This is a genomic window from Alistipes sp. UBA6068, assembly GCF_949428155.1.
Lineage (GTDB): Bacteria > Bacteroidota > Bacteroidia > Bacteroidales > Rikenellaceae > Alistipes > Alistipes muris.
On the sequence record NZ_CASQFS010000004.1, the window covers coordinates 115343 to 164488 of the forward strand.

At 59.9% G+C, this 49146-nt stretch carries 43 protein-coding genes, 1 tRNA gene, 1 pseudogene and 1 riboswitch (1 of these 46 running past the window's edge); of the genes and pseudogenes, 11 read left to right on the forward strand and 34 right to left on the reverse strand.

The window, feature by feature from the left end:
• The 17 genes from QVG21_RS03550 to nrdD all read right to left on the reverse strand — a co-directional run.
• Positions 1 to 341: the start of a DUF1735 and LamG domain-containing protein gene (locus tag QVG21_RS03550; protein ID WP_287922350.1), read on the reverse strand. It extends 874 nt beyond the left edge of the window; 341 of the gene's 1215 nt are visible here — the first part of the coding sequence; its start codon is at positions 339 to 341; the stop codon falls past the left edge of the window.
• Positions 342 to 348: 7 nt separating this feature from the next.
• Positions 349 to 1356, reverse strand: coding sequence for a glycoside hydrolase family 18 (locus tag QVG21_RS03555; RefSeq protein ID WP_287922351.1), 1008 nt, complete (start codon positions 1354 to 1356; stop codon positions 349 to 351).
• Positions 1357 to 1370: 14 nt separating this feature from the next.
• Positions 1371 to 2960 (reverse strand): RagB/SusD family nutrient uptake outer membrane protein, encoded by a 1590-nt coding sequence (locus QVG21_RS03560; RefSeq protein ID WP_287922353.1) that lies wholly within the window; start codon positions 2958 to 2960, stop codon positions 1371 to 1373.
• A gap of 16 nt (positions 2961 to 2976) precedes the next feature.
• Positions 2977 to 6300, reverse strand: coding sequence for a SusC/RagA family TonB-linked outer membrane protein (locus QVG21_RS03565; RefSeq protein WP_287922355.1), 3324 nt, complete (start codon positions 6298 to 6300; stop codon positions 2977 to 2979).
• A 46-nt stretch (positions 6301 to 6346) separates the two neighbouring features.
• Positions 6347 to 7291, reverse strand: a complete 945-nt coding sequence (locus QVG21_RS03570; RefSeq protein WP_287922357.1) for a FecR family protein — start codon at positions 7289 to 7291, stop codon at positions 6347 to 6349.
• A gap of 94 nt (positions 7292 to 7385) precedes the next feature.
• Positions 7386 to 7970 carry an RNA polymerase sigma-70 factor gene (locus QVG21_RS03575; RefSeq protein WP_287922359.1) on the reverse strand — a complete coding sequence of 195 codons (585 nt, stop codon included), beginning with the start codon at positions 7968 to 7970 and terminating at the stop codon, positions 7386 to 7388.
• A gap of 130 nt (positions 7971 to 8100) precedes the next feature.
• Entirely contained in the window at positions 8101 to 9186 is a 1086-nt protein-coding gene (pyrB, locus tag QVG21_RS03580) for an aspartate carbamoyltransferase (protein WP_287922361.1), read from the reverse strand.
• Between the two features lie 124 nt (positions 9187 to 9310).
• Complete coding sequence (gene pyrE / locus QVG21_RS03585) at positions 9311 to 9940, reverse strand: orotate phosphoribosyltransferase (RefSeq protein ID WP_251214245.1); 630 nt, start codon at positions 9938 to 9940, stop codon at positions 9311 to 9313.
• Between the two features lie 22 nt (positions 9941 to 9962).
• Complete coding sequence (locus tag QVG21_RS03590) at positions 9963 to 10223, reverse strand: glutaredoxin family protein (RefSeq protein ID WP_251214246.1); 261 nt, start codon at positions 10221 to 10223, stop codon at positions 9963 to 9965.
• A 72-nt stretch (positions 10224 to 10295) separates the two neighbouring features.
• Positions 10296 to 11006, reverse strand: a complete 711-nt coding sequence (gene pyrF / locus QVG21_RS03595; RefSeq protein ID WP_251214266.1) for an orotidine-5'-phosphate decarboxylase — start codon at positions 11004 to 11006, stop codon at positions 10296 to 10298.
• Positions 11006 to 11953: a dihydroorotate dehydrogenase gene (locus tag QVG21_RS03600; RefSeq protein WP_287922363.1), complete on the reverse strand. Its 948-nt coding sequence runs from the start codon at positions 11951 to 11953 to the stop codon at positions 11006 to 11008. Before QVG21_RS03600 ends, pyrF begins: the two co-directional genes overlap by 1 nt.
• Positions 11947 to 12681, reverse strand: coding sequence for a dihydroorotate dehydrogenase electron transfer subunit (locus tag QVG21_RS03605; protein WP_325362578.1), 735 nt, complete (start codon positions 12679 to 12681; stop codon positions 11947 to 11949). The genes QVG21_RS03600 and QVG21_RS03605 overlap by 7 nt, the downstream gene beginning before the upstream one ends.
• Positions 12681 to 15863 carry a carbamoyl-phosphate synthase large subunit gene (gene carB / locus QVG21_RS03610; protein ID WP_287922366.1) on the reverse strand — a complete coding sequence of 1061 codons (3183 nt, stop codon included), beginning with the start codon at positions 15861 to 15863 and terminating at the stop codon, positions 12681 to 12683. Before carB ends, QVG21_RS03605 begins: the two co-directional genes overlap by 1 nt.
• Positions 15856 to 16947 carry a glutamine-hydrolyzing carbamoyl-phosphate synthase small subunit gene (gene carA / locus QVG21_RS03615; protein WP_287922368.1) on the reverse strand — a complete coding sequence of 364 codons (1092 nt, stop codon included), beginning with the start codon at positions 16945 to 16947 and terminating at the stop codon, positions 15856 to 15858. Before carA ends, carB begins: the two co-directional genes overlap by 8 nt.
• A complete protein-coding gene (locus QVG21_RS03620; RefSeq protein ID WP_287922369.1) occupies positions 16944 to 18245 on the reverse strand; it encodes a dihydroorotase in 1302 nt (433 codons plus the stop codon). The genes carA and QVG21_RS03620 overlap by 4 nt, the downstream gene beginning before the upstream one ends.
• A gap of 267 nt (positions 18246 to 18512) precedes the next feature.
• Positions 18513 to 18995, reverse strand: a complete 483-nt coding sequence (locus tag QVG21_RS03625) for a radical SAM family protein (protein ID WP_287922371.1) — start codon at positions 18993 to 18995, stop codon at positions 18513 to 18515.
• A gap of 4 nt (positions 18996 to 18999) precedes the next feature.
• The gene (gene nrdD, locus QVG21_RS03630) at positions 19000 to 21093 is read right to left on the reverse strand and encodes an anaerobic ribonucleoside-triphosphate reductase (protein ID WP_287922372.1); all 2094 of its coding nucleotides are present in this window, start codon (positions 21091 to 21093) and stop codon (positions 19000 to 19002) included.
• 305 nt (positions 21094 to 21398) lie between these two features.
• Positions 21399 to 21595, reverse strand: a riboswitch (cobalamin riboswitch).
• A 131-nt stretch (positions 21596 to 21726) separates the two neighbouring features.
• On the opposite strand from nrdD, the gene QVG21_RS03635 reads away from it, so the two are divergent.
• Positions 21727 to 22284: a GNAT family N-acetyltransferase gene (locus tag QVG21_RS03635; protein ID WP_287922373.1), complete on the forward strand. Its 558-nt coding sequence runs from the start codon at positions 21727 to 21729 to the stop codon at positions 22282 to 22284.
• On the opposite strand, the gene QVG21_RS03640 is transcribed toward QVG21_RS03635, so the two are convergent.
• The 9 genes and pseudogenes from QVG21_RS03640 to QVG21_RS03680 all read right to left on the reverse strand — a co-directional run bounded on the left by QVG21_RS03640 (position 22275) and on the right by QVG21_RS03680 (position 31713).
• Positions 22275 to 23303: a DHH family phosphoesterase gene (locus QVG21_RS03640; protein ID WP_287922375.1), complete on the reverse strand. Its 1029-nt coding sequence runs from the start codon at positions 23301 to 23303 to the stop codon at positions 22275 to 22277. The two genes, QVG21_RS03635 and QVG21_RS03640, sit on opposite strands and share 10 nt — an antisense overlap.
• Positions 23304 to 23347: 44 nt before the next feature.
• The gene (locus tag QVG21_RS03645; protein WP_287922376.1) at positions 23348 to 24337 is read right to left on the reverse strand and encodes a S66 peptidase family protein; all 990 of its coding nucleotides are present in this window, start codon (positions 24335 to 24337) and stop codon (positions 23348 to 23350) included.
• A 6-nt stretch (positions 24338 to 24343) separates the two neighbouring features.
• Positions 24344 to 25705, reverse strand: a complete 1362-nt coding sequence (locus tag QVG21_RS03650; RefSeq protein ID WP_287922407.1) for an MFS transporter — start codon at positions 25703 to 25705, stop codon at positions 24344 to 24346.
• 63 nt (positions 25706 to 25768) lie between these two features.
• Complete coding sequence (locus QVG21_RS03655; protein WP_287922378.1) at positions 25769 to 26038, reverse strand: hypothetical protein; 270 nt, start codon at positions 26036 to 26038, stop codon at positions 25769 to 25771.
• Between the two features lie 360 nt (positions 26039 to 26398).
• Positions 26399 to 26767: a GtrA family protein gene (locus tag QVG21_RS03660; RefSeq protein ID WP_251214258.1), complete on the reverse strand. Its 369-nt coding sequence runs from the start codon at positions 26765 to 26767 to the stop codon at positions 26399 to 26401.
• The gene (locus QVG21_RS03665) at positions 26764 to 28476 is read right to left on the reverse strand and encodes an ArnT family glycosyltransferase (protein WP_287922380.1); all 1713 of its coding nucleotides are present in this window, start codon (positions 28474 to 28476) and stop codon (positions 26764 to 26766) included. Before QVG21_RS03665 ends, QVG21_RS03660 begins: the two co-directional genes overlap by 4 nt.
• Before the next feature lie 14 nt (positions 28477 to 28490).
• Positions 28491 to 31196, reverse strand: coding sequence for an AsmA-like C-terminal region-containing protein (locus QVG21_RS03670; protein ID WP_287922381.1), 2706 nt, complete (start codon positions 31194 to 31196; stop codon positions 28491 to 28493).
• A 43-nt stretch (positions 31197 to 31239) separates the two neighbouring features.
• Positions 31240 to 31350, reverse strand: a pseudogene (locus QVG21_RS03675) (ORF6N domain-containing protein); the annotation flags it as partial.
• A gap of 126 nt (positions 31351 to 31476) precedes the next feature.
• Complete coding sequence (locus QVG21_RS03680; RefSeq protein WP_287922382.1) at positions 31477 to 31713, reverse strand: helix-turn-helix domain-containing protein; 237 nt, start codon at positions 31711 to 31713, stop codon at positions 31477 to 31479.
• 854 nt (positions 31714 to 32567) lie between these two features.
• On the opposite strand from QVG21_RS03680, the gene QVG21_RS03685 reads away from it, so the two are divergent.
• From QVG21_RS03685 to mutY, 4 genes are all read left to right on the forward strand, one after another.
• Positions 32568 to 33248: a DNA alkylation repair protein gene (locus QVG21_RS03685; RefSeq protein ID WP_287922384.1), complete on the forward strand. Its 681-nt coding sequence runs from the start codon at positions 32568 to 32570 to the stop codon at positions 33246 to 33248.
• Between the two features lie 65 nt (positions 33249 to 33313).
• Positions 33314 to 34036, forward strand: coding sequence for a polyprenol monophosphomannose synthase (locus QVG21_RS03690; RefSeq protein WP_287922386.1), 723 nt, complete (start codon positions 33314 to 33316; stop codon positions 34034 to 34036).
• Positions 34033 to 35232 carry a glycosyltransferase family 87 protein gene (locus tag QVG21_RS03695; protein WP_287922387.1) on the forward strand — a complete coding sequence of 400 codons (1200 nt, stop codon included), beginning with the start codon at positions 34033 to 34035 and terminating at the stop codon, positions 35230 to 35232. The genes QVG21_RS03690 and QVG21_RS03695 overlap by 4 nt, the downstream gene beginning before the upstream one ends.
• 13 nt (positions 35233 to 35245) lie before the next feature.
• On the forward strand, positions 35246 to 36292 hold the full coding sequence (mutY, locus tag QVG21_RS03700) for an A/G-specific adenine glycosylase (protein WP_287922389.1): 1047 nt from the start codon (positions 35246 to 35248) through the stop codon (positions 36290 to 36292).
• Here mutY and QVG21_RS03705 read toward each other — a convergent pair.
• Together QVG21_RS03705 and zupT are read right to left on the reverse strand one after the other, a co-directional pair.
• Positions 36268 to 37215, reverse strand: coding sequence for a calcium/sodium antiporter (locus tag QVG21_RS03705; protein ID WP_287922390.1), 948 nt, complete (start codon positions 37213 to 37215; stop codon positions 36268 to 36270). The genes mutY and QVG21_RS03705 overlap by 25 nt on opposite strands.
• A gap of 28 nt (positions 37216 to 37243) precedes the next feature.
• The gene (gene zupT, locus QVG21_RS03710; RefSeq protein WP_287922391.1) at positions 37244 to 38044 is read right to left on the reverse strand and encodes a zinc transporter ZupT; all 801 of its coding nucleotides are present in this window, start codon (positions 38042 to 38044) and stop codon (positions 37244 to 37246) included.
• A 242-nt stretch (positions 38045 to 38286) separates the two neighbouring features.
• Here zupT and QVG21_RS03715 point away from each other — a divergent pair, with 242 nt between their 5' ends.
• Complete coding sequence (locus QVG21_RS03715) at positions 38287 to 40260, forward strand: protein-disulfide reductase DsbD family protein (protein WP_287922393.1); 1974 nt, start codon at positions 38287 to 38289, stop codon at positions 40258 to 40260.
• Positions 40261 to 40332: 72 nt separating this feature from the next.
• On the opposite strand, the gene QVG21_RS03720 is transcribed toward QVG21_RS03715, so the two are convergent.
• Complete coding sequence (locus QVG21_RS03720; RefSeq protein WP_251215148.1) at positions 40333 to 40527, reverse strand: hypothetical protein; 195 nt, start codon at positions 40525 to 40527, stop codon at positions 40333 to 40335.
• 901 nt (positions 40528 to 41428) lie between these two features.
• On the opposite strand from QVG21_RS03720, the gene QVG21_RS03725 reads away from it, so the two are divergent.
• Positions 41429 to 41710: a helix-turn-helix domain-containing protein gene (locus QVG21_RS03725; protein WP_287922395.1), complete on the forward strand. Its 282-nt coding sequence runs from the start codon at positions 41429 to 41431 to the stop codon at positions 41708 to 41710.
• Positions 41711 to 41905: 195 nt separating this feature from the next.
• The gene (locus QVG21_RS03730) at positions 41906 to 42157 is read left to right on the forward strand and encodes a helix-turn-helix transcriptional regulator (RefSeq protein ID WP_251214606.1); all 252 of its coding nucleotides are present in this window, start codon (positions 41906 to 41908) and stop codon (positions 42155 to 42157) included.
• Positions 42158 to 42244: 87 nt separating this feature from the next.
• Here the strand turns inward: QVG21_RS03730 and QVG21_RS03735 are convergent, their stop codons facing one another.
• The 5 genes from QVG21_RS03735 to QVG21_RS03755 are packed head-to-tail and all read right to left on the reverse strand — an operon-like array spanning position 42245 to position 45503.
• A complete protein-coding gene (locus QVG21_RS03735) occupies positions 42245 to 43171 on the reverse strand; it encodes a DMT family transporter (protein ID WP_287922408.1) in 927 nt (308 codons plus the stop codon).
• 21 nt (positions 43172 to 43192) lie between these two features.
• A complete protein-coding gene (locus tag QVG21_RS03740; protein WP_251214604.1) occupies positions 43193 to 43588 on the reverse strand; it encodes an acyl-CoA thioesterase in 396 nt (131 codons plus the stop codon).
• Positions 43588 to 44169 (reverse strand): L-threonylcarbamoyladenylate synthase, encoded by a 582-nt coding sequence (locus QVG21_RS03745; RefSeq protein WP_251214603.1) that lies wholly within the window; start codon positions 44167 to 44169, stop codon positions 43588 to 43590. The genes QVG21_RS03740 and QVG21_RS03745 overlap by 1 nt, the downstream gene beginning before the upstream one ends.
• Before the next feature lie 7 nt (positions 44170 to 44176).
• Positions 44177 to 44554: a VOC family protein gene (locus tag QVG21_RS03750; protein WP_287922398.1), complete on the reverse strand. Its 378-nt coding sequence runs from the start codon at positions 44552 to 44554 to the stop codon at positions 44177 to 44179.
• A 10-nt stretch (positions 44555 to 44564) separates the two neighbouring features.
• On the reverse strand, positions 44565 to 45503 hold the full coding sequence (locus tag QVG21_RS03755) for a DUF8429 coiled-coil domain-containing protein (protein WP_287922400.1): 939 nt from the start codon (positions 45501 to 45503) through the stop codon (positions 44565 to 44567).
• Positions 45504 to 45848: 345 nt separating this feature from the next.
• On the opposite strand from QVG21_RS03755, the gene QVG21_RS03760 reads away from it, so the two are divergent.
• From QVG21_RS03760 to QVG21_RS03770, 3 genes are all read left to right on the forward strand, one after another.
• A tRNA-Leu gene (locus QVG21_RS03760) sits at positions 45849 to 45930 on the forward strand.
• Positions 45931 to 46205: 275 nt separating this feature from the next.
• Positions 46206 to 47426, forward strand: a complete 1221-nt coding sequence (locus QVG21_RS03765) for a site-specific integrase (protein WP_287922402.1) — start codon at positions 46206 to 46208, stop codon at positions 47424 to 47426.
• Between the two features lie 39 nt (positions 47427 to 47465).
• Complete coding sequence (locus QVG21_RS03770) at positions 47466 to 48299, forward strand: BRO-N domain-containing protein (RefSeq protein WP_287922404.1); 834 nt, start codon at positions 47466 to 47468, stop codon at positions 48297 to 48299.
• The last annotated feature ends 847 nt before the right edge of the window (positions 48300 to 49146 follow it).

Genomic DNA, 49146 nt, shown 5'->3' on the forward strand with positions numbered 1-49146 from the left:
CCCCCGGCCGGAATCGTCGCCTCGGCCGGCTCGATGGTGTAGAATTCCTCGGGCAGCAGCTCGGCTTCGGTGTAATAGGCTTCACAGAAGCGCTCCACCTTCGAGGCGTCGGCCTCGAAACGCACCGTCAGCTCCCCGTCCACGGGTTTGGCCGTGGCCACGCTCAGCGTCCGCGTGTAGCTTTGCGTGGTGGGTTTCACGGGCAGGTCGGCCGAGAGTTCCGTGCGGTCGATGAAGACCTTGTTGTCGAAGCGTACTTCGTTGGGGTCGTCGTGCTTGCACCCGGCCAGCCCGAGAGCCGCTGCGGCGCAAGCAGCCATTATGATTCGTTCGATTTTCATGGGGTCGTCAGTTTTTGGGCGAGGGGTTGACGGTCGCAATCGCCTCGCGCGCATGTTTGTAAATCAGCCCTGCATTGTAGAAGTCGCGTTCGATGCCCTCCACCAGCAATCCGGCCCGCGTGAAGTCGGCCGAGGGGCGGGTCATCCACGCGGCGGCCAGCGGCAGGGCCATCTCCTTGCCGTAGTAGCCCACAGCGTCGGGGTCGTCGCGCACGACGGTGGGAACCGTCACCACGAACCGCCCTGCGGGAACTTGCGGTCCCATGCAGGAGCGCACGGCGAACGTCAGTTCATCGACGCTCGTGGCGGCCGACGTGTCGACCACGATGTAGTCGGCCTTAAGCAACAATTTCGGGTCGAGCAGGGTCGTGGGGTCGCCGCCGAAAAGGAAGAGTTTCGGTTCGCTGCCGTCGACCCATTCGGTCACCGGGCCGATGAAAGCGCGCTGCTCGGCGGTGTAAACGGCCAGCTCTTCCGGCGTCATGTGAAGCGTGCTTTTGCCGTTGTAGCGCACCAGAACGCCGTCGTAGCCGTATTGCTCGCAGGCATCGAAAGCCGTAGCCATCCGCTCCGCAAGGTAGGCGGTCCATTCGGCGGCATCGGCGCCCCCGGCGGCTTCCCAGTCGCTGCGCAGCCCGTCATGGTCGACCGCATAGATGAAGCGGGTGCCCTTGTCGCGGCGGGTCTGCTCCATCTCGGTCTGCTGCCATTCGGGCAGTTCGGGCGCCGTGAGCACCACCACGTCTAAGCTGTCGGGCAGCGAAGCGATATGATGGGCCCGCGAGGAGGGTTCGGCGGTCGAGTTGTCGAAAGTCGCCAGCACGGCCTGGTGCGCTGTGGCTTTCCAGCTCCGCAGGTTCTCCAGGTAGGCGGCATACTGTTCGGGATACTCCTCCCCTATCTCCGGGGTGTGGAGCCCGAGCGATTCGGGGTCCGTCCAGTCGCTGCACGAAGCCAGCAGGAACGCTGCCGGCACCGCCAGCAACCGGGCTATTTTATGGAATGTCGTTTTCATGTCGGTGTTCATTGTCAGTTGTTTTTGCGGTCCCACCACACGCGCGTGGACATGTCGTCCTTGCCGCCCAGCATTTGCAGCGCCTTGGCGTAGTTCTCCGTGTTCTCGGTGTATTCCGTATCGGGATAAGGCATGCGGCGGGCTCCCCGGGCGTCGTCGACCACGCCGCCGCTCATGTTGTGCGGCACAGCCATGAGCCGCGGATAACCCGTGCGGCGGTACTCGGACCAGCTCTCCACGCCCATCGGGTAGTTGGCGATCCATTTCTGAGTGATGATGCGTTCGAGGTTGCGCTCGAAGCGGTCGGCGCCCGTCTCCCAAGCTATCGTGCAGCCCGAGGGAGTGCCGCTGTAGGAGTAGTTGCCCAGCGGGTCGGCGTAGGTCTCCTGCGTATGTTCGGCGTCGGTCAAGTATTCCGCAGCTCCCGCAGCTCCCCATTGCTCGAACGAGAGGGTCACGCCCTGGCGGTAGAACGATTCGGCGTCGCCGCCCATCGACCAGCCGCGCAGGGCCCCTTCGGCCCGCAGGAACGCCACCTCCGCAGCGTTCATGATGCAAATGGGGTCGCTCGACCGCACCGCCATACGGCTATAGCAGTTCATCGTCTCCTTCGAGTTGAGGTAGCGCTGCTGCTCGATGCCGTTGCGCACGCCGTGATAACCGTTGACGATGCCCGTAGTCTTCTCATCGAAAGTCGAGAGCGTGAAGTAAAATTCGCGGCGCGGGTCGTTGTAGCCGTTCATGTAGCTGACGATGTCGGCCGAAGCGCGCGCATCGCCCCACTGGTTCATGAAGAAATCCCACGGGTTGTTCTTCGATATAAGGCGCCGGGCGTTGTCGCTGTTGTCGGCCATCACCCCGATGGGGTCGGCCACCGCTTCCTCGGCCTTGGTGCGGGCGGTCTCGGGGTCGGCATAGACGATGCGCATGGCCAGCCGCAGCTTGAGCGAATTGGCAAACCTGACCCACTTGGCGATATTGCCGCCGTAGACCGCATCGGCCTTGGCGCTGAAGCTCTCCGCGGCATGGGCCGAAAGGGTCTCCACCGCAGCGTCGAGCTCCCCGAACATCCGCGTGTAGACTTCCTGCTGCGAATCGTAGGGCGAATTGAGGGTGTTGGCCTCGCCCACCTGCGAATAGGGAATCGGGCCGTAGGTGTCGGTCACGCGCTGCATGACGCCCACCCGGCAGACATCGCCCACGGCCAGCAGCACCTCGTTGTCGGTCACCGACCGCAGCTGGAGGTAGAAAGGATAGAACTGCGAAATGGGGTCGTTGAACGGGATGTTGATCCACGCCTGCGAGGGGTTGTAGGTGGCATAGCGCCCGCCCCAGCCCGTTCCGGGATTGGTGTCGGCGCTGTAACCGCTCCACGAACCGCCCATCAGGCAGTCGACGTACTGGCTGATGCCCTCGGCTTCGGGCATCAGCAGGTTCTGCATCCCCTTGAGCGCCGACGAAGTGATATAGTCGTCGTACTGCATCTGCGAGTTGTCGGGTTGGTAGGGGTTCTTGTTGAACTCCTCGTAGTTGGCCGTGCAGGCGGCCGGAGCCGTCAGCAGCAGCGCCGCCAGGAAGCGCAACGTAGGTTTTATGGTTTTCATCGGTTCGTCGGTTAGGTTAGAATTTGAGACGCAGGTTGAAGCCGACGCTGCGCAGCGACGGCATCATGAAATAGTCGATGCCCTGGTAGTAGTTGCCCGTCGTGGCGACGGCTTCGGGGTCGAACGGCGCCTTGCAGTAAATCATCCACAGGTTGCGGCCCACCAGCGAGAGGGTGATTTCCACCACGTCGCCCAGTTTCTTCTTCGGTATCGTGTAGCCTATCGAAGCCTCCTGCAACCGCACGTTCGTAGCCGAATAGGTGTAGTACTGCGGCAGACCGCCGTTACCGCCGATGGTTCCGTACCACTTCTCGGCCGAAATCCGGTCCATGCCGTTGATTCTCACGTCGCCGCGGTCGCGCGCCACCGCCGAAGCCTCCGACACGCCGAACGCATCGAGGTAGGCCTGTGTCGCCGAGTAGACGATGCCGCCCAGACGGGCCGAAATCATGAAGCCTAAGTTGAAGCCGCCTATCTGGAAGTCGTTGCGCCACGCCAGGTTGGCCTTGGGGAACACCGAACCCAGCTTGATGTCGCTGACCTTGTATTCGACCCCGATGTCGCCCGCTTCGTCCACATAGATATGGCCGTTCGAGTCGCGTTTGAGGTCGGCCGTCGAGTAGAGGTCGCCCAGCGAACCGCCTTTCTTGAGCAGGAAGCGCGCCTGCGAAAGTCCGCCCACGTCGAGCCGCTCCTTGGTGATCAGCTCGCCCGTGATGGGATGCTTGTAGTTGTCGACCAGCTCCAATATTTCGTTGCGGTTCGACGAGAGGGTGAAGTTCGACGCCCAGGTCACTTTCTTCCACGTATTTTTGTAGCCCAGCGCCAGCTCCACACCGCGGTTGCGCACCGACCCCGTTTGCACGTAGAACTTCGAGTAGCCCGACGAGGCCGAAATCTGCGGGTCGAAAGTCTGGTTGAAAGTCTTGGTGTCGTAGTACGAAACATCAAGGCTGAAGTGCTTGAGGAAGCGCATCGTCAGACCCACCTCCCACGAGTTCGTCCGCTCGGGCTTGAGCTCGTACATCGGATAGGCGGACTGCGGTTTCCACACGTTCTGCGAAGCGTCCCATTCATAGGTCGGATAGGCCAGGAACCGCGCGAACGGCAGACCCACCGAGGCCCACGAACCGCGGATTTTCACATACGAAAGGTTCTCAGGCATGCGGGGAACGAGCTGCGAGAGCACCACCGAACCGCCCACCGAGGGGTAGAAGAACGATGCGCTCACCGAGTGGGGCCCGGCCAGCTGCGAGGGCCAGTCGTTGCGCCCCGTCAGGGTCAGGTAGTAGGTGCCCTTGTAACCGATTTCGGCCGAAGCGAAGACCGACTGGTACTGCTCGCGCCAACCCTCCTGCTGGCGGTGCGTGGTGGCGTTGTCGAGCTGGAACACGTTGAAGACGTTGGGCAGACCGTCGGCACGAATCGGGCCGCGCATCTGGCTGGCGTTCTTGCGCGTATCGGAAATCGCGGCTCCAACGTTGGCTTGCAGGCTCCAGTCTTCGCCGAAAGTCTTGTTTATGTTGAGCAGCACGTCGCCATAGAGCTGCTTGTCCTTGATGGTCGAGGTGCCATAGTAGCCGTTTTCCGACCCCTCGGCGATGGTGGGCTCGGTCGACGCGTAGAGTTTCTCGGTGTATTCCGTCTCGGCGTTGTCTATGCGGATGCGACCGCTCACCGACAGCCAGTCCAAAATGTCGTAGGTAAGTCCCGCGTTGAGCATGTAGCGGTTCTTGTCGTTGGCGCGCAGGTTGCGGTAGTTGATCCAGTAGGGATTCTGCGAACGCAGCGTGCCCCACCCCTGCGGCCAATACTGGGTGTAAATCTTGCGTGCCGGATCGTAGCGTTCGTACATCTTGATGGCTTCCCAGTCGTTGCCGCGCGGAAACAGATAGGCCGAAACCAGGGGATTGGAGTAGATGCCCTGGTTGGTCATGTTGAGGTCTTTCTGACGGATGTACGAACCGCCGATGTCCAGCTTCATGCGGTCGTGGATGAACGACGTCGTGTTGCGGAACGTGAAGTTGTAGCGGTCGTAACCGTTGTTGGGGATGATGCCGCGCGAATTGACGGCCGACGCCGACACGTAGGTCTGGTTGCGGTCGGTGCCCGTCGAAAAGGCCACGGTCTCGGTGCCGACCACTCCTGCCTGGAAGTAGTCTTTGGCCGGGTCGTAGCCATAGCTGTTCGATGCGTTGAGCCGGGGGCCCCAGCTCGCATCGAGGTTCGACGTGCCGTAGCGGTTCTGGAACTGCGGCATGACGAAAGGCGTCATGAGCTCCGTGTTGCTCGAAACGGTCACGGAGGTGTGTCCCGCTTCGCCGCGCTTGGTCGTGATGACGATGGCGCCGTTCGAGGCCTGGCTGCCGTAGAGGGCCGCGGCCGCAGCGCCCGTGAGCACCGATATGGACTCCACGTCTTCGGGATTGAGGTCGGCGATGGCTTCGGTCGCGCCAGCCGAACTGAATTCCGTGCCGCCCTCGTCGGCAAGGTTATACATCGGAATACCGTCGATGACATAGAGCGCGTTCGACGACTGGTCGATGCCTTTCGTTCCGCGCATCACCACTTTCGAGGCACCGCCCACGCCCGACGACGAAGCGTTGATGTTCAGACCGGCGACCTTGCCGCTGAGCGAATTGACGAAGTTGGCGTCCTTGACCGCTATGATTGCGTCGCCGTCGACTTTCTGAACGTTGTACGAAAGGGCTTTTTCCGAACGCTTGATGCCGAGAGCCGTGACGACCACCGCATCGACGTCCACCGCCGACTCCTGCAACGTTATCTGAAAGTCGGTGCGGCTGCCGACCGCCAGCTCGACCGGTTCATAGCCCAGGTAGTTGACCGCAAGAACGGCCTGCGACGCAGGGGGCGGGACTTGCAGCGTAAATGTTCCGTCGAGCCCCGTGCTCGCGCCGACGGTCGTGCCCTTGACCACCACGGCCACGCCGACCGCACCCTGGCCCGCAGGGTCGACCACCCGTCCGGTCACCGTCACCGGGCCTTCGGGCTTGTCGGCTTCCTTGCGGAACAGCACGATGGAAGTGTTTTCCACCTCATAACCGATATTGGTCGTGCGGAAAAGTTGCTGCAATACGTTTTTCAGCGGCATGTCGGTGGCCTCGACCGAGACCTTGCGCGCCACGTCGACGCTCTGGTCGTAGACGAACAGGTAGGTCGTCTGCCGTTCGATCTGGTCGAGCACCTGCTCCAGCGCCGTATCGGTCGCATGGAGCGTCACCGGGACGGACTGGGCCCGGGCGCGTCCGGCGCAAAGGCAGCCCAGCAGGGTCAGTAAAGGCAACAGCAAGCAGGCTCTTGCCCGGTTTTTCATCTTCATAGGTTCATCTTGGTTTATTAAGTTGGGCGGTTTGTTCGGGGAGAGGTCAGCGTATGTAAATCACATCCCGGGTTTCGTTGCGCACATACTCGAAATCGGCGTTGCGCTGCAAAATCCACAACGCGTGGTCGATGCCTTCGGCTATTCGGATTTTTCCGGTCAGAGAGCGGGTTCCGGCGGGCTCGCGTTCCACTTCGATGCGCACGCCGTAACACTTCTCGAATTCGCGCAGCAGCCCGCGGAACGAGGCGTCGCGGAACACGATCAGCCCTTCGCGCCAACGGAAACGTTCATGGTCGGGGATGGGTTCCACCACCAGCCGGCCTGCGGTCCGCAGCACCCGGTGGTCAGGCTGCAACTCCACCCGGTTGCGCGAATCGGCCTTGTCGACCACGCGAACGCGGCCTTCGACCAGCGAAGCGGTGAACTCTTCGGCTTCGGCACGGGCTTCGACGTCGAACTTCGTACCGAGCACCTCTACATTGCAGGCATAGGTCTCGACCACGAACGGACGGTTCTCGTCGTGCGTCACGTCGAAAAACGCCTCGCCTTTCAACTCGACACGGCGTTCGTCGTTCGTAAAGAATGCAGGATAGCGCAGCTCGGAGAGTGCGTTCATGCAGACCTGGGTGCCGTCGGGCAGCGTCACGTCCACATGCTGTCCCGCCGGCACGGAAATCACGTTGCAAGCCTGCGCAAACTTGTCGTTCGTGCGCGACACCCAGGTCGCACCGATGCTCGCCGCCACGGCTATCGCGGCAGCGTATCGCATCGTTCGGCGCACCCATGGCGGGAGTATAAGCCCCTTGTGCGCGGTCTGCCGCGCCGGGCCGGAGGGCCGGGCGTGCATCAGCAGCGCGTCGAACACCCGGCGTTCGGCCAGCAGCTCCTCGCGGTGCGCGGGGTCTTCGCCGAGCCATTCGAGCACCCGGCGTTCATCCTCGGCAGAGGCTTTACCATCGAAGAATCGGTACAACAGTTCTTTCTCCATGACATAGTAATAACCCCTCTACGCAAGACATCCCTGAAAAAAAATCATTTTTTTCAGGGATGTCCTGTGAGGGCGGTACCGTCTGGGAAAGTAATCAGTTGGCTGTGAACCAGAAGAGGAAGAAAGCGAGGTAATCTTTCAGCGCTACCCGCAGCCGCTTCATCGCTTTCGAGACCTCGAATTCGACGCTCTTGACCGTGATGCCCATTTCGTCGGCGATCTCCTTGTAGCTTTGGCCGCGAAAACGGCTGCGGACAAAGATTTCGCGCGTACGTTCAGGCATCTGCGCCAGCGTCTCGTCCACGATGCGGCGGGCTTCCTTGCTGAAGAGTTCTTCCGGGTTGCAGGCTTCCAGCGTCGCTATGCGTGTGCGCAAGACCTGCGTATTATGGGAGTGGAGGGTCTCCGCCGCACGGAGCCGCACGGCCTGGCCGCGCAGGCGGTTGAGACACTTGTTTTTGACGATGGTTAGCGTGTAGGGCGGAAAAGTTTCCACGGTGAGGGTTTCGCGGTGTCTCCACGCCGCCACGAAACTCTCCATGACTATGTCTTCGGCCTCGGCAGGGTCGGCCACATAGCCCGCAGCAAAACGGAGGAACCGCGGGCGGTATTCGCCGAAGAGTCGGTCGAATGCCGCCATATCCAGGACCTCGCCGGGTCGGGGCGTTTCGGGGTACATCGTCGTTTCGCTTGCTTATGGTCTACAAAGATAGTGCAAGACACGTGCAAATCCAAATCCGTTTCCGCTGACCGATAACAAAATGCGGGCTGCACCTATGCAGCCCGCGATTCATAAAAACGCCTTGTCCTTACCGCGCTTCGGCTTCGCAGTAGGCACAGCGGCAGGTGCCGTCGGCCGCCCGGCGGAACAACTGGTCCACATCTTCGGTCGCCGAGATGCAGCGCGGATTCGGGCACGTCCGTTCGTTCACGATGTACGATTCCGCGAAAACCGGCGTCCGCCCGTAAGGCTTGTTTTCCCCGGCCTGCTCCAGCAGCGTCAGAATAAGCGCCATGCGCACGAACTTGCCGTTTTCCACCTGCCGGAAATAAGCCGCCCGCGGATCGTTGTCGACCGACCGCGCTATTTCGTTGACCCGCGGCAGCGGATGCAGGACAATCATATCCTCGCGGGCCGTCTTCAGCTTCTGAGGGTCGAGCACGAAGCTGTCCTTCACCCGGTCGTACTCCGCTTCGTCGGCAAAGCGTTCTTTCTGCACGCGCGTCATGTAGAGGATGTCCAGTTCGGGCATCGCCTCCTCCATCGTGCGCACCTCGCGGAATTCCAGCCCCGAATTGGTGTTCATCTCGTGCAGCATGTAGTCGGGCAGGCGCAGCTCTTCGGGCGAAATCAAGATGACCTTCACCCCCTCGTAACGCGACAGCGCCTTGATGAGCGAATGGACCGTGCGGCCGAATTTCAGGTCGCCGCAGAAACCGACGGTCAGATGGTCGAAGCGACCTTTCTCGCGCTTGATGGTCAGCAGGTCGGTCAGCGTCTGCGTGGGATGGGCATGGCTGCCGTCGCCCGCATTGATGACCGGAATCCCTGCATATTGCGACGCGACCAGCGGAGCGCCCTCCTTGAAATGGCGCATTGCTATGATGTCCGCAAAGCAACGGACGACGCGTACCGTGTCGGCCACCGTCTCGCCCTTGGAGACCGACGACGACCGGGCGTCCGAGAATCCGATGACTTCGCCGCCCAGCTCCAGCATCGCCGACGTGAAACTGAGCCGCGTGCGGGTCGAGGGCTCGTAGAACAGCGTCGCCAGCTTCTTGCCCTTGCAGGCCTGGCTGTATCCCGCGCGGTCGGCTATGATTTTCTCCGCCAGCGCTATGACCTGCCCGGTCTCTTCGACCGTCAGGTCCATGGGGTCTATCAGATGACGCATAAATTTGGGGTAATTAAAAATGAAGAATGAAAAATTAAAAATCAGTCTATTATTCGCCAGTCACTACCGATGTTGCATACGACAAGAATAATTTTCAATTCTTAATTTTTCATTTTTAATTCGATTATTTCATCCACCCCTCGTCGGCGGGGTTGTTGCGGAACGTTATCAGACGCTGCTTGTCCTCGGGGCGGATGTACCCCTCGGCCGCGGCCACCTCGACCAGCGCGTCGAGGTTCGACAGGCTGTGGTTCTCCACGCCCGCTTCGCGCAGGCGGTCCAGCCCTTTCTGCATCCCGTAGGTGAAGATCGACGCTACGCCCAGCACCTCGGCACCCGCTTCGCGCAAGGCTTCCACCACTTCGATGCACGAGCCTGCCGTCGAAATCAAGTCTTCGATGACCACTACTTTCTGGCCTTTTTCGAGTTTGCCCTCGATGCGGTTGCCGCGGCCGTGGTCCTTGGCTCCCGAACGGACATAGCCCATCGGCAGGTCGAGCAGCGTCGCCGTTATTGCGGCATGGGCGATTCCGGCCGTCGAAGTCCCCATCAGCACCTGCGCTTCGGGGTATTTGGTGCGGACGATTTCCGCCAGCCCGGCTTCCACATGCCTGCGCACCTCCACGGCCGTCAATGTCAGCCGGTTGTCGCAGTAAATCGGGCTCTTGATTCCGCTCGCCCACGTGAACGGTTGTTCGGGTCGCAGGAACACCGCGCCTATCGACAGCAGGTCCTTGGCAATTTTCTTTTCCATATTTTCAGTTCGTTTCGGTTCTTCATTCCAGCGCCTTGCGCAGAATCCGCTCCACTTCGTCGGGGTAGATGCCGCCTTCGTGGACCTTCGTCCCGCCGACATAGAACGTCGGGACATAATAGTAGTCGTAGCGGTCGGCCTCTTCGGGGTTTTCCGATTCCTCGACCATCTCGATTTCCACGGCCGCCAGTTCCGGATGCGCCGCCTTGGCGTCGGCTACGTATTGCAGAGCCCGTTTGCAGAAAGGGCAGTTGCGCAGGTAAAACAGTTTTACGGATTTCATGTTTCAGTGAATAATTAATAGTGAATAGTGCATAATTAAGTTCAGCAAAACCTATTCCTTATTAACTATTCATTATTCATTCGCAAGAAATTCCGCCACGCAGCGTCGGTAGGCCGCCACCGGGTCGGCCGCCGCCGTGATGGGGCGCCCCACCACGATGTAGTCCGAACCGATTTCGCGGGCCCGGGCCGGGGTGGTCACCCGCACCTGGTCGGCTACTTCGCCGTCGGCAAAGCGCACGCCCGGCGTCACGGTCAGAAATTCCGCGCCGCACGCTTCGTGGACCATTCCCGCTTCCAGCGGCGAACAGACCACGCCGTCGAGCCCCGCTTCGCGCGCGTTGCACGCATATTTCACAATCGTTTCGTTGATCGGGGCCCCGATCAGCAACTCGCGTTGCATGCGTTCCTCGCTCGTCGACGTGAGCTGCGTCACCGCTATCAGCAGCGGCCGCGTACCGTCCTCGCGCGTCAGTCCCTCCACGGCCGCACGCATCATCTCGATGGTCCCTGCCGCGTGGACGTTGCACATGTCCACGTCCAGCCGCGACAGCACGGCCATCGCCTTGCGTACCGTGTTGGGAATGTCGTGCAGTTTGAGGTCCAGGAATATCCGGTGGCCGCGGCGCTTGATTTCCCGCACCACGGCCGGGCCCTCGGCATAGTAGAGCTCCATGCCGATTTTCAGAAAGGGTTTTCCCGATTCGGTTGTGAAACGGTCGAGGAAACGGAATGTCTCTTCGGCCGACTTGAAGTCGCAGGCAATGATTACGTCCTTGTTCATCATACGATTCCTATTATGTCGCTCAGTTTTTCGATGCCCAGCCGCTGCATTTCGCCGGGCAGGGCTTCAATGATTTTCTTGCAGGCATAGGGGTCTGTCAGGTTCGCCGCCCCCACTTCCACGGCCGTCGCTCCGGCCATCATCATCTCGATGACGTCGCGCGCCGTCTCCACGCCGCCGCAGCCGATGACGGGGACCGCGCATGCCTTGGCCACCTGGTAGACCATCCGCACCGCCACCGGGAAGACCGCCGCCCCCGAGAATCCGCCCATCGTGTTGGCGATGACGGGTTTGCGGCGCGCCACGTCGATACGCATCCCCAGCAGCGTATTTATCAGGCACAGCCCGTCGGCTCCGGCTTCTTCGCAAGCCTTGGCTATCGCCACGATGTCCGTCACGTTGGGGCTCAGCTTGATGTAGACCGGTTTGGTCGTCACGGCCTTCACCGCCCGCGTCACCTCGGCGGCCGCTTCGGGCGAGGTGCCGAACGACATGCCCCCGTGCCGCACGTTGGGGCACGATACGTTGACTTCGATAAGCCCCACCTGCTCCTCCTTGTCGATGCGTTCGCAGCAATAGGCGTATTCTTCCACCGAGAAGCCCGAGATGTTGGCCACGAGCGGCTTACGGAAATATTCGCGCAGGCGCGGCAGTTCGCAGGCTATCACGTGGTCGATACCCGGGTTTTGCAGGCCTACGGCGTTGATCATCCCCGCACGGCATTCGGCTATGCGCGGCGTCGGGTTGCCGAAGCGGGCTTCGCGCGTGGTTCCCTTGAACGCGAACGAACCCAGGATGTTCAGGTCGTAGAATTCGCGGAACTCTTCGCCGTAGCCGAACGTCCCGCTCGCCGGAATCACCGGATTGTCCAGCCTCAACCCGCTCAGTATGACGGATGTATCCCGGTTCGATTGTGAATTGTGAATTATGGATTGTGAATTCACCATAAGATTTCATTTTTCATCAGTACCGGCCCTTCCTTGCAGATGCGCTTGTTGCCCGTCAGCGTCCGGCACGAGCAGCCCATGCAGGCGCCGAATCCGCAGCCCATGCGCTCCTCGAACGACAGCTGACCGTCGCACGGGGTCGCCTGACACAGCGCACGCAGCATCGGCTGCGGGCCGCAGGCATAGAAATAGTCGAAATCGAGCCCCGCGAGAGCGTCGGTCACGAATCCCCTTACGCCCTCGCTCCCGTCGGCCGTCACCACCGTCACCGCGCACCCCAGTGCCCGGAATTCTTCGGCATAGAAGACTTCCGCCGCCGTGTTGAAGCCCAGCACGACCTGCACGGGCTTGCCGGCCGCCAGAAGCACTTTCGCCAGGTTGTAGAGCGGCGGCACGCCTACCCCGCCGCCTACCAGCAGAGGCAGCCGGGCTTCGTTGTCGGTCGAGAAACCGTTGCCCAGCCCCGTCAGCAGGTCGAGCCGTTCGCCCGCCCCCATCCGGGCCATCTGGGCCGTCCCCTCGCCCACCACCTTATATATAAGGGTCAGCGTCTGCGCATCGTAGTCGCACACCGAAATCGGCCGGCGCAGGTACCTGCCCGCCAGCGCTATGTTGACGAACTGCCCCGGCCGCACGATCCAGCGCGTGTCGCCCTTGAGCCGCATCCGCCGCACCGTTGCGGTCAGCGGCACGTTCTCTTCGACGGTATAGATTCCTTGCTTGTACATCATTCGGCGTCGATTGTCGATACCCGCAGCGTGATTTCTTCCAGCACGTCCAGCAACACGGCCACCGTCTCCAGCGCCGTGAAGACCGTCACGTTGTTCTCCACGGCCGTGCGGCGGATTTCGTAGCCGTCCAGCCGTGTGTCGTGCTGGTTGATGTCGATAGTATTGATTACGTAGCTCACATGGCCCTGCCGCAGCGCGTCGATGATTTCCGGGCTTCCCTCGCTCAGCTTGCGGCGCGTGCGGGTGCGGATGCCGTGCTCGCGCAGGTAGGCCGCGGTGCCCGTGGTCGCTTCGACGTTGAAACCGAGTTCGTAGAAACGTCTCACCAGCGGCAGCGCCGCTTCCTTGTCGCGGTCGGCGATGGTCACGAAAATCGTCCCATAGTTCGACACGTTCATGCCCGTCGCCTGCAACGCCTTGTAGAGGGCTCGCGTCAGCTTGTCGTCGTAACCTATCGCTTCGCCCGTCGACTTCATCTCGGGCGACAGATAGCTGTCCATCCCGCGGATTTTGGCGAACGAGAAGGCCGGAGCCTTCACATACCAGCGCTTCTTCTCCCGGCCGTAGACCTCCGTGATACCCTGTTCGCGCAGGCTCTTGCCGAGTATGACCTGCGTGGCGATGTGGGCCATCCCGACACCTGTGGATTTCGAGAGGAACGGCACCGTGCGCGACGAACGCGGGTTCACCTCGATGACATAGACGTCTTCTTCGCCGTCCACGATGAACTGGATGTTGTACAATCCCACGATGCCGATTCGCAGACCCAGCCGCACCGTGTAGTCGATGATTTTCGCGCGCGCCTTTTCCGAGACGCTGAACGTCGGGTAGACGCTGATGGAGTCGCCCGAGTGGATGCCCGTGCGCTCCACGTGTTCCATGATGCCCGGAATGAAGACGTCGCGGCCGTCGCAGATGGCGTCCACTTCCAGCTCCTTGCCCATGATGTAGCGGTCCACCAGCACGGGCTGGTCCGTGTTCACTTCCACGGCCGTTTGCAGATAGTGGCGCAGGCGCTCTTCGTTCGACACGATTTGCATCGCACGGCCGCCCAGCACGTAGCTCGGGCGAACGAGCACCGGATAGCCTATCCGCGCCGCCGCGCGCACGCCCGCTTCGATGTCGGTCACCGCTTCGGCTTCGGGCTGGGGGATGCCCAGCTCCTCCATGATTTTCTCGAAGCAGCCGCGGTCCTCGGCGTTGCGGATCGCCTCGCAGTCGGTGCCGATGATGGGTACTCCCAGCGCCGCCAGCGGTTCGGCCAGGTTGATGGCCGTCTGCCCGCCCAGCGACACCACAATGGCCTTGGGACGTTCCAGCCGGATGACGTTCATCACGTCCTCCACCGTCAGCGGCTCGAAGTAGAGCTTGTCGCTGGTCGTGTAGTCCGTCGACACGGTTTCCGGGTTGTTGTTGACGATGATCGCTTCGTAGCCCGCTTCGCGTATCGACCAGATGGCATGCACCGTCGAATAGTCGAATTCCACGCCCTGCCCGATCCGGATGGGTCCCGAACCCAGCACCACGATTTTCTCCTTGTCGCTGACCACCGATTCGTTTTCCTCCTCGTAGGTCGAGTAGAAATAGGGCACGTACGACGCAAATTCGCTCGCGCAGGTGTCTATCATCTTGTAGACCGGGAAAATGCCGTGCTCCTCGCGCAGGCGGAACATCTCCTGCTCCGAAAGGCCCCACAGCTGCCCGATGTACTTGTCGCTGAAACCCATGCGCTTGGCGTCGCGCAGGGTCTCCGCGTCGCGCGGATTCGCCCGCACAACGTTCTCGAACTCGACGATGTTCTTGAATTTTTCGAGGAAGAACATGTCGATTTTCGTGTTGTTGTATATCAGCACCAGGTCGATGCCGCTGCGGATGAGCTGCGCTATGGCGTACAGACGGTCGTCGGTCCCCGTGCGGATGTATTCCAGCAGGCGGTCGGTCGTCCAGTCGTCGAATTTCCTGTGGTGGATGTGGCAGACGCCCGTTTCCAGCGAGCGTACCGCCTTGAGCAGCGATTCCTCCACCGTACGGCCCACGGCCATCACTTCGCCCGTGGCTTTCATCTGCGTCCCCAACACGTTCGACGCGTCCGAGAACTTGTCGAACGGGAAGCGGGCTATCTTGGTCACCACGTAGTCGAGCGTGGGCTCGAACGAAGCCGGGGTGTTGGCGATGCGGATTTCGTCCAGCGTCAGCCCCACCGCTATCTTGGCGCTCACCCGCGCAATCGGGTAACCCGAAGCTTTCGACGCCAGGGCCGACGAGCGCGACACGCGCGGGTTCACTTCGATCAGATAATACTCGAACGACAGCGGGTCCAGGGCGAACTGTACGTTACATCCCCCCTCGATTTTCAGCTCGCGGATGATTTTCAACGCCGAATCGCGCAGCATCTGATATTCGCGGTTCGTGAGCGTCTGGCTCGGCGCCACCACGATCGAATCGCCCGTGTGCACGCCCACCGGGTCGATGTTCTCCATGTTGCAGATGGCGATGGCCGTGTCGTTGCTGTCGCGGATGACTTCGTATTCGATTTCCTTGTAGCCCTTGATGCTCTTTTCGATGAGCACCTGATGTACAGGCGAGAGGAACAGCGCGTTGCGCATCATTTCGCGCAGCTGCGCCTCGTCGTCGGCGAAGCCGCCGCCCGTACCGCCCAGCGTGAACGCCGGACGCAGCACCACCGGATAGCCTATCTTGCGCGCTATTTCGGCCGCTTCGTCGGTCGTCGTCGCCACTTCCGACGGCAGCACCGGCTCGCCCAGCGACTGGCACAGCTCCTTGAAGAGCTCGCGGTCCTCGGCCCGCTCTATCGACTCGAACGACGTGCCCAGAATCTCCACCTGGCACTCGGCCAGAATACCCTTCTTGGCCAGCTGCACCGCCAGGTTGAGCCCCGTCTGCCCGCCCAGCCCCGGCACGATGGCGTCCGGGCGCTCGTAGCGGATGATTTTGGCCACATATTCCAGCGTCAGCGGCTCCATGTAGACCTTGTCGGCGATGTGGGTGTCGGTCATGATGGTCGCCGGGTTGGAGTTCACCAACACCACTTCGTAGCCCTCCTCGCGCAGCGCCAGGCACGCCTGCGTCCCCGCGTAGTCGAATTCCGCGGCCTGTCCGATGACTATCGGGCCCGAGCCGATGACCAGTACCTTGCGTATGTCCTTTCTCTTAGGCATTTTTGTGCTCCTCCATCATTTTAATGAACTTGTCGAACAGGTAGCTGCTGTCCTGCGGTCCCGGTGCGCTCTCGGGGTGGTACTGCACCGAGAAGATCTTTTCCTCGGGGCATTCCACCCCCTCGGCCGTGTTGTCCAGCAGATTCACGTGGGTCAGCCGCAGGGGCGTTCCCTCAAGCGATTCGATGTCGACCGCAAAGCTGTGGTTCTGGCTCGTGATTTCTATCTTGCCCGTATCCAGACACTTCACCGGATGGTTGCCTCCGCGGTGGCCGAATTTCATCTTGAAGGTCTTCGCGCCGTAGGCCAGCGCCACCATCTGATGGCCCATGCAGATGCCGAATATCGGCAGGCGGCCTTTCAGCGCCCGGACCTTTTCGATGACGGGCTCCACATCCACCGGGTCGCCCGGTCCGTTCGACAGGAAGATTCCGTCGGGCCGGAACGCCAGTATCTCCTCCACCGTCGCGTCGTAGGGCACCACCGTCACGTTGCAGCCCTTGGCATTCAGACAGCGGATGATGTTGTATTTGATGCCGCAGTCGACAGCCACCACGTCGTAGCGGTGGTTGGGCGTGCGCGAGAACCAGCGTTTCTTGCAGCTCACCCGCGCCACCATGTCGTGCGGCAGTTCGCACGCGCGCAGGCGTTCCATCGCTTCCTCGTGCGGCGTGGCGGCGTCCGTAATCATCACCTTCTGGCTCCCCTCGTCGCGGATTATCCGCGTCAGACAGCGGGTGTCGACGCCCGAGATGCCCGGAATGCCCATCTCCTCGAACACCTCGTTGAGCGTGCGCGTATAGCGGAAGTTCGACGGGATGTCGTTGTACTCGCGCACGATCAGTCCGCCGATGGTCGGGAACTTGGTTTCGTAGTCTTCTTCGGCCGTGCCGTAGTTGCCGATCAGCGGATAGGTCATCACCACCGTCTGGCCCGTGTACGAGGGGTCGGAGATGATTTCCTGGTAGCCCACCATCGAGGTGTTGAAGACGATTTCGTGAATCGCCTCCTTGTCGGCTCCGAACCCGTAGCCGTAGAATTCGCGGCCGTTTTCGAGTACGATTTTCTTGGTGTAAGGTTTCATATCGTTTTGCTGTCTTTCGTTATCCCACTCTCCGGGCTCTCCTTTCCGTCGTAAACAACGCGGCCGCCCACTACCGTCAGCACGGCACGGCCCCGCACCGGCCAGCCCGCAAAGGGGGTCGAACGTCCCTTGGAGCGGAACGCCGCCGGGTCTATTTCGTAAGGCGTTTCAAGGTCCAGCACCGTGAAGTCCGCCGCTTCGCCCGGCTCCAGTCCGCCCCCGAGGCCGAATATCCGGCGCGGATTCACCGCCATCAGCTCCACGAGCCGCTCCAGCCCTATCTTTCCCGGCACTACCAAATGCTCGTAGAGCACCCCGAACGCGCATTCCAGCCCCACGATGCCCATCGCGCTGCCCGCCAGGCCGCGGCTTTTCTCCTCGGCCGTGTGGGGCGCATGGTCCGTGGCTATCACTTCTATCGTCCCGTCGGCGATTCCGGCCAACAGCGCGTCGCGGTCGGCCCGGCTCCGCAGGGGCGGGTTCATCTTGAAACGGCCGTCTTCCTGCAAATCTTCGTCACACAACAGCAAGTAGTGCGGCGCCGTCTCGCAGCTCACGCGCAGCCCCCGGGCTTTCGCCTGCCGCACCAGCTCCACGCTTTCACGCGTCGATACATGGCAGACATGATACTGACAGCCCGTCTTCTCGGCCAGCATGATGTCCCGCTCCACCTGACGCCATTCGCTTTCGGAGCAGATGCCCTTGTGGCCGTGCTCGCGGCAATAGCCGCCGTCGTGTATATAGCCCCCGCGCAGCAGGTCGTCGACCTCGCAATGGGCCACTATCGGCCGACCCACCGCCGCGGCCCGCCGCATCGCTTCCTCCATCAGCCCGGCCGACTGTACGCCGCGGCCGTCGTCCGAAAATCCGGCTACATACGGCGCCAATGCCGCGAAGTCCACCAGCTCGCCGCAGCCCCGCTGTCCCATCGTAATCGACGCATAGGGCACCACCCGCACCACGGCGTCGCGCCCGATGAGGTCGGTCTGCACCCGCAGATGTTCCGGCGTGTCGGGCGCCGGGTTCAGGTTCGGCATCGCGCAGACGGTCGTATAGCCGCCGCGCGCCGCTGCCGCCGTGCCCGTCGCGATGGTCTCCTTGTGCGGGAATCCCGGTTCGCGCAGGTGTACATGGACGTCGACCAGCCCCGGCACCGCATGCCGTCCTCCGAGGTCCACCGTCCGGTCCGCCGCCGTCCCCGGCGTATCGGCCGCCATACGGCCGTCTTCCACCAGCAGCGACCCCGCCGCGAATCTTCCGCCGCGGTAGACTTGTGCGTTCACGTACCTTGTCTTCATTCCGGTCCGAGCATAAAAAAATAGGGCAACCGTGCCGGTTACCCTAATAAAACAACAATGCCGCATTCGTCGACAGACCCGAAACCCGACCGATGGTCCTGCTGCCAGAACGTGCCGATCCGAGTTATGTTGGGTTCGCGTCTCATCATGCGGTTGCATTCGGGGACAAAGGTACGACTTTAAGGACGAAACCGCAATCTTTCCGAACGAAAAATTTTCAACAATCCGTCCACAACCCCGCCTTTCTCCGGTGTCTCGGCGCCGCCCTCATAAAACCCGGCTTTTACTCGGGCCGAACAGGTCCGTCCGGTCTTCCATCGTTCCGTCCGCCGCCACGCGGTAGAACCGCTGGTTGGTCGTCGGCGAGCCCAGCGGCCCCAGCGCCTCCACCCACGGACCCAGTTTGATGTAGTCGTAGGTCTCGGGCGCCACGCCTGCCGGGAGTTCCGGGCAGCCCGAGTACCACCCCACCCGCAGCTTCGGTTTCAGCCGCCGCACCGTCGCCGCCAGCCGCGCAATTTCGTGGGGCGCCCCGTCGCCGCCCATGAAACACACGCACGTCACCGCCGGCCCGTAGCGGCCGAGCAGCACCCCCAGCGCTTCGTCGTCCAGCACTTCGCCCGCATCGGCTTGCAGGTGGGGGCTGTGGCAGCCCGGACAACGGTTGGGGCACGCCGCAATATTTATCGCCAGCGTCGTTTCGCCGGGTATCTCGGCGAAAACCACATCGTAGTTACAGAACCGTACCACCCCGCTACTCCGCTTTGGCATAGAACCTCCGGGCCGCTTCCTGCTGACGCGCCACCGAGAAATTCGACACCCGCTTCATGTAGCCGATTACCCGCGTCAGGTAATCCACCCGGTCGCTGTGGCACTCGGGGCATTCCTTCAGATAGCGTTTGTCGATATGGCCGCACGCGTTGCATACCGTGTTGGGGATGTTGAACGTGAAGTAATTGCACCCCTCAGCCGCCGCCACCCGCAGCAGGTGGCGGTATTGTTCCTGCGTGAGGTGTTCCTCCAGGTTCATGTGGAGCGCCGAACCGCCCGTCAGGTGTTCGATGTACTTGCGGCCGTGCAGACGGAACTTGTCGATGACGTTCAGCGACGGGTCCTCCACCGCATAGAAATAGGAGTTATAGCAGTCGCGCGGCACCGCATAGCCGTCTTCGCGGTCCCACTTGGCGTGCTTCACCCCCACGTTTTCGGCCGGAATCATTTCGCAGTTGAACATCAGCTCCTTCGAGCGGTATTTCTTGTTGTAGCGCTCCACCAGCCCCAGCACTTCCTGCACGAACGCCGCATAACCGTCGTTGTCGTCGATGCGCAGCCCCAGGAATTCGGCCGCCTCGACCAGCCCGTTCACCCCCACGGTCAGATACTGCCGCGCAAGGTTTATGTAACCCGCATCGAAGAGCGGGAGCATCCCTTTCGATTGCAGCGCCTTGAGATTTTCGTTGTAGGCCGTCTGGACCTTGTGCACCAGGTCGACCACTTCTTCCAGGAACGTCAGGTAGTGCATCCCGTTCTTCACCGCATACTGGATGCAGCGGTTCAGGTTGATTGTCAGCACGCTTTTCGAGCCTGTCGACACGCCGCCCGCACCCAGCGTGTAGCTGAATCCGTTGTCCTGTATCTCGTTTCTGAGACGGCAGCACGACGAAAGCGAATCGGCATTGTCGCTGATGTAGGTAAAGAACGAATGGCCCTCGGCATACATCTTCGCCGTGAAGTCGCCCCATTCTGCGTCCATCGCGTCGCCGTCCTTGGTCAGCAGCGCCATCGTCTCGACCGGGAACGTCAGCACGGTTTTGGTACGTTCGCGGTTGAACCATGTCATGAATCGTTTTTGGAGCCACGAGAGCGACTCCCAATGGGGTTTCGACCCGTCCGGGAATACGAATTCGCCGAAAAGCGATTCAAAATAGTAGCGGTCGTAATAGGCCACATTCCAGAACACGGCCTGGAAATTCCGCGCACCCGTGGGCTGGTTGATGGAGTAAACGATTTGCTCGAAGCAGTCCGTGATGATTTTGTCGATCGTGCGCCGTTTGCGCGAGAGGTCCACCACTTCGTCGGCACGCAGATAGTAGTCTTCGCCGTATTCCTGTTCGATGAAGTAGTTCATGTACATCAGGAATTCCGGCGTCGCGCAGGCCCCCGACAGCATCGACGAGACGATGAACACCATGTTCACGAAGCCGCCGCAGAACGATTTGAGGTTCGTCGGCCGCGTCGAATTGCCGCCCACCGTAAGCGTGCCGTTGAGCAGCCACGGGTACATCGTCACCGAAGCGCAGTAGTTGGCCATCGAGGTTTCGTCGTTCTTGTAGATGAAGTGGCTGTTCAGCAGGTGCAGATACCTGTCCGCCAGCTCCTTGCCGTACATCTCCTTGATGCGGTCGGTCAGCAGGCGGCGGTTCAGACGGATGAAGTTCTGCTTCGGCAGTTCGCCGATGAGGGTGGCGATGTTCTTGTTCTCCACATTGGCGTTGGCGTCGTATTTCGAGCCCGTCGCCGGGTTCGAGGCGTCGCAGTAGGAGGTCAGAAAATCCAGCTTCTCGCGCGTCTCGCGGTCTTCGGTGTGTTTCTGGCGATAGAGTATGTAGCTTTTCGCCACCGCAAAGTAGCGTTCGGCCATCAGCGCCGTCTCCACCTGGTTCTGTATCTCCTCCACCGACATCCCGTCCGACACCCTCACCCGGCTCAGCACCGACGTCAGGTCGTCGTCCGTGGCGTAGCCTCCCGCCGCCAAAAAAGCCTTGCTCACCGCACGTTTGATTTTCTCCACCGAAAACGCTTCGCGCTTGCCGTCGCGTTTGACAATGTTGAGTTCCGAAATTCCCATATCCGTATATTTTTATTATAGTGTCATTCCAAGCCCCGGCCTCGCCCCCGCGTCTCTGCCGAATCATCTGCAGCAAGCACCTCGCGGGCCCGGCTGGGGCGGTCGCGCCATAGGCGCGAGCCGGGCCCCGCGCAAAGTTGCTATCCCGTCATTACGAGGAGCCGCAGACAAACCGGCACTCGCAGCGCAAGCGTTTCCCGGCAGTCGCCAAGCCACCCCGTTCCACCCCAAGGGGCGGAACAGCCTTTTCAGTTTTCCGATTCTTGTTTTTTCATCGTTGGACCGCACCCTTTTTCCCGAGGGCGTCGGTCCCGTCCGGCAAGGCAGGTCTTCTGACTCGTTCCTTCTGCACGCCTTCCCGCCCGCAGGGGCAGTGGCTCAGAGATTGTGCAGGTCACGGCGGAACTCACAGCTACGGGAATAGTCCCTGATTCGCACAGGCGTTCCCTTTTGATCCCGTGCCGGCAGCCGCCGGCGGGGAACCTTGCCAGCAGCAAAAGTAGGAATTGTCCGCCGTTCCGCCAGCATCGGCGCCCGGTTTTTAATGAACAAGTTTTGAACAAACGCTCCGAAACGCCGCAGGATGCACCGCTGCAAAATTTTCGTTACCTTTGCACGTAATATTTCCGCTCCATGACACACCGTTTGCAGTTTGCCGCGTTCCGTTCCCCCGCCGATTCCGGATGGGCCGAGGCCATGGCCATCTACCGCGAAGCCTTCCCCCCGAGGGAGCGGCGCAGCGAGGAGGATACTGTCGCCGCGCTGGCCGACCCGGCGTTCCGGGCCGAGAGCATCCGAGTGGACCGGCAGGTCGCCGGCATCCTCTTTTATTGGCTGTTCGGCGCTTCTTATTATGTCGAGTACCTCGCCGTCTCGCCCGCACTCCGGGGTCGGAACATCGGCGCCGAAGCGTTGACGGAATTCTGCCGCGGCAGGCGGGTCATCCTCGAAATCGAACCGCCCGAAGAACCCCTCGCCGTCAGGCGCAAGCACTTCTACGAACGCGCGGGGTTCGTCGCCAATCCCCACGCTTACATCCACCCCTCCTACGGCTGCCCCAACGAACCCCACCCGCTGGTGCTGATGAGCTTTCCCGACCCCCTCACAAACGACGAAGCCCGCGGTTTCGCGGACTTCGTAAGAGAAAAGGTACTTCGGTATTCGCAGCTCGAACACCCCGGCTACAAGTAGCCTTCTTCGGCAAACTCGCGGACCGAACGCACGTAGCGTGCGATGGTCTCCTCCATGGTGTCGTACGATTTGCCGCCCGCCGCGTTCTTGTGGCCGCCGCCGTTGAAGTACTTGCGGGCAAAGAGGTTGACATCCACGTCGCCGCGCGAACGCAGCGACACCCGGATGAACTTGCGGTGGGCAAGGAACATCGCCGACATCTTCATCTTCTTGATTGTCAGCGCGTAGTTCACAAACCCCTCGCTGTCGCCCTGCTGGAATCCGAAGCGGCGCATTTCGTGTTCCATCAGCGACATGTAAGCCACCGTCCCGTCCTCGATGAGCTGCATCTTGCGGTTGATGGCATAGCCGAACAGCCGCGCGCGGCCCTCGGTATAGGCGTTGTAGACATTGTTGTAGACCGTCGGGACGTGCACGCCCCGTTCCACCAGCGTCGCCACCGCCCGGAACAGCCCCGGCGTGAGGGACGAAAAGGCGAAGTTGCCCGTGTCGGTCATCATCCCCACATAGAGCGCTTCGGCCATCTGCTGCGTGATGGCCTCAGTCCCGAAGAGCGCTTCGATAAGCCGGTACATGATATAGCACGTGCTCGACGCTCCCGGGTAGGAGAACATCAGGTCGAAACCCTCGTCGGGCGAGAGATGGTGGTCGATCAGTATCCGCCGGGCCGAGGTGTTGGCCGACAGCGTGTCGCTGAGTATTTCCAGCCGGGAAACAGCGTTGAAATCCAGGCAGAAAATCAGGTCGGCTTCCGCAAGGGCCCGCGCCGCACGGCCTTCGGTGTCGTTGCGGAACACCACCACTTCCTCGATGCCGGGCATCCAGTCCAGAAAATAGGGATATTTGTTCGGCACGATGCAGGTCGCCTCGTGTCCCAGCGCCCGCAGCGCCCCGGCCCAGGCCAGCGACGAGCCCACGGCGTCGCCGTCGGGATTGGTATGGGAGACGATCGCCGCACGCAGACCCGGCGTGGAGAGCATCTGGCGCAGGCGGTCGACTTGGTCGGTTGATAGTTTCATCGGCTCGGGTTGTTCGTTCGTCGGTGCAAAAATAGTAAAATTCCTTATTCCTCCGCGGCTTCCCCTTCAAAAACCAGGTGTCCGCCTTCGGCGTCCACGGTCAGTTCCACACGGCGGCCCATGTAGAGCGCTTCGTTGAGGATGTCATGGCCCGCCGGGAATCCGAACAGCAGCGGAATCCCCAGCGGCCGCAGGTGCGCCGCCACCCGCTCGTAGGCGTCGGCTCCGAAGCGTTCGGCGCCCGCTATGTGGCTGAAGTCGCCCACCACCACCGCCTGTACGTTGCTCAGCGCCCCGCTCCGCAGCAGCTGCTGCATCATCCGGTCCACCCGGTAGACGTATTCGTTCACTTCCTCAAGAAACAGAATCGTCGGGCTGTCGGTCTGGAGCGCTTCGGGGGTCCCGCAGGCGGCGCACAGCACCGTCAGGTTGCCTCCCGTCAGACGGCCCCGCGCCTTGCCCGCCACGTCGAGCGGATGCGGCGCCACGTCGATGCGGCGAAGCAGTCCGAACAGGGCCCGCCGCAGCGATTCGGCCGCCAGGTCTTCTTCCTCGAACACGAACGAGCTCGGCATCGTTCCGTGTATGCTCTCCACCCCCACATGCGCCAATGCCGCGTGCAGCGTCGTCAGGTCACTGAATCCCACCAGCCACTTCGGGTTCCAGCGCAGCTCCTGCAGCCGCAGCATCGGCAGCAGCCGCACCGACCCGTAGCCGCCGCGGCACGCTATGACGGCCTTCACCGTCGGGTCCTCGATCATCGCCTGCAAGTCGGCGGCGCGCACGCTGTCGGGTGCCGCAAAGTAGCCGTCGCTCTGATCGCAGCAATGGGGCGCGAACTTCACATGCAGGCCCCACGACGCAAAGCGGCCGCGCAGCAGCGCCGTGTCGGTCTTGGCCGCGAGTTTCGCCGCCGGGGTCACCAGCCCCACCGTATCGCCGATGCGCAGGTAGGGCGGGCGCACGAATTCCAGCGTGTCGGCCGACGCCGTCGCGCCAAGGAGCAGGCAGATTATCGTAAGCAGTCGTTTCATCGTTCGTTATCGTTTGCGGTGGACCAGGCTTTCGGGCAGCGGCAGCCGCAGTCGCAGAAAGCTCACCGCCGAACCTGCCAGCGCAGCCGCAGCGGCCACGGCCAGCGCCGCACGGGTGCTTCGGTCCGGCACCGCATGGAACAGCAGCGCCATCAGCGCCGCGCCCGTCGTCTGTCCCGTCAGCCGGGCCGTCGCCAGCATCCCGCTCGCCGAGCCGCTCCGCTCGGGCGGGGCCGAAGCTATCAGCATACTGTTGTTGGGCGATTGGAAAAGCGCAAAGCCCGCCCCGCCCAAAGCCAGCCGCCATACGATGTCGGCTGCCGAGGGTTCCGCAGGCAGCCACGCCAGCGCCGCCAGTCCCGCAGCCATCGCCGCAAGACCCGTGCCGCCCAGCGCTCCCGGGTGCAGCCGCCCCACCAGCATCCCCGCCGCCGGAGCCACCGCCACAATAACTGCGGGCCACGCCGTCAGCAGCAGCCCTGCCGTCACTTCGTCGTAGCCCAGCGTGTGTTGCAGATAGAACGGCAGCGCCACCATCGAAAGCATCTGGGCCAGATAGGAGCAGACCGACGTAAGCACCGACACCGAGAAGACCGGAATCCGCAGCAGGTCGAGCGGCAGCAGCGGATGCGTCTCGCGCAGCTGGCTCCGCACGAACCACCCGCCCGCCGCCAGGAGGACGGCCGCTCCGGCCAGCAGTATCCGACCGTCCCAGCCGTGGGAAAGTCCTTCGACCGAAGCCATCAGCAGCCCGAACGTCAGCGCGTTGAGCGCCACGTCGCGCCACCGGGGTGTGCGGCTTTCGGATTGTACGGGATTGGGCGGCAGAAACCGCGCGCTGAGCCACAACGCCGCCGCACCCACCGGAATATTGACCGCAAAGAGCCATTGCCACGGCCCCGCCGAAAGGATGGCGGCCGCCACGGCAGGCCCCGCCACCGACGACACGGCTACTACCGTGGCATTGATTCCCATCCCGCGCCCGAGCTGGGCCCGCGGGTAGATGAAGCGTATCAGCGTCGTGTTGACCGACGTCACGGCCGCCGCCCCGAAGCCCTGGAGCACCCGGGCCAGCACCAGCGTCGCGAACGACCCGGCCAGCGCACAGCCCGCCGAAGCCAGCGTGAAGAGCGCGAGGCCGCCCACATAAATCTTACGGTAACCCAGCGTCTCGCCCAGCGCAGCCAACGGCAGCACGCTCACCATGATGGCCAGCTGGTAGGCGTTGACAATCCATATCGAATCGGCCGACGACACCGCCAGCTCCGCCCCCAGCGTCGGCAGCGCCACATTGGCTATCGCGCTGTCCAGCACCGAGAGCCCCACGCCGAACGCCACGGCCAGCACGGCACCCAGCCGGCGCGGCATGGGCAGCCCGTCGCCGGGTGCAGTATGTAGGAAAGTCGTGTTCATCAATTCCGTCCGCCGGGATCAAGGCCTGCAGCGGGTCTGCAAACTTACGCCATAAAATCCGAAGATGAAAGGCCCGGGGCCGGAAATCGCCTGCGCCCCTTGCGCTTTCATCCTCGGCAAACAGCCCCGCAGATGCTGGACGCAGCGCACGGGGAAACCGTTAGCCCGGTTATTGTTGTTCAGCGGGTTCACGTTGCCCGTGTCGAAGTTCAGACTGCCCGCGTTGAGGTTGCCTGCCAGGTAGGACGACGATGACCAGCACCAGCCGCCCGCGCCGACACTCGTCAAGGCTCCCGTCGTAACGTGACGGTAGCCCGTAGCAGGCAGTCGGAGCAGTCGCTGGGATGAATGGCAGAAAAAATGAATAATGAATAGTTAATAATGAATAATTATCCGAGATTCGGAAAAACAATTATTCACTATTCATTGTTAATTATTCATTAACCCAAGTTTTCCGCCAGACTGGAATGAATAACTGACGGCGTATTGAAACGTTTTAACAGCCTGTTAAAACGTTTTAGCGTTCAGCGAAACGCCGCCAGCGGACTGCTGAATCTACGGGCCGCGCTGACGAAAACCGTGGCCTTCGTCATTCCGGGCCGGGGGCTGTTATGGCGTCGGGGCCTGCGGCGGTGTGCCGCAGGTCCGTCAGAAATTGAAAAAGTAGTTCATGAAGAAGTTCCAGAACGTCACCACGCCCGTGGCTAAAAGTTTGGCCGCATAGAAGTTCGCCCGGAACTTGTGGTGCAGCAGCCAAATCGTCGCCGTGTTGATGACCAACCCCAGCAACGCGATGCCCAGGAAGCGCAGATACTGCCCCGCGATGTCGGGGTCTTCGTTGTGGAACGTCCACACGCGGTTGAGCAGGTAGTTGGTCGTCGCGGCGCACAGAAAGCCCACCGAATTGGCCGCATACTTGTTCACGCGCAGCCATTCCTTGCACGCGTAGGTCACCCCAAAGTCCACGAAGACCCCCGAGCCGCCTACGACGCAGAATTTGATGAATTGCAGAATCATGGTTTCAAGACCTCCGTCCGGAGCGGTTTTCCGTTGAACCAATGGGTGCGGCCCTCGCGGCGCAGGGCGAATCCGGCGGCATACTCTTTTCCGGCCAGCCGTTCCGGTACCCGCAGCGTCGCTTCAGCCTCCGTTTCCGAGCGGGCCGGAATCGTACAGCGCACTCCCGTCGGGATTTCCTCCACCTCGAAACGGCCGTGCTTCCAAACCATGACCAGCTCCGTCTCCCCGCCGATTTCCACCTCGTAGTCATACGGATTCGCCAGCCGCACCCGCATGCGCAGTTCCTGCCCGGGCACCACCTGCTCCGGCAGCCCCGCAAACGCAGCGTCGACCAACCGCACGGGGCGGAAATCGGGGTCGACCAGCCACGTGAATCCCCGGCCGTTGGCCAGCGCGATGCTCTGCGTCCGGAAAAGCGTGTCGCCCGGTTCGCGGCGCGGCGTCTCGACCAGCACTTCGCGCCCGGCAAACCGCGAATCGTCGTCCCGGAACTGCCATTGGTGAGTCCTGTAACCGATATTGGGCTGGCAGTAGGCTTCGCCGCCCGTATAGAAGCGGTACTTGGCCGCCACGGCATAGCTCCCTCTGAAAATGACCGGGCGGCCGTCGGCTTCGCGGGCAATGGCTCCGTAGCTCGCCTTGTTGTCGAAGACCTCGAACCGGATGCCCAGCGGGTTGAACATCATTTCGATGCGGACCAGAGCCATCAGCGCCACCACAACCCACCCGGCGCGCATCACGTAGCGCCGCGTGCGGGGATGACGGCGCGCATAGTCGAACAGCACGCAGACCAGCCCGAGCGCCGCGACGATGACCCACTGCGGCTGCACATAGCCGCGGAACGCCGACAGCAGGAAGAACCCGACAAAGGCGGCCGGGAAGCATTTCAGCGCACGCCGCACCGCGTCCTCGGGCCGGGCGGCCCGCCACGCCTTGATGTAAAGCGGCAGATACAGCGGATTGAAAACCACCAGCATGTTGGCCACGAAATCGGTCACGTAGCTCAGCCGGAACTGCGCATTGCGCCCCGAAAGGTGGTAGGCGAACGAAGCCCAGTCGTGGTGGTATTGCCACAGGAAATGGGGCACAAGCAGCAACAGCGCCACCGCCCCGCCCGCATAGAGCCCCGAACGGCGCAGCAGCCGCGGATTGGCTGCCAGCGCAAAAAGCACCACCAATGCCCCGTGATACTTGCTGTAAGCCATGGCCGCCATAGCCAGCCCCAGCCAAAGCCAAGCCCCGCGGCGCCGTTCGGCGAACCGTCCGAGCGCCAGCAGAAACAGCGTCGCGGTCATCATCAGCGGACCGTCGGGCACCGCGATGAATCCGTAGAGCTGCAACATCAGCGTCGCGGCCGAAAGCATCGCGAAAAGTTCTCCGTCGCGCCGCACCGCATCGGCAGGCCGTATCAGCCGCCACAATAGGTAGAGGTAGAGGGGCTGCAGCAGTGTGAAGAAGAAGCGCACGCCCAATTCGGTTCCGGGCCAAACGTGCTGCCCCAGCCACACCAGCAGGGCCGTCATCGGCGGATGGTCGAAGTAACCCCAGGCCAGGTGCTCGGCGAACATCCAGTAGTAGGCTTCGTCGTTGGCAAGCTCCGCCGTCGCGGCCAGCACGATGTTGCACACCCACCAGACGCCCAGCCACAGCAGCACCGCCCCGTCGGCCCCCAGCGACCGGTAGTTTTTCACAAGCGCGTTCTTCATTCCGGGAATCAAAACTACTCGCCCTGCGCCGAGAGTTTGGCAATCTGTTTTTCCGCTTCGGCGGCAAGGTTCGCGGCCTGCTTCTCGGCCTCGGCAACCAGTTTGTCTCCGGCCTTTTCGGCCGCGAATTTGGCCAAAGTGCCTTTCTTGGCGGCTTCGTCCACAAGTTTGGTCCGCTGAGCCTGCGCGGCCGCTACGAGTTTTTCACCCGCCCGCTTGGCTTCGTCGCGCAGTTTGGCCGCCTGCTTCTCGACCTCGGCACGCAGATTCTCTTTCTGCTTCTCCACTTCGGCCGCAAGCGATTCGCTGCCCGTAAGTTTCTGAATCTGTTCGTCGACCACCTTCTTGACGGCCTGTTCGGCAGCTTCGCGGACGCCCAGCGTAATCTTGGGTGCAGTGAACGTTCCACCGATCTTCACGTTGAGCGTCTCCAGCACGCCGCCTGTCGCCGACGCGGGCATCGAAACCTTGGCCACATAGTCGATGGTCTGGTCCAACCCAGTCGAACCCGACAGATTTACATTGGTTCCGGCAAGTTTCAAGTCGAAAGGCTGCGTCGTGACACGGCCGTTCTTGATGGCGAAACGAATCGCCACGTCCTTGGCTTCAATCTTGCGCAACTTGTCGTTGTTCAGCGCTTTGGCCAGCGCGTCGAACGCTTCGATGTTCTGAACACGGATATTTTCCGATTTGATTTCGCCCGCTGCGTTGACCGACTGCAAATCGGGCGACATCGTGGAATCGAGCGCCGCGGTCATGTCGAGCGACAGCGAGTAGTCGCCGCCCGTCTTGGCGAACACCGGCACCAGTTTCTGCACCATTTCGAGTTCGTCGAACGTCTGCGAGAACGACGCTCCGGCCAACGACAGCCCCAGCCGCAGCGACGGACGCGACGGGTCGGCCGCGGTCGAATAGCGGCCCGACGCCGAAGCCTTGCCGCCGAAAAGCTGCAGCGCCAGCTTGTCGAGCGACAGCGCCCCCCCGGCCACCCGCATTTCGCCCGTGAGGGCCGAAACGGTCATCTTGTTGAAGAGGATTTTCTGCAATTCGGTATTGAGCGAGAGGTCCAGGTTCTTGGGCACCACCAGCACCTGCATCGGTTCGGCGGGCTGCTCCTCAACAGCCGCAGGCTCTTCCGACGCGGGAAGCGCCGCCATGATTTCGTTCAGATCGAGCAACCCGGAACGTACATAGAGCCGCCCGGCCAGCTTGTCGCCCCGGAGCAGATAGCCCAGATAACCCGTAAGCTGGCCCTTGGCCGACAGGTCGCTCCGCCCTACCGTCACCCCGAAGTCGCCGAGGGTCATGGCCTTGGGCGTAATGGTCGCGGCGGCGCGGCGGATATGCACCGCAGGGAGTTTGGGCACCGTCAGCCCCAGCTGTTCGATGACGAACGTTCCCGAAGCGGCCATCTGTTCGTAACGCTTCTTCTCGATGTCGGACATGCGGCCCGACACCTTCAGGTCGGCCGTGATGACGCCCCCGAGGTCGATTTGCTTGTCGAGCGGATAAACCTCGCGAACGGCCCCCAGGTCCACCTTGCCAGCCACCGAAGCCCGGAAAGCGGGGTCGCTGACGAGGTTGGTGGCGTGGAACGTCGCGGCGACCGAATTGCCCGCCATCCTGAGCGAAAACTTCGAGAGGTCGACGACCGTCTTGTTCATCGTACCGCCGGGATTGGAAATCCCTGCCGCAAGCTGAATGTCGGTGACGGCCTTGGGCAACGACGAATATTGGAAACTGCCGTTGCTGACCGTGGCCTTGGCCGCAAAGGCGGGGAGCACCGAACCGTGTATTTCGCCCTTGGCCCACACGTCGAGCGCCAATTCGCCCGAGGCCGAGAGATTGCGGAAATCCTTGGTATAGAAAGCCGGAATCAGCGACAGCACGTCCTTGAACAGCACCTTGCCGCATCCGGCCGTCAGGTCCATCGCAACGGCGCCGCTCTCCTTGAGGTGCACCCACCCATCGAGCGACAGGGCGATGGCGTTAAGCCGGAACGTATTGTCCGTAAATGTGAAACGGTTGTTCTTGAGGTCGGCGGCAATCGTAGCATCGAGTTCGGCTTCGGCGCCGCTCAGCAGGGGAATCCCGCCCGAGACGAAACGCATCTGCCGGGCATCGAGCCGCAGCGCGAGGTCGGTCCGCTCGGCCGACATGTCGCCCCGCAGCCGCAGCGACAGAGGAGCGGTGGAAAAGGCCATGTGGATGGAATCGTCCTCGTAACGAACCGACGCATCGGAAATCCGGAAATCGCGCAGCTGCAACCGGAACGACGACGATTCGGACTGCTCCTCGGTCTCCTCGTCGGGCTCTTCGTCCGTGGGCTTCATGACGTCCCAGTTCACAGCTCCGTCGGCCAGTTTGTGAGCGTGCAGCGCAGGGGCCGCAAGGATGACCTTGGAGACCTCGAACCCCTCGTCGCCGAAGAACGACAGCAGGTCGACGACCACCGAAATACGCCGTGCGGCAACGATGGTGTCGCCCTCGAAACGCTCCGTACCCACGAGGGTCAGCCCCTTGAGCTCGACCGACGCATGGGGGAAATGGCGCAGCAGACTGATGTTCAGCTTCTCGAAATCGAGTTTCGCCGTCAGCATGGCGTTGGCCTCGCGCTTGACGATTTCGGCCACTTGCCCCCGCAGCGCCATCGGAGCCACAATGATGACCGCCAACAATACGGCCGCGACAATGGCCGCAATCCTGAAAGACTTCTTCATGTTCGGATTATGATTCTGAGGGGCAAAGATAATTAAAATTAAAGATATTGGCGGTCGTTACGCCGTACAATTGTGCGAGGTCGCGGTCGAGCATGACGCGCTGGCCGCGGATTTCATAGATTTTGTTTTGGATGGCGGTAAGTTGGGGCTTCATTGTGCCGGGACGGAATATGTTTTCACAAATTCAAATATAACGAAAAGTCCGGCAATAAAACAAAAAGGCGGAAAGAAGCTGATTTCTTTCCGCCCCGGAAGTTGCGTCGTGTGTTCTGTGTGTTTATTATTTTTTCGGGTAACTCAACCCGCTGAAAAATTCGACCAACGATATTTGATAGTAATCGCAAATATCCGAAAGCGTGGTGACGGAGATATTGGTCTGCCCTCGTTCTATTCGCCCGATATGAATATCCGTGTCGATATAAACATCTATCTGGGACAAATTGCGCTCCTTACGCAAACTACGTAATCGGGCCGCGATTGCCTGCAACAGAATTTTATTGCTCCTCGGTTGTCCCATTTGCTCTTTGTTATGCAAAGGACACGAATAATGATAAATAAAACGATGACGAACTTGTCATTTTCAAAAGAAATTCCTATCTTTGTCGCATCACAACAATTAATAAATGCAGAAATAATGCTAAATTTGCGAGAGAATAGTTCGGCTTAGCCGACGGACATAACGACATAAAGGGTAAACAACTCTTTATACTTACCGTAAAATTGGGAACTTTGCAGTAATCAGGTATAAAGGTTGTCAGCTCAAGTTATGTCCTGCCCGTTTCGACGGGTAGGGCAAACTGGGCGCAGGACAATCGACTGATTACAGGTATCCCAATGCCTACGGTAGGAAGATTGACACCGTGCCCTTTTTTGTTTTCGTGGGCGGGTGTTCAACACAAGCTATTACGGCTGCAGCATATTGTGGAATAAATTTAAGGGCGGCCGGGACCGTCGCACCCCGCCCTGGTTTTTTTAAGACTGCCTGCCGAATAACTTGATAATATATAGTCTGCGCAGAATTCCTGCGTAAGACTTACCCTGACCGCCGGGCCCTGGGTGCGGAGAAACGGAGCCCCGGAGGTTGAGTTGCGTCACATCCCAGCAACGTTTTTCTGCTCCGCACCCATTTTTAACAATTACACCAGCAACAACCTCCGATGTTCATTCTCCATGTCTGCGACAAAGCCATCCACGACAGAATGAACAAAGGACCGGAGCACAAGGAATCAAAAACCTTGTGCTTCGCTGTTTATGGAGGTGGCAGATGTATGGCAGAGAGTGAAAATGCCGCCGTCGGGTCGGGCCGACGAAGAAAAACGCTTCGGAATCCGGCGATAATGCGTATATTTGGCGGAAACAAACACCCGAACGATGACTTTGCGCGAACAACTATTCGAGCTGGCGGACACCCGCTACCGCGATTTCAGCGCCTCGCTGACCCCGGGAGCCGGGAAAATGATCGGCGTACGCATACCGCAGCTGCGGGCCATGGCCCGCGAAATAGCCCGCGGCGACTGGCGGACGTGGCTCGCGGAAGCCGAGGACGAATATTTCGAGGAGAAGATGCTGCGAGGGATGGTCATAAGCTATGCGAAATGTCCGCCCGAAGAGAAACTGCAATGGACCGGCCGCTTCGTCCCGACAATCGACAACTGGGCGGTGTGCGACTGCTTCTGCTGGCGGCTCAAGGCGGCCGAACGCGGCCCGATGTGGCGCTTCATCCAATCCTATTTCAGCTCGCAGGCCGAGTACGAGGTACGTTTTGCGGTGGTCATGGCGCTGGGCAACTTCGTCGACGAAGAACACCTCGACCCTTTCCTGGAGCTGTTGGGCGCTGTCCGCCACGACGCCTACTACGTCCGCATGGGCATAGCGTGGGCCGTGTCGGTCTGCTACGTGAAATTTCCGGAGCGCACGGAAGAATGGCTGCTCGACGGGTGCCCGCTCGGCGACTGGACCTACAACAAGGCGCTGCAGAAAATCGTCGAATCGCTGCGCGTGACCCCCGAAACGAAAGCGAGAATCAAAACCATGAAGCGCCGCGCGAAATAAAAAAGGACCGAAAAGCGTATTTCCGAAAAAAAGCGTATTTTTGTATTTACAAAAAATGAAAAACCATGCGCAAACTGGTAATCATACCCACCTATAACGAAAAGGAGAATGTCGCGGCCATGATAGCCAAGGTCTTCTCGCTGCCCGAAGAGTTCGACCTGCTGATTATCGACGACGGTTCGCCCGACGGCACCGCCGCAATCGTCAAGCAGCGCCAGCAGGATTTCCCCGGGCGGCTGCACTTGGTGGAGCGCAGCGGCAAGCTGGGGCTGGGCACGGCCTACCTGACGGGCTTCCGCTGGGGGCTGGACCACGGCTACGACTACATGTGCGAAATGGACTGCGATTTCTCGCACAACCCCGACGACCTGGTACGGCTTTTCGCCGCCGCGGCCGCTGGCAGCGACGTGGTGGTGGGTTCGCGCTATGTGAAAGGGGTGAACGTGGTCAACTGGCCTATGTCGCGGCTGATGATGTCGTACTTCGCCTCGAAATACGTGCGCACGGTGACCCGGATGCCCGTGCACGACGCCACGGCCGGATTCGTCTGCTATTCGCGCAAGGCATTGGAAGCCATCGACTTCGATCGCATAAAAATGAAGGGCTACGGCTTCCAGATAGAAATGAAATACACGGCATGGCGCCTGGGGATGAAAATCGAGGAGGTCTCCATCGTCTTCGTCGACCGCCAGGAGGGAACCTCGAAAATGAGCGGCGGCATCTTCGGCGAAGCGCTTTTCGGCGTGATGGGACTGCCGTGGCGTAAAATCCGCAAGCGCCAGCAATGACGCCGCAACTATCGGCACGCCGCCCGCACAAGGGCGGCTTTTTAGGTCGGGCCGGGGCTTTCTTTCTCAGCCCGCGCAACCTCTACATAATCGGTTTTCTGCTGATACTCGCGCTGTCGCTTATCGAAGCGTCGCGCGGGCGTCACCGCAATTTCATGATTTTCGCCGAGGCGACCAAGCTGTTCTGGCAGCAGATAGCTCCCTACGGCGCAAACTGGCCCCCGGCGGGGATGCGGCTCGACTATTTCCTCTACGGACCGCTGTTCAACGTGCTGTTCGCGCCGTTCGCCTACCTGCCCGGATTGCTGGGCCCGGTGGCGTGGAACCTCTTCAACTTCACGCTGTGGTTCGCGGCGATTTTCACCCTGCCCCGCTTCACGCGCGAGGAGAAATGCAAATCGTTTCTCTACACGTTTCTGATATTGGCGTGCACACAGCTCTCATTCCAATACAATGTGACCGTGGGCTGCATGTTCCTTTTTGCCTATGCGCTGCTCGAACGCGGCCGGGGATTTTGGGCCGTGGTGCTTATCATACTGTCGGGGTTCACCAAAGTCTACGGCATTTTCCAGCTGGGACTGCTGGTCTGCTACCCGCGCTTCTGGCGCAACATGGGCTATGCGGTGCTGGTCGGAGCCGCGCTGTGGGCGCTTCCGGCCGTGGGCACGACACCCGACGGACTGCCGGGCTGGTACGGCGAATGGGCCGACGCGCTGCTCTCGCACAAGGATACGCGCGAATGGAAGAACATCTTCTATCTGCGGCCGCTGAACCTGCTTGCCGTGCAGCCCTGGGTGCAGGCGGGGGTGTTGGCGGCGCTGACGGCAGGGCTCTTCGCGCGGTGGCGGCAATGGCGGAGCGACTATTTCCGCATCGGAGCGCTGGCCTGCCTGACGGGCTATGTCATCCTGTTCAGCAATTCGAGCGAAAGCCACACCTACGTTATCTCGCTGATAGGCTACATGATGTGGTACTGGACAATGAAGCGGGGGGGGGAATTGAAGCTCCTGGACCGCGTGCTGTTCTGGGCCGTCTTCGCGGTGGTGGTAGTCATGCCCGTCGATGTGCTGTGCCCGCCGCCAATCATGAATTTCTTCTATGGTCTGCAAATCAACCTGTGGCTGCTGGTCATTCTTTGGCTGCGCTTGGTGTGGACCACTTTCGTCCGGATTCCCCGGGCGTTCGTTCTCCGATAATGCAACTGCGCCGATGCGACGGATAGCCCCCATCCTGCTGGAATGGTATGCCCGGGAGGGGCGCGACCTCCCGTGGCGCCGCACGCGCGACCCGTACCGCATCTGGCTGTCGGAAGTGATCCTGCAACAGACCCGCGTAGCGCAGGGAATGGACTACTACCTGCGGTTCACACAGCGCTGGCCCGAAATCGGGGCGCTGGCCGCGGCGACCGAAGACGAAGTGCTCAAACTTTGGCAGGGGCTGGGTTATTACAGCCGTGCGCGCAACCTCCATGCGGCGGCACGAACGGTGGCGGAACGCTTTGGGGGCGAATTCCCGAAGACCTACGCCGAAGTACGCGCGCTGCCGGGCGTGGGCGACTACACGGCAGCGGCGATCTGCTCGGCAGCCTACGACCTGCCCTGTGCGGTGCTTGACGGCAATGTCTTCCGGGTGCTGTCGCGGCTTTTCGACGTCGAAACCCCCATCGACACGACGGTGGGCCGCAAGGCGTTCGCCGAGCTGGCGCAATCGCAGCTGGACCCCGCGCATCCGGGGCTCAACAACCAGGCCATCATGGATTTCGGGGCCCTGCAATGCACCCCGGCGCAGCCCCGCTGCGGCGACTGCCCGCTGGCGGAACTCTGCTTGGCCCGGGCCGTGGGAACGGCCGCCGAACGCCCGGTCAAACAAGGCCGCACGAAAGTGAGCGACCGCTGGTTCCACTATCTGCACATCGTCTGCGGCGGGAAGACGCTGCTGGCGCGGCGCGAGGGGCGCGACATCTGGCAGGGGCTCTACGAATTCCCGCTCATAGAGACCGACGGCCCGGCCGACTTCATGGCGCTGACGGCCCTGCCCCGTTTTGCGGAACTCGCAGGCGACGCATGGCAGCTGATACACAGCGTGGAGATGCCGCGCCACCAGCTTTCGCACCGGACAATTCACGCCACGATACACCGGATCGAGACGCCGCAGCTGACCCCGGCGGCCGAAGCGCTGGCCGTGGCGACCGAAACGGTAGGCGACTACGCCGTGCCGCGGCTGCTGGAACGCTATTTAATCAAATACCAGATATAGGCTGCGTAGATAGCCAGGAAAATGGCTCCCTCCCATCGGTCGACGGTCTTGCGCCGGAACGTGAAGGCGGTGAGAAACAGAAGCAGCGAACTGAGCACCACCATCGAAACGTCGAGGGTGGTGATACCGCCCATCGTGAGGGGCCGGATAGTGGCGCTGACGCCGAGAATCAGCAGGATGTTGGCGATGTTGGACCCCAGCACGTTGCCCAACGCGAGCCCGGCCTTGCCCTTGACGACCGAAACGACCGACGAAGCCAGCTCGGGCAGCGAAGTGCCGCCTGCAACGAGCGTGATGGCGATGACCGATTCGCTGACGCCCAGCTTGCGGGCGATGACGGTGGCGTGGTGGAGAAACAGCTCGCCGCCCCCGACCAGCCCGGCCAATCCGACGACGATGAACACGAGCGTGAGCCACAAGGCTTTGGCGGGTTTGGCGGAGTGCTCCGAAGCGACGCTCCGCCCGGCCGTCTTGACGGTGAACCACAGCAGCCCTATGTAAAGCATGAGTATGACGATGCCGTCGGTGCGGTCGATACGGTCGACCGTGCCGAGGTGCAGGAGCCTGTCCGAAGCGAACAGAAACAGCAGCAGCGATGCGACGAATCCGAACGGGATGTCGCGCCGGATGTTGCTGCGCGAAAGGGCGAGGGGCCGGATCAGGGCGCAGACCCCGAGGATGACGAAGACGTTGAAAAGGTTGGACCCGACGACGTTGCCGACGGCGATGTCGGACTGCCCGCCGAGGGCCGACAGCACGGAGACGACCAGCTCGGGGGTGGAGGTGCCGATGGCGACGACGGTGAGCCCGACGATGAACTCGGGAACCCGGAACCGCTGTGCGAGCGCGGCGGCGCCGTCGGTGAGCAGGCTGGCCCCGGCGAGGATGAGACCGAGCCCGACGAGAAGCAAAACGATATTCATATACTTATACTTAATATACAACTGCGCCCTAAGCGAGCATAATCAAACTTACTGCCATAAGGGCCATTCCGGCGACAACGCCGTAGATGGACGTATGGGCCTCGCCGTACTCGCGGGCGGCGGGCAGCAGCTCGTCGATGGAAATGAAGACCATGATTCCTGCGACGACGGCGAGCACGCAGCCCATCAACGTGGGCGACATGAAAGGCATGAGGACCGCCCAGGCGAGCAAAGCCCCGACGGGCTCGGCCAGGCCGGAGAGGAACGAGAGCCAGAACGCCTGTCTGCGGTTGCCCGTGGCGTAGAAGATGGGGACGGAGACGGCGATACCCTCGGGGATGTTGTGAATGGCGATGGCAATGGCGATGGCGACGCCCAGCGCGCTGCTGTCGACAGCGGCGGTGAAGGTGGCGATGCCCTCGGGGAAGTTATGGATGGCGATGGCGAGCGCAGTGAGAACCCCCATGCGCATCAGCCGCGGATGACGCGGCCGCCGGTCCATCTCCTCGACGCTGTGGGCCTCGTGGGGATTCTCGACCGAGGGCACGAGCCTGTCGATGATGCCGATCAGGAGGATGCCCCCGAAGAACGAGACGACGCAGAAAACCATGCCGACCCGCTCGCCCCACGCGGAAGAGAGCGCCTCGCAGGACTGGCGGAACAACTCGACGAACGACACGTAAATCATCACGCCGCCCGACAAACCCAACGAAAAGGAGAGCAGACGCTTGTTGGTCCGCCGGGTCAGAAGCGCCACGGCGCTGCCGATACCCGTAGCCAGGCCGGCTCCGAGCGTGAGCAGAAAAGGAACGAGAAACTGCGAATTCATACAAACTGCGTTTGGGACAAAGATAATGCAAACGGCACGAAGAACGGCGTGCGATTTCGGATTCTTTGAAAACGGGGATGTCCTGCACTGTCGGCGGCGCGGCCCCTGCTCGAACAAATTCGGCATTGTTCGGCTTGCGCTATCTTTACAGAATATCGGCGGCGCCTCGGCAAAATGCAAACAAGTTTGCTTTTGCTCTCGGCTTGCGCTATCTTTGTCCTCGGCAAACAAACTTACCGAAAATGCGAAAGATACTGATGATGGCAGCGTCGGCGATGGCCGCGCTGACGGCGACGGCGCAGCAGGCGACGTGGACCCACCGGGTGGAACCGCAGGGCGGCGACGCCTACCGCATAGTGCTGGAAGCACAGATACCTGCCCGCTACCACATGTACGACATGGGCCCCTACGAAGCGGACGGCCCGACGGCGACGGCAATCGTGCTGACGCCGGGCGAGGGCGTGACGCTGGAAGGCGGCGTGGAACTGCTGACGAAGCCCCACCGCTACCACGACGAGATATTCGACATGGAAATCGGGACGCTGGAAGAAACAGCGGTCTTCGTCCAAAACGTCCGGCTGACGGGAACGCAAGGCACCGTGGAGGCAGCCATCGAATGGATGCTCTGCGATGACCGGAGCTGCACACCGCCCGACGAACGGCAAATGACGATCCGCATCCCGGAAAACGCAGCGACAGAAACGCCTGTCGAAAAAGTTGAAGGAACAACCGCTCCGGCCCACGATACGACGGACGACAAAGGCATGTGGGCGCTGATAATCGAAGCGGTGCTGTGGGGATTCGCGGCGCTGCTGACCCCGTGCGTCTTCCCGATGGTCCCGATGACCGTCTCGTACTTCCTCAAGGGCGAGGGAGGCCCGGCGATGGGCCGCCTGCGCGCGGCGCTCTACGGCATTTTCATCGTAGCGCTCTACACGCTGCCGATTGCGGCGATCATTCTGATAACCCGTGCGGCGGGCGGCGACGCGGTGACGGCCGACATCTTCAACTGGCTGGCGACGCACTGGCTGCCGAACGTAATCTTCTTCTTGGTATTCATGGTCTTCGCAGCGTCGTTCTTCGGCGCGTTCGAGATTACGATGCCTTCGTGGATGGTCAGCAAGGCCGACGCCAAGGCCGACACCAAGGGACTGGGCGGCATCTTCTTCCTGGCGCTGACGCTGGTGCTGGTGTCGTTCTCGTGTACGGGGCCCATCGTGGGTTCGGTGCTCATCAAATCGACCTCGGGCGAATTCTGGGCGCCGATACTGACGATGCTGGCTTTCTCGCTGGCGTTCGCCCTGCCGTTCACGCTCTTTGCGCTGTTCCCGTCGATACTGAAAAAACTGCCCAAGAGCGGCGGCTGGCTCAACTCGGTGAAAATCGTCATCGGATTCATCGAAGTGGCGCTGGGATTCAAGTTCCTGTCGGTGGCCGACCAGACCTACCACTGGGGACTGCTCGACCGCGAAATATACCTGGCCGTCTGGATCGTGGTCTTCTCGCTGCTGGGGCTCTACCTGCTGGGCAAGCTGAAGTTCGCGCACGACAGCGACCTCTCCCATGTGGGCGTGGGGCGGCTGGCGCTGGCAATTGCGGTCTTCTCGTTCGTGGTCTACATGATACCGGGCATGTGGGGAGCGCCGCTCAAGGGGCTTTCGGGTTACCTGCCGCCGCTGACGACGCAGGATTTCATCCTGACGCCGGGTGCTGCGGCGACCCCGACGACGGAAACGGCCGCGCCGCAAAAACGCAAATACGCCGACTTCCTGCACCTGCCCCACGGGCTGGAGGGCTTCTTCGACCTTGCGGAAGCCGAAGCCTACGCCGCCCGCGTGAACAAACCGCTCTTCATCGACTTCACGGGCCACGGCTGCGTGAACTGCCGCGAAATGGAATCGCGCGTCTGGTCGGACCCGGAAGTGCTGGCGATTCTGCGCGACGACTATGTAATCTGCGCCCTCTATTCGGACGACAAAAAACAACTGCCCGAAAGCGAATGGGTGACCACCGACGGGGGCAAGGTGCTGAAAAGTCTCGGCAAAATCAACTCCTACCTGGCGCGCAAAACCTACGGAGTGAACGCCCAGCCCTGCTACATTCTGCAAGGCCGCAACGGACAGCTGCTGGCACCGCCGCGCGGCTATGACCTCGACGTGGCGGGATTCGTGGAATTCCTGCGCACAGGACTGAAAGCCTACGCTGCACAACGCTGACGGCCCTTTTCTGCCGACAAACAAAAAAGCCTGCATTCCAACGGGATGCAGGCTTTTCGTACGCTGTGACGCCTACTTGGTGCTCCGCGACGAGGAGCTGCGCGACGACGTGGTCTTGGCCGTCGAACGCCCGGAAGTGGCGCGGCCCGAAGCGGGCTTGGAAGCGGACTTGGCCTCGGGGCCCTTGGAACGATGGCTGGCGGTCGTCGTAGACTTCTGGCTACGCGAAGCAGCGGTGCTTTCCTTTTTGTTGCTGTACTCTTTCATAACTCTAAAAAAGTTTAAATGACACGGAACGTCCTGCAAATAGCACGCCGAAAATAAAAGATTGCCCAAATCAAGGCTTTCGAGGGAAAAAACGACGCGCTCTCTGCAGGGAGGGAGTACGCAGATGCTTCGTTCGTCGGGCACTCGTCGCTTCGCTTATTTCGCTGTGCTCAGAATCTGTGATAAACAGCGAAGCACAAGGTTTTTGATTCCTTGTGCTTCGGTCCTTTGTTCATTCTGTCGTGGATGGCTTTGTCGCAGACATTCAGAATGAACATCGGAGGTTGTTGCTGGTGTAATTGTTAAAAATGGGTGCGGAGCAGAAAAACGTTGCTGGGATGTGACGCAACTCAACCTCCGGGGCTCCGTTTCTCCGCACCCAGGGCCCGGCGGTCAGGGTAAGTCTTACGCAGGAATTCTGCGCAGACTATATATTATCAAGTTATTCGGCAGGCAGTCTTAAAAAAACCAGGGCGGGGTGCGACGGTCCCGGCCGCCCTTAAATTTATTCCACAATATGCTGCAGCCGCAATTAGCTTGTGTTGGACACTCAACACCCACGAAAACAAAAAAAGGGGCGCGGTGTCAGCCCCTGCTTGTAGGTCTTGGGAACCTATAATCTGGAAGCTGTCCTGCGCCCCAGTCAAGCCCTGCTTGTAGAAAAAGAACAAGCAGGACATAACCGAGGACTGACAACCTTATACCCAGATTAAACAACCTCTTTCGAGGGTCCCAAGTTTACAAGCAGGTATAAAGAGTTGTTTACCCTTTATGTCGTTATGTCCGTCGGCTAAGCCGAACTATCTATCCGCAAAGGTAGCATAATTTGTGCAGTCGCTAAGTTTAATTCGCTACAAATATAAGCAAAATAATTATTTCCCCTGCTAATAGGCCGTGATAATTGAATAAAAATACTGATTTTTTTGTATTTATGGAAAGGAAGTCCCGCTACAAAGACCCTGAATTGGCAAAAAAATTAGTCGAACGGATAAAAGAGTTACGCAAAAATCATAAGATTGCCCAAGAAACGGCGATAGACCAATCCCACTCGGATATATACAGATATGAAGCGGGGCGTAAAATTCCTAATATCATGTCTATCCGAAAAATCTGCGAACTCTATAACATCACGCTACGGGAATTTTTCGATACGGACTCCTTTGACTATCCGCTGAAGAAATAATATTTTGAAGAAAGGACAGTCCAAAAGACGGGATAGTACGCTTACGGAACTGATTGCCGAACGCTTGAAAGAGTTGCGTTCAGCGAGAAAGTATTCGCAAGAATATGTGGTTGAGCATACTAAATAGTATTCATAAATAGGAAACCGCAAGGCTACGGTTTTACATAAAAACGGTTTACATATTTGCAAATATGTATGAAAATGCAAAAGGGCCGTTACTATATCGACCAAGAACTTGTCGGAAAAATTGCGCAAAGAATCAAGGAGCTGCGCAATGAACACGGTCATACCCAAGAATATCTTATCGAACAGGTGCATTTGAGTATCAACAGCTACGAAGTCGGACACAAAGTCCCTACACTGATGTCGATTCTCAAAATATGCGAATTTTATGGAATTTCGCTCAGCGATTTTTTCGCCCCGATAAATTATCCTCCGAAAAAATAACCGACACACCCAAGGCAGAAAGACAAATCTTTCTGCCTTATTTATTGTGACCGTATCGGCGCGGCTTCGTACACCTCGACACGACGGCTACTGCCGCTCGGCGTCCAACTGCGCGCGCGACTTGGAACGGGTGACGCACCAAACCCCGGCGAAGACGCACAACGCGGCGGCGGCCTTGGAAAAACCGAACGAATCCAACCCTACGGCGATGGTGAACGCCACGGCGACGACGGGCTGCACGTAATTGTAGATGGAAACTACCGTAGGTCTCAGATAACGCTGCCCGATGGGGACCATGAAATAGGAAAAAAACGTCGAACAGACGACCACGTAACCGATGCCGCCCCAGGTCCGCGGCGAAAGAGCGGCGTAGTCGACTTCGGACAAAGGCCGGAAATAGACGGCGACCGACACCGCGGCGGCGAAAAGGAACATCCATTTCATGGTAGTGACGGGCGAATAACGGACGATGGTATTGCGGAACGCCGTGAGGTAAACGGCGTAGCTGACGGCGCTGACGATGCAAAGGAAATCGCCGACGACACTGGAAGTCTGCCCCGCGCCGTGCTGGCTGACATAGACCAGCAACAGAGCCCCGAAACAACCCAGCGCGACCCCGCCCGACTTGAGCCACGTGATGGGCTCGCGGAGGAAGAACATGGCCAGAATCATGGTGAGGACGGGGACGATGGTGGCGATGATGGACGAATCAATGGGCGAAGTGAGCGACAAGCCCCACAAAAAGAGCATCTGGTTGAGCTGGATGCCGAAGACCGAAGCGAACAGCAACATCAGCACGTCGCGCGGCGCGACCCGCTCGCGGGGCAGGAACGCCGAAACGGTCCAAAAGAGCAGGCAGGCCCCGACCATGCGGAAAACGCTGAGCGCAAACGGATTGACCCCGCCGGGATTCTGCCCCGAGACGAGCACGCCCTTGCAAATGGGAGCGTTGAGCCCCCAGACGATATTGGCGACCCACAGGGCCGCATGGCCTTTGAACTTACCGATGTCCATGAACCGACGCAAAGAAAGGCCCTATTCCGACAACAGACTTTCGCGCCACGCTGCGGGCACGGGCTCGCCGGACTGCCGGGCGAAACTGAAGACGACCATGACGGAACGGCTTTCGGAAAGGGTCTGCCCGCCGACGACGAGCCGCTGGAAAAGGGTGATGCTTTTGTTGCCGACTTTCTCGCAGGTGGTCAGCACGCGCACGTCGTCGTACAACCGGACCTGCCCGATGTAGGAAGTGGAAGTCGAAACGGTGACGATGCGCAAATCGCCCAACAAGACCTCGGCGCCGAGCACCTTGCGATAGAAATCGACCTTGCCGACGTCGAAATAAGCCTGCTGTGCGACGTTGTTGACGTGCATGAACGGGTCGATGTCCGAAAAACGCTGCTGGACGGGAGTTTCGAGAACGCGTGCCATCAGTCGCGGATGATTCGGACCTCGCCGCCCTCGCCGAACGCGATGATCGACGAAGCCTTGCGGGTGGGTTTGCCCTCGAAACGGGGATTGACGACGAAATCGACCCCCTCGACCAACTCGCGGGCGACCTCCTGCAAACCGGCGGGAGCCTCGTGGCCGGAGATGTTGGCGGAAGTCGAAACGACCGGACGCCCGAAAGCCCGGAGCAGCTGCCGGCAGAATTCGTGGTCGGGAACCCGCACGCCGAGCGTACCCTCGTCGGGAACGAGGTTCGGCGCGACGCCGACGGCGCCCGGCAAAATCAGCGTGAGGGGCTTGGTGGCCAACTCCATGACCTCGAAAGCGATGCCGGGAGCCCGGTCGACATAGCGCACGACCATGTCGGCCGAAGCGCAGAGCACCAACATGGACTTCTTGTTGTCGGACTGCTTGAGACGGTAAATCTTAGCCACGGCTTCGGCGTTGGTAGCATCGCACCCCAACCCCCAGACCGTGTCGGTGGGATAGAGGATGACACCCCCTGCGCGCAGGACCCGGACCGCCTCGGCGACCTCCTGCTGCATGGCGTTGGACTGCTGCATGGCGAAACTATTTGAAAGGCAGGATTTCGATCCAGTAATCGTCGGGGTCGGCGATGAAGTAGAGCCCCATATCGTGGTTCTCGAAGCAGATGCAGCCCATTTCGCGGTGGAAAGCCCGCACAGCCTCGTAATCGCCCGCGATGCGCAGACACAGGTGGCTCTCGTTTTCGCCGAGCTCGTAAGGCCCCGAATGGTCGCGCAGCCACGTAAGCTCAAGCCGGAACCCGGTTTCGCCGTCGCCGAGGTAGACCAGCGTGAAACTGCCGTCGGCAGCCTGCTTGCGGCCTACCTCCCTCAACCCCAACGCCTTGCCGTAGAAAGCCAGGCTGCGGTCGAGGTCCGAGACGTTGATGTTGAAATGGTCGAAACGACTTCTGATTTCCATCCTGCAACGGCTATTTCATCATCACATCGGCCGACCCGATGGCCCGCCCCTCGCAATAGAGCTGGATGCGGTAAGTACCGGGCGTGAAACCGGAGCTGTTGAAGTAGATACCCACCTCGAGGTCCTGGTTCTGGTAATCGACCGAACGCATGGCCGAATAAGGCATCCGCTCGCCCTCGAACTCGAACGCAGGCGTGGCGTCGGTGGTGAGCAGATAACCGTCGGGCGACGTGATGCGCACGTAGACGGTCTTCTCGCCGGGGCTTGCCAAGTCGTTGGCGGACAAGACGAAATCGACGCGCAGACGCGACGCGTTCTTGATACGCGAAACGGGCTTGCTACGGTCGTTGAGCGCCGTGAGCCGGATGTCGCGGGCCCGGATGACCGACCCGGCGCGCACCTTGTTGTTGAGCTCGGCGGCCTTCTCCTCGGCCATGTCGGCGCGGAGGTTGGCGGACGAAATCTCCTTGCGGAACGAAACATTCTCCTCGATAAGCTGCTTGTTGAGCGTATTGAGCGAATCTATCTGCTTGATATAACCGCGCATGATGGTCCGCAGGGTCCCGACCTCCTTCTCGTACTGCTTGATTTTGGCCAGGCTCCACGAACGCTCCTTCTTGAGCCGCCCCATCAGCGAATCGGCGCGCTCGCGCTCGAAACTGAGACTGGCGGAAATGGTGTCGTTCGTAATCCGGAGGTTGTCGAAATCGGTCATCAGACGCCCGAGGTCGTTCTGAATCGAATCGCGCTCGACCTGCAGCAGCTGGTTGTCGAGCATCTGCTGACGGTGGATGCTGAAGTAGAGTGCGGACAAAGCCACCAGGATGACCGACAGGATGATGATGACGATGCGGTAACCGCGGATCGACTTGTCGGCATCGGGCTGCGAAACCCCGTAATCGTCCTCCTCGAACTCGGAAGGATCGTATCCCATGTTGTTCTCTTTCATACTGCAATACTGCTTTGAGGGTCCGGTTTTGCGGGCTGCGGAAGCGTGTGCGGGCGTATTCCTGCACTTCTTGGTTCTATACCGTTTTCGTGCCGTCTTCTTGCCGCCGCCACACCGTTTCCTGCGCTGCCTTTAACGCCGCCGCGCGTCACCGGACCGGAACTTGACAACGGCAAAATTAAACAAAAAACCGGATAAACCGCACGCTCCGAGCGGAGAATTGCATTTTTTGTGTTATCTTTTCAAAAGAGAGGCCGCGGCCCCGGGAATGTCAAATAAATTTGGTATTCCGCTCGCCTTGCGTTATCTTTGCATGCGGGCAGGCCGCGTTCCGGCAGTCCGTATGCGGATATGGTGTAATTGGTAGCCACGTCAGACTTAGGATCTGATGCCTTACGGCGTGGGGGTTCGAGTCCCTTTATCCGCACAAAAGAGACCTTTCGGGGTCTCTTTTTTTGTTGCACCTCTCGGCAACAAAAGGCAAATTGACTAAAAATCATCACTTTATAAATTCCTCCGATTTTTCCGTAGTGCAACCGGATGCAACGGGAAGCAGCTTATCCGGCGACGAAAAGGGAACAGATCCCACGGCCGAAAATCTGTTCCCGAATTGATGCATAATGCATTCTTTTGCAGTGAATTGCCCCGCAATATATGCCCCTTGCGAACGTATTATTTTCAGACAAAACAAATGCGAGGAGTATGAAAAACAACAATTTCAACATCCTGTTCATCATGCGGCGTGCACGCACCAAAAAGAGCGGGCTGGCTTCGATTTACGCACGCATCACGACAGGCGGAATGCGGCAGGAACTCTACACCCGATGCGACGGCAATCCCGAGTTGTGGGATCAAAAGAAAGAGCGGGCGTTGGGTGCGAACAAGTTGTCCGTGCAGGTCAACGAAACGCTCAACGAATTCCGGGCAAAAATCATGGAAGTGCGGCGGACGTTACAGGCTGAGGGATACGAAGCGAACGCACTGCAAATCAAACGCCGCTATCTCAATCCGCTATGCGACACGCTGATGCTCATCGAGGGACTGGCCGACTACTGCAAGCGTCGGCAGAACGAAGTCGGCATCCGCATTACGCAACGCACGGCAGACAAGTACGACCGGCTACTGCGCTATCTGAAAGAGTACCTTGTCAAACACGGCAAAGGCGCGGACATTCCGGTGGAAAACATCAACTACGAATTTCTCGACGGCTTCAACCTCTTTTTGCAGACGGCCCACCGCTGCCGCCACAACGGTGCGATAGGCATATTGGACTGCCTGCGCAATTTCGTGCTCTACTGCATCCGCAACGAGTGGATCAATAAGAATCCGTTCAAATACTATAAACTCAAAGAGGATGAGGCACAGGCCAAAGAGCACCTGTCGCTCGGAGAGCTCGATACGCTGACGCATAAAGAACTCGACCGTCGGCTGGCACGCATCCGCGACGTTTTTGTCTTCTGTTGCTTCACGGGGCTGGCGTTCGCCGATGCCGACCACCTGCAGCGCGAGCATATCTCGCAGGATGACAGCGGCATGTGGTGGATTCACAAGCCGCGTCAGAAAACGGCTGTTATAAGCCGCATACCGCTGCTCGAAACACCGCTGGCGATTCTGCGCCGCTATGAAGACGATGCGATTTGCATCGCACGCGGCCGTCTGCTCCCCACGCCGAGCAATCAGAAGATGAACAGCTATCTGAAAGAAGTGGCAGCGATATGCGGCATCGACAAGGTCCTGACAACCCACTGCGCGCGCCACACTTTCGCTTGCATGGCCGTGGAATACGGAATGCCCATCGATGTTCTGGCCAAGATTCTGGGCCATACCAACACGAACATGACGCGTCACTACGCCAAGTTCTCCGAGACGGTCATCGGCCGGGAAATGGCGGCTTTCGGCAAACGGCTGAATTCGCTGCAATAAATCGGGGAATAAAAGTAAATCGTTATATTTGTAACGTATATGACACAGCAGAATACAATCCGGATTTTCGAGGAACGGCGTGTGCGCACTCTTTGGGACGATGTAGAGGAGAAATGGTATTTTTCCATTATCGACACGATTGAGGTGCTGACGGGGACAGACCGCCCGCGCAAGTATTGGAACGACCTGAAAAAGAAATTGAAGACAGAGGGAAGTGAAGTGTCCGAAAAAATCGGACAGTTGAAAATGCCTGCTGCCGACGGCAAAATGCGTCTGACGGACGTGGCTGATACCGAACAGTTGTTTCGGTTGATTCAATCCATTCCCTCGCCCAAAGCCGAGCCGTTCAAATTATGGATGGCGCAGGTGGCGCGCGAACGGCTCGACCAGATGCAAGACCCGGAACTGGGTATCGAACAGGCTTTGACCGACTACAAGCGGCTGGGCTACTCGGAGAACTGGATCAACCAACGGCTGAAAAGCATCGAAATCCGCAAGGAACTGACCGATGAGTGGCGGAAGCACGGCTTGCAGGAGGGCGTGCAGTTCGCCACACTGACCGACATCATCTATCGCACATGGGCCGGTAAAAGTGCCAAGGAGTACAAACGATTCAAGGGATTGAAAAAAGAAAACCTACGCGACAACATGACCAATAAGGAGTTGGTGTTGAACATGCTTGCCGAACTCTCGACCAAAGAGATTTCCGAAACGCGGAATCCTCGGACTTTCGGGCAGCATGCCGAAGTCGCCCGACGCGGCGGTTCGGTTGCCCGTGAAGCCCGCGAACGCTTGGAACAGGAAACGGGCCAACCGGTTGTCTCGCCGCTGAATGCGAAACAGGTGCTGCCGCTGAAATCTGAGGAAAAGTAGATTATGCGAACAATACCAATAAAAAAAGCGGAAAGATTTACTTTCCGCTTTTATTTCTCTTTGGGATACGTCATCCCTGAAAAGAAATCTTCAAGGGACATGTCGTATAATTTACAAAATTTGGCGATTGAGGCTAATGTAGGGAATTTGGCCTTTCGCTCGTAATCGGATATGCCCAATCCGGTTTTGTGCATAACATATTCTTTCGTGTCGTTATGCGATTCCCGAATCTCCCGCAGCCGTTTGGCTATCAAATCCACTAATATGGGCTCTGTCTGTTGCAAACCTAAATTTTTGACAAAGCAAAAATCGATTCGATATTTTTAGCAACATCATATGGTGTTGATTGGAGATTTTTCATATCTTTGTTCCGACACAAATCCGAAACGCAGAAATTATGCTAACTTTGCCAATGAAAGCGGTTCCATAGCCGCAATATATTTAAGGTTAGGACAAACCTTTATACCTTTCCGGTAAACTCGCGACTGTTAGATGATAACAGGTTTATAGATCGGTGTAAATTTTGTCTGAAACCCTTGTCATGCCCCTGCATTCCCATGCAGGCGGCTGGCTTGGGCGTAGGGGCAGTTTACCGATCTGAGGCTCGCGAGGCCGTCCGGAAGGTGCTGTACTTGCGCCCTCGCTTTTTTATTTCCTTTTTCCGGCCTTTTCTTGGTCTTTTATCGGAATTTCATGTTTCCTCTCTATACCATCGGTTTGTTGGGCAGTCATCCTGCTACAACGGATACGGTCGAATACTTCAAGTTCGCCTTGCAGTATTATTGCGGTTCAATGTCCGCATTCCGATTATTGGTTGCAGTAAGTGCTCCCGATGACCTTAGGTTTT

Coding starts and splice junctions, on each gene's coding strand:
- QVG21_RS03605 (WP_325362578.1), bottom strand. CDS start 12,681: ATGTACAAGCAAGGAATCTATACCGTCGAAGAGAACGTGCCGCTGACC.
- QVG21_RS03680 (WP_287922382.1), bottom strand. CDS start 31,713: ATGGGACAACCGAGGAGCAATAAAATTCTGTTGCAGGCAATCGCGGCC.
- QVG21_RS03565 (WP_287922355.1), bottom strand. CDS start 6,300: ATGAAGATGAAAAACCGGGCAAGAGCCTGCTTGCTGTTGCCTTTACTG.
- zupT (WP_287922391.1), bottom strand. CDS start 38,044: ATGAATTCGCAGTTTCTCGTTCCTTTTCTGCTCACGCTCGGAGCCGGC.
- QVG21_RS03705 (WP_287922390.1), bottom strand. CDS start 37,215: ATGAATATCGTTTTGCTTCTCGTCGGGCTCGGTCTCATCCTCGCCGGG.
- QVG21_RS03555 (WP_287922351.1), bottom strand. CDS start 1,356: ATGAAAACGACATTCCATAAAATAGCCCGGTTGCTGGCGGTGCCGGCA.
- QVG21_RS03740 (WP_251214604.1), bottom strand. CDS start 43,588: ATGGCACGCGTTCTCGAAACTCCCGTCCAGCAGCGTTTTTCGGACATC.
- QVG21_RS03660 (WP_251214258.1), bottom strand. CDS start 26,767: ATGATTCTGCAATTCATCAAATTCTGCGTCGTAGGCGGCTCGGGGGTC.
- QVG21_RS03720 (WP_251215148.1), bottom strand. CDS start 40,527: ATGAAAGAGTACAGCAACAAAAAGGAAAGCACCGCTGCTTCGCGTAGC.
- QVG21_RS03560 (WP_287922353.1), bottom strand. CDS start 2,960: ATGAAAACCATAAAACCTACGTTGCGCTTCCTGGCGGCGCTGCTGCTG.
- QVG21_RS03600 (WP_287922363.1), bottom strand. CDS start 11,953: ATGGTGAATTCACAATCCATAATTCACAATTCACAATCGAACCGGGAT.
- QVG21_RS03685 (WP_287922384.1), top strand. CDS start 32,568: ATGACTTTGCGCGAACAACTATTCGAGCTGGCGGACACCCGCTACCGC.
- pyrB (WP_287922361.1), bottom strand. CDS start 9,186: ATGCGTCATCTGATAGACCCCATGGACCTGACGGTCGAAGAGACCGGG.
- QVG21_RS03715 (WP_287922393.1), top strand. CDS start 38,287: ATGCGAAAGATACTGATGATGGCAGCGTCGGCGATGGCCGCGCTGACG.
- QVG21_RS03645 (WP_287922376.1), bottom strand. CDS start 24,337: ATGAAACGACTGCTTACGATAATCTGCCTGCTCCTTGGCGCGACGGCG.
- nrdD (WP_287922372.1), bottom strand. CDS start 21,093: ATGGGAATTTCGGAACTCAACATTGTCAAACGCGACGGCAAGCGCGAA.
- QVG21_RS03730 (WP_251214606.1), top strand. CDS start 41,906: ATGAAAATGCAAAAGGGCCGTTACTATATCGACCAAGAACTTGTCGGA.
- QVG21_RS03765 (WP_287922402.1), top strand. CDS start 46,206: ATGAAAAACAACAATTTCAACATCCTGTTCATCATGCGGCGTGCACGC.
- QVG21_RS03755 (WP_287922400.1), bottom strand. CDS start 45,503: ATGAAAGAGAACAACATGGGATACGATCCTTCCGAGTTCGAGGAGGAC.
- pyrE (WP_251214245.1), bottom strand. CDS start 9,940: ATGGAAAAGAAAATTGCCAAGGACCTGCTGTCGATAGGCGCGGTGTTC.
- QVG21_RS03640 (WP_287922375.1), bottom strand. CDS start 23,303: ATGAAACTATCAACCGACCAAGTCGACCGCCTGCGCCAGATGCTCTCC.
- QVG21_RS03570 (WP_287922357.1), bottom strand. CDS start 7,291: ATGGAGAAAGAACTGTTGTACCGATTCTTCGATGGTAAAGCCTCTGCC.
- QVG21_RS03750 (WP_287922398.1), bottom strand. CDS start 44,554: ATGGAAATCAGAAGTCGTTTCGACCATTTCAACATCAACGTCTCGGAC.
- QVG21_RS03665 (WP_287922380.1), bottom strand. CDS start 28,476: ATGAAGAACGCGCTTGTGAAAAACTACCGGTCGCTGGGGGCCGACGGG.
- QVG21_RS03745 (WP_251214603.1), bottom strand. CDS start 44,169: ATGCAGCAGTCCAACGCCATGCAGCAGGAGGTCGCCGAGGCGGTCCGG.
- mutY (WP_287922389.1), top strand. CDS start 35,246: ATGCGACGGATAGCCCCCATCCTGCTGGAATGGTATGCCCGGGAGGGG.
- QVG21_RS03690 (WP_287922386.1), top strand. CDS start 33,314: ATGCGCAAACTGGTAATCATACCCACCTATAACGAAAAGGAGAATGTC.
- QVG21_RS03590 (WP_251214246.1), bottom strand. CDS start 10,223: ATGAAATCCGTAAAACTGTTTTACCTGCGCAACTGCCCTTTCTGCAAA.
- QVG21_RS03635 (WP_287922373.1), top strand. CDS start 21,727: ATGACACACCGTTTGCAGTTTGCCGCGTTCCGTTCCCCCGCCGATTCC.
- QVG21_RS03735 (WP_287922408.1), bottom strand. CDS start 43,171: ATGGACATCGGTAAGTTCAAAGGCCATGCGGCCCTGTGGGTCGCCAAT.
- carA (WP_287922368.1), bottom strand. CDS start 16,947: ATGAAACCTTACACCAAGAAAATCGTACTCGAAAACGGCCGCGAATTC.
- carB (WP_287922366.1), bottom strand. CDS start 15,863: ATGCCTAAGAGAAAGGACATACGCAAGGTACTGGTCATCGGCTCGGGC.
- QVG21_RS03620 (WP_287922369.1), bottom strand. CDS start 18,245: ATGAAGACAAGGTACGTGAACGCACAAGTCTACCGCGGCGGAAGATTC.
- QVG21_RS03770 (WP_287922404.1), top strand. CDS start 47,466: ATGACACAGCAGAATACAATCCGGATTTTCGAGGAACGGCGTGTGCGC.
- pyrF (WP_251214266.1), bottom strand. CDS start 11,006: ATGAACAAGGACGTAATCATTGCCTGCGACTTCAAGTCGGCCGAAGAG.
- QVG21_RS03695 (WP_287922387.1), top strand. CDS start 34,033: ATGACGCCGCAACTATCGGCACGCCGCCCGCACAAGGGCGGCTTTTTA.
- QVG21_RS03650 (WP_287922407.1), bottom strand. CDS start 25,705: ATGCCGCGCCGGCTGGGTGCCGTGCTGGCCGTGGCGTTCGGCGTGGGG.
- QVG21_RS03670 (WP_287922381.1), bottom strand. CDS start 31,196: ATGAAGAAGTCTTTCAGGATTGCGGCCATTGTCGCGGCCGTATTGTTG.
- QVG21_RS03575 (WP_287922359.1), bottom strand. CDS start 7,970: ATGTACCCCGAAACGCCCCGACCCGGCGAGGTCCTGGATATGGCGGCA.